Source organism: Segetibacter sp., assembly GCF_025963695.1.
Taxonomy (GTDB): domain Bacteria; phylum Bacteroidota; class Bacteroidia; order Chitinophagales; family Chitinophagaceae; genus Segetibacter.
In genome coordinates this window covers 1-57,671 of sequence record NZ_JAOQAH010000042.1, presented here as the reverse complement: position 1 = coordinate 57,671, position 57,671 = coordinate 1, and the positions used below count along the sequence as shown (strand labels likewise).

The following is a 57,671-nucleotide window of genomic DNA, read 5'->3' as shown; positions in this document are numbered from 1 at the left end:
AGGCAATAATATAATTGAAACAAAACCGGTCATTTTAGAGGCATCTTTTGGCGACCGTGTAGACAGCACTTTCTGCATATCGTAGTTAGGTGCAGGACCAGCTAAACTTGCAAGCACACCTTTAAAACACATCATCATAAAGAAGATACCGAACAGGCCAAATTGATCCTCTTCAATTTTTTTGGTTGCAGCAGGAAGTATGTTGCGCCAGTCGAGGCCGAGGTTTAAACCAAAGAAAGGGCTATCCCATCCTTTTGGTAAATTCAGCTTTTGGCCCTGTAAATGTGTCATTGCTATATACCCGATAGCAACACATCCAATAGTCATGATAATATATTTCACGAGGTCGCCAATAACTATACTGTGCATTCCACCCAAGATGGAGTAAAACATGGCAAACAGCGTAAACACAATTCCGTAAAAATGGGCGACATATGCAGGTGCTATATGAAAAGGCACATAAGGCTGTACAATATTCCAGGGAATGAATATTTCCAGGAATTTACCGAGGCCTACAAAGCCATAAGCCAAAAATCCGAGGCACCCCATCAGGGCAAATACAACAACAATATTGTGTGATGCTTTCACCCCCTCACCCCTTACACCAAACCGGGTTGCAAGCCATTCGGCGCCTGTATCAGCGTTAGAACGTCGCAGCCATTTAGACAAAAACATCATATTAAAGATCTGGTTAAACACAGGCCACAGCCAGGGTATCCAAATACTTTTAAAACCATAAACAAAACACAAAGCCACCATCCACATAGTACCACTGATATCAAACATATCAGAGGCATCGCTCGTTCCTAAAAGAAACCAATGCAGCTTTTTGCCCCCCATCAGGTAACTCTCTTTATCCTGGCTTGCTTTCTTGCGCATAAATACGCCTATAAGCAGCATAGAAACCAGGTAGGCAACCATAATCAGAATGTCTATTAATTGTAGCTTCACCAATTTTTAATAGTTTTTTTTGAACCCGGCATTTTTTCTTTTATTTAGCTTCGCTTGCGTCGCACTCTTGTACATCCGCAATTTAAAGCGCCAGGATAACGATGCGTTCCAAGTTAAACTTTAACCCCCCTTATCAATACAAATTTTCTTTACTCAATTTTATGAAATAACGTTTTTTAAGTTAATAGAAGGCTTTTAAGTTTTGGAGAAAACAAGGAGTAGATAAGGTGAGGGCGTAGCGCCGACCAATTGTTCACCTTTATCATCGCCAACAAAAGAGAGACAACAGATCTTCTGTTTCTAAATCGAAAATAGCACTAATAAAAAAACCTCCTGTAGCAAGTCAAGAAAATGAATAGTATCTTGACTGCACAGGAGGCTTTTTTTATTTAAGTTGACTACTCCTATTAAAATAAACCATAATCATCAACATATATGGTGATGGTTGGAGTTCCAGCGTTTTGAAAATTCAACTCAGAAATATCTGTTGGATTACCTAATTGGCTTAATGGAATTTCGTATGTAGTGTATTCGCCTGCTTTTAAAACCAATTCTTTATTCGGGCTTTGTACTCCAGCAGCACTTTTTATAAACATGGTTACTTTAGAACCTGTAACGGTACCTGCACCACCATAAATTGAAACCCTGATAGCAGTATAACTACTTAAAGGAAAGCTCGACTTCGGATGCAGCTGAAATCCGCCATAAGCGTCGGTCCATGTTATTTTAATTGCTTTGGTTCCTGAAAGTGCCTGTTCGGTATTTGCCATATCCTGCACGGAAGTACCCCAACCGCCCCACTTTTCCCAATTGCTATCCAGAGCTTCTTCAAAAACTACTACTTTAAAAGGAGTAAGGTCAGACGCGCCAACAAATTTAATGTCATCGGCAGTTGACACTGTAAGAGTAGAATTTAGTATACTCAGTGTCAACTTACCTTTTATAGCGCCTGCAGGGGCTTTAACCACAACTGAAGTTGGAGATTGACTTACAAAACTTGTAACAGCGGTTGCAACACCTGTAAACTTTACTCCGGTAACAAGGTCAAGGTCAGTACCAGTGATAGTAACATTACCTTCAGGATTAACCGGGTTTGGAGACATTGAAGTTATAGACGGCAACACGACATCTAAATCAGTGGTAGAAACGGTAGCTACACCGGAAGCAGCAAGTAATGATACTTTACCTTTTTGTGTACTAGCTGGCACCTTAACCACAACCTGGGTAGCCGACTGACTAACAAATGTTGTTACAGGTGTGGTAACGCCAGTAAACACAACCTGTTTCACAAGGTCGAGGTTAGTACCCGTAATGGTAAGATTAGTCTGATGCTTAACAGGCGTAGGTGAAAAAGCGGTACTTACAGGTAAGGTTACTTTTACAGTATCCGCACTTTCAATATCCTTTGGTTCTGTTCCACCATAAGATAAAACAACCGGTCCGGTTTGCGCATCAGCAGGAACCCTAACCACTAACTCAGTTAATGATTTACTTACAAAAGCCGTAGTGTCTGCTACTTTATTCTTTGCAAACGTAACCCTGGTTACCCAGTTCATATATCGGCCGGTAATGGTAACATTGCCACCCGGACGCGCTTCTTTAGTTATAGATGCGATTGTAACAGGCACCATTAGGTTTAACCTGGTCTTTGAAACGATATCACCTTGGGGCGTTCTAAGCGTTACATATCCCTGCTGTGTTTGTTGAGGTACTATAAGGGAGATTAACTCAGGAGTCATTTGAATAAACGCAGATGATGGTACACTGGCGCCTGTTAAATCTATAGCTGTAACCTGGTTAAGGTTATTGCCGATAAAGCGTAACGTGTCGCCGGGTTTCGCACCTGTAGGGCCAAAACTCATTAATTCTACTTTTCCCGAATTTACATTGCTATCCTTTTTACAGGCAGTAAGTAATCCAATTAACATTACCACCCATATCAATGACAGAAGCGACTTATTAAATATCCTATTCATTATTTTTATTTGTTATACTTTAAGTAATGTTTATTTGATAACCTTTGGTACTACACGGAAATTGTCCAGGGAAATGTCAGCATCCAGATCTCCAGGACCCTGAATAAGCAATCTGGTCCAGTAGCCTTTAGGATTTACAGTAGGCTTCACTTTATAACTTGCTACGATTTCTTCAAATGGAATAGTAACTGTTTGCCACTGTCCCTTTGTATCATAAGGAGGCTTCCATTGATAAGCATCATTGTCTTCGGCATTCAATGCAAGGTTAAGCCTCATAATTCCTGCGTTGTAAGGTTTAATCGTATTGATCTCGAACTTAACATTGTAATCTTCGGGCTTAAGTATAGCTGCATCAGGAATATTTTTGCTGTGATTTGGCATTGCATCAGCTGCGCCACCTGCTATCTCATTCCAACTCCAGGCACCCAAGGTCTTCTTTACGCGGATATAATTGCCGTTAATAGCAACAGGATCTCCTGCTTTTATATCTGTTGGTTTAACCACGTATGAAGCATTCCACCAACCTTCATAAGGATCGCTACTAATAAAAATGTTTCTGTTATCTCTAAACCAAAAGTTCGACTTTGTCTCTCCAAAATTTGTTTTCACCGTTATTGGCCCGGGCTGCGCACCGTTTGGTACCCTTACCTGGATTATTTTATCGGTAACAGATACTAAATCACCGTTTACTCCACCGGTAAATGTAACTGTAAGAGGTGCGTAGAAGAAATTGCCGTTTATAGTAGCTACATCACCTGTATTTACATACTCAGAAGTCATACTGGTAACAGTAGGCTTGCTAATCTGAACCTGGAAATCATAAAGCAATGAGTCTCCACTTGCAAAATAAATTTTTAGTTTATTATTAATTGTAGTTGGAATTGGAGTGGGCACATTTACAATAATGGAGTTATCGGTAATGTAAGTTGGGTTTAAAGTGGCAGGTTGATTGTTAAACCACATACGCTGCGCTCCACCAAGGTTTTCACCAATGATGGCAATCAGGTTACCCTGCGCTGCTCCTACTAATAAAGAGTCCGCGGATGCAGGATTGGTTACTCGTACATACTTAATTCTAGGTTGACCACCATTTGGAAGATCCTCCTTTTTACAAGAAGTGAAGCTGGTTGCCACGGCGAGAGCCATGACAAATAATAATAATATCGATTTATTTAATGTTTTCATTTGACTTGCAAATTTTATACAATGATTTTAATTGCTTATGGATAATCAACAGCAGGCTTAGTTAAGTTAGGTGCCTGTGTAATCTCAGCAGATGGTATAGGCAGACGGAAATTGCCGGCGTTTGCATTTACTCTTCTATCCGTTGTAGCCCACCTTGTTTTCTTAATTGTCCACGAATTTGGATTAGGAAAAACATCAGGAGTAATGTTATAGTACCCTCTGTCCTGGCTGTTTAAAATTGCATAAGCCTTCTGAGGATTGTAATAATGCAGTCTGACCAAATCATACCATGCAACGCCTTCCATTGCAAACTCCAGCACTCTTTCTTTAAAAATAACATCAAAAGTAAGTGGGGTAGCTGCACCTGTAACAGGATCTGTAAGTCTAAATGGTGCCAAACCAGCACGTGTGTGTACTTTGTTGAAATACTCTAATGCAGTTGCATCATTTGTAGAAGCATTGTTACCAAGAACCGCTTCAGCATAAATCAAATACATTTCTGCAAGTCTCTGCATGTAGGTATCGTTAGGGTAATTTTGTTGTGCAGCTTGTCCGCCTACGTCTTCAGCCTTACCTATCACATACTTTTTGATACTCGCAAAATTCACATCACCACCCACGTAAGGAAAAATTAATTTCTGCTTACCTGTTGGCATTGCTTGGGTTATTTCCGGGTAACTTGCGCCCGGCAGCATATAAGTTGCTTTGAGCCTCTGGTCTAGTGTACGACCTGTTATCATAGTATCCGCCACCTGTGTAAATCCTTCGTATTGGCTCAGCATCCACCATGTTGCTCCTTTATCTCCACCCCATCCGTCGCCGTTAGCAATATCCGGGCTAAAGTTCAGGTAAGCGGGTGTACTATTCTGTGCGCCAAATTGGCCCGGCTGATAAACCCACTGCAATTCGAACAAAGACTCTTTATTATTATCGTAAGGGTATTTAAAGAGATCCTCGTATTTACCTAATAATTGTAAACCACTATTAGCAATAACGTCCTGTGCATAATATTTAGCACTATCAAGGAAAGTCTGGTTTCTTCCTGTTGGACCAGTTGATTCTACGCCTGCCCTTGCAAGGTAGAAGCGGGCTAACATACCTTCCGCAGACCATTTGGTAAGTCTGCCAGGTTGAACTGCAGTTGCTGGCAAGTCTTCTGCAACAGCACGCATTTCACGTGTAATGAATCTCCATATACTCGGTATTGTATTTCTAACAAGTGAAGTATCCGTTAGTACTTCAAGGTTATTTGTAATAACCGGCACTTCACCCCAGTTCATCACCAGATAACGGTAAGCTAAAGCTCTCATAAACCTTGCTTCAGCTATTGCCATCTTCTTTGTTGCAGGAGAAACTCCATCACCTGCATTGTTGTTAATATTAATGATGGTAAGGTTAGACTGGGCAACTACCTGGTAGAAAGAACGGTATGATGCGTTATTTTCTCCATTTTCCGCAGTTGTATTAAACAATACATTACCGCGGTCGTTGTAAGCCGAGAAGGTAGTTCCCGATCTGAAATCACCAATGTTATAAGAAGCCTTGTCGTTGTAATCGAACCAAACCTTGTTATATAATCCTGCAGTACCAGCCAACACCTGCTCGTCGGTTTTATAAAAACTGGCATCAGTTATTCTATCTGTGGGTGGCTTTTCAAGGAAGTCTTTTTTACATCCTGAAAGAAATACGATTGGAGCCACTAAGCCAACCAGATACATTTTATAATTAATCTTCTTCATTTTTCTAATTCTTTAAAAATTTACATTTAAGCTAAATGTGTAGATAGGAGTTAAAGGATAACGACCGTAGTCAAGTCCGATAGGACCGTTATTACCAGCATTAACACCTGTATAAGCACCAACCTCAGGATCAAAACCGGAGTAGCCTGTTATAGTTGCTAAATTCTGTGCTCCTAAAGTTGCTCTTACACCCCGAACCAGCTTCTGACGGGAGATTAAAGATGTAGGTAGGTTATAAGATAATGAGACGTTTTTAAGCCTTATAAATGAACCACTTTCTACCCACTTACTTGTTTGGCGGGCATAGTTACCGTTAACGTCTACACCTGAGATAATTCTTGCTACATCTGTTCCAGGATTTGCAAGCACTGGATTGCCATCTTTATCTGTTGTCAACTTTGCATAATCATACGCATGCGACATCATGTTACGGCCCAGGTTAATGTTATTTGGATTGGAGTTTTCCCAAGCCATAAAGTTATAAATATCATTTCCGTAAGTACCGGTAATCAGTACACTCAGGTCAAATCCTTTATAGCTGAAAGAGTTTGTGAAACCACCGAATAACTTAGGCCATGGATTACCAATATAAGTTTTGTCATCACTGGTAATCTTGCCGTCGCCATTAATATCCTTTAGTTTAATATCACCTATCCAGATACCGTTTGTTGCTGCTGTTGGACGCCTGTTGCCACTATTGTCTACCGGAACTGCGCTCTTGTTTATTTCTTCTACAGATGTGAAGAGCCCTTCTTCAATATACCCTCTCATTAACCAGGGCTCAAGACCAACTGCAGAACGCTGTGACCAGGGGTCTGCCTGGTTTAACCACCATGATGAGCGCTCTAAGAATCCATTCTTATTATTTAAACTTGTAATCGTAGTCTTAAAGTGCGATAAGTTTAAATTAGTCTCCCACTTAAAGTCTTTTGTGCTTACGTTAGTTGTATTCAAAGTAAAACTCCATCCCTTGGTTTGAAGCGATCCGGCGTTGACTGTTGGAGGCTGCACCGCTGCAGTTCCGTTCGAACCCATATACCAGGGAATAGAAGCTGATAAAAGCATGTTATCTGTATTCTTCACATAATAATCGAAGTCAACAGAAACCCTGTTTTTAAACATTCCCAGATTTGCACCTATATTTTTAGTATCTGTTTCTTCCCACTGAAGTCCTTTGTTAGGATATACAGAAGGCAAAAAGCTTGACCCCCATGGGCTTGCTCCTGCAGCAAGTGGCGAGTAGATAGGGTCGCTGGAGAAACCCTGGTTTCCCGTCAGACCTGTTTCTAATCTCAATTTTAGCTCACTGATGAAGGGAACGTTAAAGAATTTCTCTTGTGACACTCTCCACGCTGCAGACACAGAAGGGAAAGATCCCCACCTTTTTTCTGGTCCAAAATATACAGAACCATCTCTGCGATAAGTTGCAGTTAGTAGATACCTGTTATCATAGCCGTAGTTCAGTCTCGCTAAGTAAGATTCCATTCCCCACTGCCCCGATCCACCGGTATTGCTAGCCGTAGTTGCATTTCCTGCACTTAGATCTAAGATATTGTTAGTAAGAAACCCTGTTCTTCTGCCACCAACATTTTTATAAGTTGAAGCTTGTGCTTCATGACTTACCATTGCTCCAATGTTGTGTTTCCCGGCCTGTTTAGTGTACTCAAGTAACTGGTTCCAGTTCCAATAAGTATTTTGGCTTGTACCGTTTTCTAAAGCGGCAGTGGTATTGATTGCCCAACCAATTGCATAGGTAGGTTGAAAATAGGTTGAACCGCCATATCCGAGGTTGGTGTTAAATGAAGATCTGAACGTAAGTCCCTTTGTTAAATTAAGACCCAAATTAAGGCCACCTAGAAATTGTTTCCTGCTATTTTTATTTGTAGTTAATGTAGATATCGCAATTGGATTAACAGGTGCGAATTGGTGAGCCGGGTTTGAAAGATCGCCACCGCCCCATGCACCACTAATAGTTTTTACAGGCACTTCAGGACTTAATTGTATAGAACTGGAAATAAGACCATTTTGGCTGGTAGTTGTTCTTTCATTGGTCTGATTAAAACTAAGATTGGTACCTATAGTGATCCAGTCTCTTGGCTTAGTGTCAAGGTTTATTCTAAAACTATACCTGTCAAAGCCAGAACCAACCGCAACACCCGCCTGATTTAAATATTCGCCTGACATATAATAAGTGGTGTTGTTACTACCACCGCTTAAGCTTAACTGGTGCTTTTGCATGGCTGCATTATTAAACAATTCGCCCTGCCAATCAGTACCAGTACCAAGTAACGTAGGGTCTAGCAGCTCACCTCTCACAACTCCACCAGCAATTGCTTTATATGCAATCTGCATTTGGGCATACTGTTGCAAACTCATTACGCTAAAGCGTTTTGGAGGTGTTTGCACATTATATTGAAAACCATAGGTCATTCTTGCTTCACCAGATTTTCCACGTTTAGTGGTAATCAATACAACACCGTTAGTTCCACGAGAACCATAGATTGCTGTAGCAGAAGGTCCTTGTAATATCTGCATGTCTTCAATGTCTGAAGGATTTAAACCTGCAAGATTACCAGAGGAGTTTCCACTGGTAGTTCCCTGTATTTGAACACCATCAATAACATAAAGAGGTTCAGTCGCATTATTAATTGAGCTTACACCTCGTATGGATACAGATATGCCACCACCTGGCTGACCTGAATTCTGTGTAACATAAACGCCGGCTGCACGACCCTGAATAGCCTGCTCAACCGTAGTATTTACTGTTCTTTCAATTTCTTTCGCACCTACAGAAGTTTGTGCAGTGGTAAGGTTAGCCCTTCTAGACCTTCCATATCCAACCACCACTACATCATTTAAAGTACTTGCGCCGCCTGTGAGCGAGATACTAATAGGAGCAGTTCCTGTTCCAATACCAACTTCCTTTGTTTGCATGCCTACAAAAGAAACAACCAATGTTCGGGCTGTTCCGGGAACCTGCAATCTAAATGCTCCTTCCTGGTTTGTGCTTGTGCTTACGGTGGTACCTTTAACTGTGACTGTTGCGCCGGAAAGCGGAGTATTTTTATCATCCAATATTGTTCCGGTAACCGTTCTTCCCTGGGACCAGGAAGTAATAAAAAAGAGGACACTTGCTAACAATAGCAGCCCCTTTTGGAGTACATTTTTAAACATATAGCAAACTTTGAATTTGTTTTGCCAAAACTATGTTGAATAGTACCAGTACAATGATACTTTTTTATCAATAACAGGTATTTTTTATAGTATTTGATCATACTTAACCTTTTAAAAATCTTCTTTTTTAAACTTATTTTAATACAAAAAGTACTTTCTCAGTATAATTTATACTAGTAGAAGATATATTAGTTACTGTTGTGCGTGTGTGAGATCTCAAGACAAATACATACTTTTATAACCGAACAACAGTTGCATTAAACAAAAACTGCTATGCCATCTAAACTTTTAAGAGAAATCACTCCCCTCACTTCCAGTGATTGCTTTACTCTTTTTTCACGTACTAAGGACAAATTCGATTTTCCTCTGCATTACCATGAAGAGTTTGAATTGAATTTTGTTAAGAACGCAAAAGGAGCTAAACGCGTTATTGGAGACCACATAGAAGAAATAGGTGATTTTGAGCTAGTACTAGTAGGATCAAACCTGCCACATGGATGGTTTACTCATAAGTGCAAAAGCCAGGAGATACAGGAAATCACCATCCAATTTCACCGAAATCTTTTTGACGAGAAATTTTTGCAAAGGAATCAGATGAGCTTCATTAGAAGTTTGTTAGAAAGATCATTGCGAGGTGTATGTTTTACAAAGGAAACTACCATGGCAATCATGCCAAGACTAATTGAACTTCCCCAAAAACACGCCTTCGATTCAGTCTTAGAGCTAATGTCAATTTTGCATGATCTATCTATTTCAAGAAATATTCAAACGTTGTCGGGAGGCTCTTTTAATACCGTTGAAACAATTTCATACAACAGCAGGAGGATTGAAAAAATAATGACTTATTTAAATAACAACTTCGATAAGGACTTATCCTTAACCGATGCTGCAAAAATTGCTGGGATGACAGAAGTAGCTTTAAGTCGTTTCTTCAAAGCCCGAACAGGAAAAACGTTTGTAGACACTATTAACGAAGTACGTCTGGGCAATGCGTCCCGAATGTTGATAGATACAACACATAGCATAACAGAAGTTGCCTACAAGTGCGGCTTTAACAACATGTCTAATTTCAACCGGATCTTTAAAAAGAAAAAAGATTGTACCCCAAAGGAGTTCAGGCAGAGCTATACAACATCAGGGATAAGAACTTTTATTTAAGTTATAAATTGTATTAGCATTACCAGCTTAAATGCCATCTAATAACGGGTACGTAACCCATGTTTAAGGCAGTTTTTAAATTTGAGAAAAAAGCCTGGAACAAGGATTAGATTACCTTTCTCATCTCATCAACCACATAAAAGCGAACTTATTTTTACGGCTTATTAATAACTGACGATGCATCTCCCTAAAACTCCCTTCCTTCTTGCCCTTGTTATAATGATGCTTGTAGCTGTTGCCTGCAAAAATGGGACAGGCGAAAATGAACAACCTGCCGGGCCACCATTATTTACTTTACTGCCTCCCGAAAAAACCAATATCAGTTTCAATAATACCTTAACAGAAACCCCTTATGCCAACATCATGTCCTACCCGTATTTTTATAATGGTGGTGGGGTAGCAATAGGCGATTTCAACCGGGATGGATGGCAGGATGTATATTTTTCGGGTAACCAGGTTCCAAACAAGCTTTACCTGAACAAAGGCCGGATGAAGTTTGAAGATGTGTCGGTTGCCGCAGGTGTACAAGGTGCGCCAAACAGTTGGAAAACAGGAGCGACTGTGGCAGACGTGAACGGTGATAGCCTTCTCGATATCTACCAATGTTATTCAGGACCATTACCAGGAAAGGCAAGGTTCAATCAATTACTAATTAACCAGGGAAATGGCGCGAACGGGGTACCAACGTTTGTTGACCAGGCAAAAGAATACGGGCTTTCTGATTCTGCTTTTAGTACGCAGGCTGCTTTTTTCGACTATGACCGTGATGGCGATCTCGACATGTTCCTGCTTAATCACAACCCCTCACCCTTTAGTCACCTCGATGAGGCAACAATACAGCAGATCCTAAAAAAGCCGGAGCCAAACATGCACGCTAAATTATACCAGAACAAGGGGGGCAAATTTAACGATGTATCAGCGCAGGCAGGCTTGGACAAATCAGGGTTTTCCTACGGTCTTGGTGTTAGTGTAGCCGATATAAACCAGGACGGATGGCCCGATATGTATGTCTCTAACGACTATTCAGCACCAGATCATCTTTGGATCAATAATAGGAATGGCACCTTTAGCGACAAATTGAAAAGCAGTATCGGGCATACTTCCCTTTATTCGATGGGGAACGATATTGCAGATATAAATAATGATGGTTTACCTGATATCATAAGTCTGGACATGCTGCCGGAAGACAACAAGCGCCAGCGGTTATTATTTGGTCCCGACAACTATGAATATTTTGATATGATGGTTCATGCCGGCTTTAACCATCAGTACATGCGGAACATGTTGCAACTGAATAATGGGGATGGGACTTTTAGTGAAATAGGCCAATTAAGTGGAATGTCAAACACGGACTGGAGCTGGGCGCCCTTAATGGGAGACTATGATAACGATGGACTAAAAGACCTTTTTGTAACGAACGGATTTTTAAAGGACTTTACAAACATGGATTTCATTAAATTCAAGAGCTCGTATTTTCAGTATTTAAAAGGCAGAGTTACTCCTCAAAGCGTTATGGACCTGATTTCTAAAATTCCTTCTTCAAACGTAAATAACTATATATTTCACAATATCGGCAACCTCCGTTTTAAAAACCAGGGAACAAATTGGGGCTTCGATTCCTCGTCGAATAGCAACGGTGCCGCGTATGCGGATCTTGATAATGACGGAGACCTCGATTTAATAGCAAACAATATAAACCAGCCAGCTTTCGTGTACCAGAACGAGGCGCAAGGGCAACTAAAGAATCAATATTTACAGTTGAAATTTATAGGTTCGGGTAGAAATACGCAAGGCATTGGCGCTAAAGTGACATTATATAGCAGGGGTCAGCAACAATACCAGGAGCAAATCACTTGTCGGGGATTCCAATCAAGTGTTTCACCTGTTTTGCATTTTGGGTTAGGCAGCAATACCGCCACTATTGATTCTTTAAGAGTGGTTTGGCTTAGTGGAAAACAACAGGTGCTGCAAAACATACAAGCAGGCCAGGTGCTTACTTTAGAAGAAAAAAATGCAGGTTCAATATATCAACGGCCCACATTCGGCAATGCAATTTTTGCTGAAGCTACTTCGCCCCTGCCTTTTATGCAGGCAAACCATTCGGTTAATGATTTCAAGAGGCAACCCTTAATGGTTAACCCGCTTTCCTTTTCTGGCCCGTGCATGGTTAAGGGAGATGTTAACGCAGATGGTTTGGAAGATGTTTTTATTGGTGGTGCTGCCGGGCAAACTGCTGCATTATACCTGCAACAAAAAGGGGGAACATTTGCCCTAAAACCAATCCCAGGCTTTCAAACAGATAAAAACAGCGAAAACACGGATGCACTTTTTTTTGACGCAAACAACGATAAGGTCTTAGACTTATATGTAGCTAATGGGGGATACCACAATTTTACTCCTGACGATCCTGCATTGCAAGACAGGTTATATCTAAATGATGGCAAGGGGAACTTTACAAAAAGTGATAATGCTTTACCCGTCATGCTTACCAGTTCGGGTTGTGTAAGAGCGGCGGATATTAACGGAGATGGTGCCCAAGATCTATTTGTAGGCGGACGTGTTATACCAGGACGGTATCCTGAAATTCCCAGAAGTTATATTCTTATAAATAACGGCAAGGGTCAATTTAGAGATCAAACAAGCTCGATTGCACCTGCACTTGAGCATATTGGTTTGGTTACCGATGCTGCATGGTACGACCTAAATGGCGACAACATGCAAGAACTGGTAATAGTGGGCGAATGGATGCCTGTAACCGTCTTCGCTAACTACAACGGTAAGCTAACGGACAAGACTGACACTTATTTTGCGAAAAAATACAGCGGCTGGTGGAACAAGTTACTGGTTGGTGATTTCAACCACGACAATCATCCCGATCTAATTGTGGGAAACCAGGGATTAAATTCCCAGTGTGTAGCGTCAGACAAAGAACCGGCGGAAATGTATTTTAAAGACTTTGACGACAATGGAGGGGTTGACCCCATACTTTGTTTTTATATCCAGCACAAAAGTTACCCTTATGTCACCCGCGATGAGTTGTTCGACCAAATCAGCATGACTCGTGTTCGCTTTGCAGACTATAACAGTTATTCCGATGCGTCGCTAAAGGAAGTGTTTACAGAGCAGGAACTGGAAGGTGCAGGACATTTAACATCGAACTACCTGCAGACAGCTTATTTCCAGGGAGCCCGTGATGGTAAATTTAAAGAAGTATCCTTACCGGTTGAAGCACAGTTTTCGCCAGTATTTGCCATAAATGCTTTTGACTATAACGGCGATGGTGCAACAGATTTAATTCTAGGCGGTAATATCAGTAAAAGCCGTTTACGGTTTGGAAAATATGATGCGAACTATGGAATGTTATTGAAGGGTGATGGCAAAGGCAACTTCACATACATCAAACAGCAACAATCCGGCTTTAACCTTATGGGGGATGTCAGAAGTATTTTACAAATAAACAATACCCTTTTGTTCGGAGTGAACCAAATGCCGGTTAAAGCTTACAAAGTACGATGATGAAAAATGTAGGAGCTCTTATCTTTTTAATAACCGTTTTATCAGGTTGTAGTCAATCGGTAACGCACCAAAAGCAAACCCTTACGTTTAGTTCCGCGCACATAAGCGAGGTTATTAACAGGATGACGGATATTATGGTGCATGACGTAACAAATCCGCCCCTTGCTGCCCGCTTTTTTTCTTATGCTACACTTGCAGGCTACGAAGTTATTTCGCAAAATGACAGTGCGTACAAGAGTATGTCCGGCGTTTTAAATAATTATCCAACACTATACAGGCCAGATAGCATAATTGGGTACTCCATCGAGTTGAGCGCCCTGCTCGCAATGATGGAAACGGCAAAAAAGATGCAACCTTCCGGAGCTTACGTCGATTCTTTTCAAGTCATTTTTTTAGACTCCTGCAGAAGGCAAGGTTTGGCAGAAGACGTAATTGCTAATTCTACAAAATATGCGAAGGCCATAAGTAAGGCGATACTTGCATACGCAAAGGCGGATAAATATAACAGGATCAGTAATTATGCAAGGTATACCCCTCAGTCAGTACCAGGAAGCTGGTACCCGACTCCGCCTGGTTTTTTTGCGCCGGTTGAACCTTATTTCAATACTGTTCGCCCCTTCACACTCGATACCTGTATACAGTTTAAGCCTGCTCCACCAGTCGCTTTTTCAACCAACAAAAATTCGCCTTTCTTTAGGATGCTCAACTTTAATTATACGGAGAGCATCCATTTATCGAAGGAACAAAAAGAGATCGCAGCTTTCTGGGACTGCAATCCTTTTGCATTGCAGGACAACGGACATTTAATGTCGGGGCAGAAGAAAATGTCACCAGGGGCACACTGGCTTATGATTACCGGAATTGCATGTAAAGAGTCTAAAGCAGATTTTGCTAAATCAATGAAAGTACACACAATGGTTTCAGTTGCGCTTATGGATGGGTTCATTTGCTGCTGGGACGAAAAATTCCGGAGCAATCGCATTCGCCCTGAAACAGCTATTCGACAGTATATTGATCCAACTTACAAACCTTTGCTTCAAACACCCCCGTTCCCTGAGTATCTTAGCGGTCACTCCACTATTTCTGCAGCCTCTGCCGTTATATTATCGCATTATTTTGGAAACGATTTTCATTACGAAGACACTTCAGAAAAAGCTTACGGATTACCCGGTCGCAAGTTCAAATCATTTCAGGAAGCAGCTATAGAGGCGGGCATCTCTCGTTTTTACGGAGGTATTCATTTTATGGACGCGGTAGATAATGGCCGGAAACAGGGGCTAGCTGTTGGTGAATGGGTACTAAACAGAGTTGAAAATAAGTTGGCTGCAACCGTAGCTTTAAACAAAAAATAATAAGACTGCATAAGTTAGTTAAGAAGCCTAGTGTTTGAGTTCTTAATGGGACGGTACGAGGATTTTCAGTAACAGTATTTCTGTATGACGAGCCAATGAGTTCTCGAACCCAACATCGTTGCGTCGCACTCTTCAACTACAAACCATTATGGTTCGGTAGAAGATGTTTGCAGAATATGCTAAGCGGCAGGAAGTGACAGCCCTGTGTCTTTTTGTTTTTGTGCTTTTAGGGGCGAAGAAAAAGCTGCATGAAGAAATTGAAGTACAAGAGTGCGACGCAACAAAAGTTTAAAAGGCTCCAAATGCTGGCCTACAAAAAAATGAAAAATTATAGCTACCAACAAAAGCTGCCTGATTAACCAGGGTAATTATTATTCAAGATTTTTTTCTTACAACAAAACAGTCCGATTGCCGGGCTGTTTTGTTTTTTACTATTTTATTTCGCCCCTTTTACACTAACGAACCTATTTCTTTTTCTTTCTGATGTAATTGTTCTGATTGCTGTAACTCTCGAACACATTGTAACACCTTTGCTATATTGTCGGTAAGTATAGTAATGAACGAACCGGGTACTGCACCATGAATGGCCATCTCAACAGCTGCACATTCACTTGTATTGACAGTTATCTTTTTACCTGCATCATACCGTTTTATACCCGCGGTTACAAGGTGTAATATTTCATCAGGTGTTCGACCTCTTAAATCTTCATCGAGTTTCACAATGATTTCATCAAAAACTTTTGCAGCTTCTTCACCCACACTCATTAGGTCACTGTCACGCCTGTCTCCAACGCCTGCAATTATTCCGATTTTCACAGTAGCGTCAACAGACTTTACAAATTTACCAATTGCATTTATTCCATGAGGATTATGGGCATAATCGACCATAACAGTGAATTGGTTGAAGTAAAACATGTTCATTCTGCCGGGAATAGTTTCGGGCGACGGAATAAATGATTGAAGACCTGCCCGTATATCATCTAAGTTGAAGTTGCTTACAAAAGCAGCCAACGTTGCGCCTAAAACATTGGCAATGTTAAATTGCGCTTTACCCGCAAATGTTACTGGTATGTTTCCAACCTTTTCAATTCGTATTCTTTTGCTTCCCTGAAGAATAACAATATAGTTGTGGGAATATATAGCAGCGAGGCCGCCCTGCTGGCAATGTCTCTTTACGCGCAAGCTATTTTCGTACATAGAGAAGAGTGCTACTTTACTCCTTACGTTGTCTTTCATCGCAAATACAAGATCGTCATCAGCATTTAAGATAGCATAACCAGTAGGCAATACTGTTTCTGCGACCACAGCTTTTACACGTGCCAGCTTTTCAATAGTGTCGATGCCGTTTAAACCCAGGTGATCTTCTGCAACGTTTGTAATAACTGCTGCATGGCAAAACGGAAAACCTAATCCTGCTCTTAAAATTCCGCCACGTGCGCACTCCAGCACGGCAAATTCAACTGCGGGATCTTTTAAAACCAATTGCGCAGAGGCAGGGCCAGAGCAATCGCCTTTTACTACCAGCTCGTCTTTTATATAAATGCCGTCTGTAGTTGTATATCCTACTTTATATCCTACCTTTTTAGCCATGTGGGAAATAAGCCGGGTTGTGGTGGTCTTGCCATTTGTACCAGTAATTGCTATGATAGGAATGGTGCCCTGGTTATCGTGCGGGAAAAGCATATCTAATACGGGTGCCGCCACATTTTTCGGTTTTCCATGTGTCGGATCTATATGCATTCTAAATCCGGGGGCCGCATTCACTTCCAGTACTGCACCGCCGGTTTCTTTGATCGGTGACGATAAATTGGTAGCTATAATATCTATTCCACAAATGTCTAATCCAATAACCCTGGCAATTCGCTCAAACAGCGCAATGTTTGAAGGGTGAACAATGTCTGTGACATCTGTAGCAGTGCCACCTGTACTTAAATTTGCCGTAGGTTTTAACCAGCATTCTTCTCCGACAGGTAAAACTGTTTCCAGCGTATAGCCTTTTTTCTCTAATACATGCATTGTTGCTTCATCTGCCCGGATTGCCGTTAATACATTTGAATGTCCGCTACCTCTTTTGGGATTGGTATTTTCGATCTCAATTAATTGCTTAATAGTATGTGTCCCGTTGCCTGTTACGGCCGCAGGTGTCCTCATTGCAGCTGCTATAAATTTATAATTGATGACCAGGGCCCGAAAATCGTAACCACTAATGGAGCTTTCACAGATTACCCGGTTCGAATATTTTTTTGCTGCATTCATTGCCTCAAGGGCATCTTGCATTGTGTTTATCTCGGTAGTTGCACCCTTACCCTGGTTTCCATCAACCGGTTTTATTGCAACCGGATACCCAACATATTCTAGAGCCTCCTTTAATTCTTCCTCATTAGAGATTATTACTCCCTTTGGAACAGGAATATCGGCACTCTCTAATATTTTTTTTGTTGCCGCTTTGTCACCAGCTAGCTCTACCGCAATGCACCCTGTAGTGCTTGCAATAGTTGCCTGAATTCGTTTTTGGCTTGCTCCAAACCCTAGTTGAACGATGCCATGATCGTTTAGTTTCACAAAAGGAATATTTCGCCTCTGTGCTTCTTTTATTATTGAGTAAGTGCTAGGCCCCGGAAATTCTTCGTCAGCAATCTTCTTCAATTTCTGTATATCTTCTTCAATATCGTAAGTTTCTCCTTTTACCAAAGCCTCCGCGATTCGTACCGAAGCCTGGGCTGCATATTTTCCTGCGCGTGGCTCTTCATATGAAAAAGCTACATGATAGACTCCTTTTTTGCCCGTTTCCGCTGTCCGTCCAAATGTAGTATCCATACCTGCTAATGACTGTAATTCAAGTGCGATGTGTTCGACGACATGTCCCATCCAGGTACCTTGCTTTACACGATTGAGGAAGCCGCCGGCGGTGCCTTCACAACACAGGTGCGTTTCTAAAGAGGGTATCAGGTTAATTAACCTTTGATTAAAGCCGGGAATTGTATTGGTTGGGGAATTTTCGAGCACCTCCAAATCCAGCAGCATAACAACTATTTTATGCCTTTGTATTGACCAATAGTTGGGTCCGTTCAATAAACGGATATCGACAATTTTCATATGGGGACTTTTGTTAATCTATAGAAAACTTTGCACCAATTGTGTACTAATACTCCGCCTTTGGAAAAATTAAATGAGAGAGGCTATACAAATAAGAAATGGTACCAGATGTTTGATGCCACTGATTTTGCAAGTTTTTTCCGCTTGAATCTAATTGATAATATTATAGTTTCTATTAATGCATTTATCTCTGTTTTCTAATTTCTCGTAGGCGATCTAACAGCGGGAGAAGTACTTTGGTGCCGTAACTACCATTTTAAGACACTTAGAAAAAGATGATAAAACGATAATTCTTTTTTCTTTTTTTGCAAAAAAGTGCTTCTGTTTCTTTTAAGGAAAATCTTTTGGTTATTCTACTTCGATCGGTTGGGAATTTTAAAAAGTAGTGAGTTTGTTGAGGAAGGTGAACCATTATCGGGAAAAATGTTTCTCAAACGGTAGCTACAGCAATGAAATTCAAGGAAGCAATGCTGTCCTTTTTTTCTCGAACGCTGGTTTTGCCAAGCCGAAGCCAACTAGTAAGGATCATGCGGCAGCCGGTCTCTCAACTTTAGCGGGGACTCAGCGTTAAATACATATACTTCTGCATGGGCTATTTGAAATTTCCGGAGACGTTTACGTACAGCAAAAGATGGCATACAATTTTTAATAATTTTCTATTATCCATAGAAAAAGTAAGATTATGTCAGAAAATAATTCAGGCTTAAGCAATCAAAACGAGGACAATTTGAATTCATCGGTAAGTGGTGCTAATACAAGTCAACTAAGCGGAGACACAGTCACTGTTCAGGGAACGACGTTTACCAAAGAGGAAATTGAACAAGCCAACAAGCCCCAACCTAATGTTATTTTAGATAAAGTTGGTGGACCAAACACAGAAACGACCCGCGATAACGAAAGAGTAAATGCCAGGGCGAACGAGGCGTCCGACTCGACCGACACCAACACAGGTGGAATAGTTGCGGGTGCTGCAAAAGGGGCTAATCAGTCGTAAGCTATCCTGGTTTAAAAGGCGTATAAGCAGAATCGCTCGTGCAATTTTTTTAAACCCGCTGGCGGGCTGCTTGCACTTTAAGGAGAATGGAATAGGTCCTACGCGAGACCGGGTCTGGTGGCGGGTATCAAGATTCTTCGTTTTAATAGCGCTTTCATCTGCGTTGTCAAACGAGGCGAGTGTTTTACACAACTGCTTTTTATAAAGAGTATTATTTAGCAGTATATTTAAAATAAAAAACCTGTTGCTTCATCGTTCCACAATACAACTACTTCGTTTTCCTTTTTCTTATTTCTTAATGCCCGTTTACTGGTTTGCTGTAAGTTTTGTTGATACCATAAACCTTCCCCGTGCTATCTTAATTTTTATAATCCTCCACTTGCTGGTATATCCTTCGAGCAACGGTTATAATAGTTATATGGATAGAGATGCAAGTAGTATAGGAGGAATTGAAAATCCGCCGCAGCCGACCAAACAATTGTTTGTTGTAACTATTGTGATGGATTTGACAGCAGTTGTTTTATCCTTGTTTATCTCTTCTTTATTTGTAACGTGTATTATCATTTATATCATTTGTTCGAGATTATATAGCTATAGAGGAATTCGTCTAAAGCAATATCCATTAACTGGTTACCTTACAGTTATCTTTAACCAGGGAGCGCTTACTTTTTTTATGGTTTATCATGGCGTGGACTCTAATCTTACAAATCACATGTCTTTTGTAGGTTTATTAGCCGCCGCATTTCTAATTGGCGGATTTTATCCCATCACCCAAATCTACCAATACGAAGCCGATGCGAAGGATAACATTACCACTATTAGCATGAAGTTGGGTAAAAAAGGAACCTTTATTTTTTGCTCTGTCATGTATTTCATTGCTGTAGCGCTTTTATGGTCATATTATAAAAGCCACGAACTTTATAGGCCTTTTATTGTTTTAATAATCTTTTTTACTCCTGTAATCGTATATTTTCTTCAATGGTTTATAAAGGTGCTAAAAAATGAAACTGTTGCTGATTTTAAACATACAATGCAAATGAACTGCCTTGCAAGCACGTGTACCAGCCTTGCTTTTATAACAATAATTCTGCTTCAAAAATTTGGCTAATATTATATCTATAGGAACTGCTCTGCCTCAACATTGCCATCCGCAACAAGAGATCCTGAAGTTTATGCAAAAGGCGTATAGGCTTAATGACGACGATGCAAGAAAGCTGGCCTTTTTGTACAAGCATAGTGAAATAGAGAACAGGTACTCGGTGTTGCCCGACTTTGGAAAGCCCGAACACGAGTGGGCGTTTGTTGAGCCAGAAGCAGATGAAAGATGCCTTAACAGCAGGATGAATTTCTTTGATGTAAATGCGCTTGCTTTGTCGGTTGCAGCTATAAAAGACTGTCTTAAGGATCATATTGAACCAAGAGAAATCACGCATCTCATTACCGTAAGTTGTACGGGCATGAGCGCGCCCGGACTTGACCTACAGGTAGCAGAGGAACTCGGTTTATCAAATAAAGTTTTTAGAACATCGGTCAACTTTATGGGTTGTTATGCGGCTATCCATGCCATGAAGATTGCCAAAATGATTTGTGATACTACTAAAGCTGCGAAGGTTGTAATTGTTTGCACTGAGCTTTGTACCATTCATTTTCAAAAGCGTTTTACTTTAGACAATGCTGCCAGCAGCTTATTGTTCGGAGATGGCAGCGCTGCAATGCTTGTTTCAAATTCGATAATTTCTGCTAACGCTTTAAAGATAAAAAGCTTTTATGCAGAGATTTCATATAAGGGTAAGGATGATATGTCGTGGCAAATAAGTAATACCGGTTTTTTAATGAAACTTAGTGCTTATATACCTCAGTTGATACAAGAGGACATAGCGGCTTTAGTGGGCAGTGCTTTGGATGAAGGAGAACTAGATCGAAGCAACGTCACACATTGGTGTATACATCCTGGAGGAAGAAAAATTTTGGAAGTAATTAGGTCTAAGTTATCTCTAACTTTAGAAAACCTTTCCTGCTCAAGAGCTGTCTTATCGAAGTATGGAAACATGTCTTCCCCTACTATTTTATTTGTGCTTAAAGAAATAATGGAAGGAATTCATGACAAGCCAGCGAATGTTTTTGGAGTAGCCTTTGGACCAGGTTTAACGATGGAAACATTTATTGCTTCAAAGTCATGAACCTCTCACAGAGGTCATATCAAAAAGAATTTTTAGACGAAGACTTCCTCCCTTTTGCTGACATCAGGCAAAACATGAAAGAGCTGAATTTTATCAACAAATGGTTAGGGGGACATGGTATATCTATCGATGCATTCCGACAACTATTAAAAGATAAGAGAGAAATCTCGATTTGCGAGATTGGTTGCGGTGGGGGAGATAACCTTGTGGCAATTAGTAACTGGTGCAGGAAAAAAAATATTAAGCTAACTGTAACGGGAATTGATTTAAAGAAAGAATGTATAGATTTTGCAAAAAGCAGGGCAGATAAATTTTTGGATGTAACCTGGATTACTAGTGATTACAAAAAGGTTGGTTTTAAAAAAAAACCCGATATTATTTTCTCTAGTTTATTTTGTCACCATTTTACAAACGAAGAATTGGAATGCCAGTTTAAATGGATGAGTGAAAATAGCGGGATAGGTTTTTTCATAAATGACTTGCAAAGAAATATACTGGCGTACTATTCAATAAAGCTGCTTACACGCCTGTTTTCAAACTCTTACCTTGTTAAGAACGACGCGCCCTTAAGTGTTGCAAGGGGATTTAATCGGGATGAATTAATTGCGATTTGCAGGAAAGCTAACATCGGCAATACCACAATTACGTGGAAATGGGCCTTCAGATATTTAATAATTTACCAAAATGACGCACGAGGGTCTTTATGATGTAGCCATTGTAGGAGGAGGATTGGCAGGCCTCTCACTTGCCATCCAATGTGCTGACCAACATCATAAAGTGGTCCTTTTTGAGAAAGAGGAATACCCCTTTCACAAAGTTTGTGGTGAATATATTAGCCTCGAAAGTTGGGACTTTTTGCAACGGGTAGGCATAGATCTAAAGAGGTTGAATCTACCCTTAATCAACACGCTTCACCTGTCAGATGTGAAGGGAGCTATCTACTCGTTTGACTTGCCATTAGGTGGATTTGGAATTAGTCGTCACTTATTAGACGATGCATTATTCAAGCTGGCAAAAGCAAAAGGTGTAACTATATTTACTGGTAGTAAAGTCAGTGAGGTAAGTTTTAGTAACAATATTTTTGCTTTAGCAACATCAGAAAAACAACTGCGCGCAAAGGCTGTTGCAGGCTCTTTTGGTAAAAGAAGTAATCTCGACATTAAGTGGAAAAGAACATTTACAACACAAAAGACCAATAGCCTTAATAATTATATTGGTATTAAGTATCATATTCGATACGTACACGATAGAAATAGCATTTCATTGCACAACTTCCATAATGGTTATTGCGGGCTTTCGAAAATAGAAGACGACAAAAGTTGTCTTTGCTATTTAACTACAGCGGCCAATTTAAGGGCTTGCGGTAATTCGATAGAAGAAATGCAAAGGCAAGTTTTATATAAAAATTCAAGGTTGAAAGAAATTTTTACTTCTGCTAATTTCCTCTACGATGAGCCTTTGGCGATTTCTCAAATTAGTTTCGACAAAAAGTTACAGGTGGAAAACCATGTGCTGATGTTGGGGGACGCCGCCGGAATGATAAGTCCTCTTTGTGGCAATGGCATGAGCATGGCTATGCATTCGTCCAAAATAGGGTTTAATTGTATTGATTCTTTTCTTTCAGGAAAGGTTGATAGAGACACAATGGAGAAGAAGTATGAGTGGGAGTGGAAGAAAAATTTTTCAAGAAGGCTTTTGATAGGTCGATATGTTCAGAGCCTTTTTGGAGGAAATGCTTCAACTTCTATGTTTTTAAAAACAATGCATTTGTTGCCGTTTGCGGCAAAAGGTCTAATTCGCTTAACTCATGGAACTTCCTTTTAAACAAATGCCCACTGACATTCACGGTCCAATCTTTTAAAATAGAAAATTGGCGGTTATAAAACTTTGAGGAATTATTTGTAACTACCAGTTATTCATTTGTTCTTTTACCACTCTCTCATATTCAATCGCCTTCTTTTCCTTCCAATCTGGGTCGTATTTCACAAACCAGCTTAACCACAATGACCGCGATAAACGCATGAACGGAGGTTGAAGGATTAAGAGGGTAACGCCGTTAAATACGAGCCAGTAAATAATACTATTATCGTATAATTTAAAACCTAGTAAAACCCACCAGGCAACAAAAGTGGCTACGGTGTAAGCAACCGTAAGTGCGTAACTTACATAGCTGGTTCCATAATAAAACCCAACTTCAATTTCTGTAGGTTGACCACAAACAGGGCACTTTTCATGCATCTTCAAATTGTTCTTGAAATCATAAGCATTTTCAGTAACAAATATTTTTCCCTCCCGGCATCGCGGACATCGATTAGTAAGGACTGTCCACAAATACATCGGCCTCCTGTTTTTCTTAGTCATAAAATTCAACTTGTAGGTGCAAAGGTAACTATTAGTCCACTAACCGTTCGGATGTCTATCAAATCGTTGCTTTCTGTTTCACTATCGATTGTAACTGTTTTGCAGAAAGCACTCCTGATTGGCGCCACAAAGTTTGCCCATGTTTAAACAAAATAAGTGTAGGAACTCCCGAGATATTAAGTGAACTGGCAAGCTTCGGATTTTTATCTACATCAATTTTTAGGATTCTTATTTGGTCGCCCATCATTTGCCGTAATTCTTCCAAAACCGGCTTCATTGTTTTACATGGTCCGCACCACTCGGCGTGAAAGTCTACCAATACAGGTTTGTTACCTTTAATTATTTCTCCAAATGACTCTTTGGCTGCTGTATCCATAGTAAGGGTATTTGATTTTTTGTCTGGTACTCCCAGGTATTACAACAATTTCTATACCTGTAAGCTCCAAAAACAGTTTTGCTGTGAGGAATTATAGTGCTTCCGCAACTTTCTCCATTTGAATACTTCTGCTGCCCTTGATTAATATGTAGCTGTCTTTGATTTGCTGTTGCTTTACCCACTCTGATGCTGCAGTCGTGCTTTCAAAGTAAATAAAGGGATGATTAATTTTACTAAAATCTCCCCCCACAAGAATTACTTTGTTCCAGCTTGTGAGGCTTATATTTTCAACTAGATTTTGATGTTCTGCTACACTTTCATCCCCTAGTTCCATCATCGCACCTAGCATCAGTATTTTGTTATTTGCTTTAATACCGGCCATGTTTTCAATAGCCACTTTCATACTTGACGGGTTGGCGTTATATGCATCTAGAATGATATGATTTGAACCCTTCACATACATCTGGCTTCTACTATTTCCCGGGGTATATTCTTCTATTGCTTTTATAATGTTTTGAAGCGGTACATGGAAGTGTTTTCCTACGGCAACTGCACATAATACATTTGGAAGGTTATAATCTCCCACCAGTTTAGTTTCAATAGTAGCCCCCTGATCTTTTCCTGTTAACGCTACCTTCAAAAAATCCTCAGAAGTAAGAGCGTGTCCGGTAACTGCTGCTTTTTTAGTGCCGTAAGTAATAATAGGCTCAATACCCCGGGCCATCTCTTGCAGGTAGTCGTAGTCATTATAAACGAATGCTGCTCCTTCGTGCCTGCGGAGATAAGCAAATAGTTCTCCTTTGCCTTTTTTGACTCCTTCTATTCCTCCAAATCCTTCGAGGTGCGCTTTGCCACAGTTGGTTATAACGCCATGAGTCGGCTCAACATATTGGCAGTAACTCTCAATCTCTTTCTGGTGATTCGCCCCCATTTCTATTACCGCCATTTCTGCATCCTTGCCCACCCGTAGTAACGTAATAGGGATTCCAATATGATTGTTCAGATTACCTTGAGTTGTATATGTTTTGTAGTGAGCAGCCAGTACAGCACTTATCAATTCTTTCGTAGTCGTTTTTCCATTACTTCCGGTAATAGCAATAAATGGAATGTTAAATCTTTCTCTATGATGTTTTGCAAGTAATTGTAAACTTTCCAGAACATTGTCTACTTTAAGAATTCGCCCTTCCGCGTCTACAATTTCCTGGTCAACAATGGCGTAAGCAGCACCCGCTTCAACTGCTTTTAACGCGAACTGATTACCATTAAAATTTGGTCCTGAAAGAGCAAAAAATAGATCTCCTTGTTTTAATTTTCGCGTATCGGTTTGGATAGACGGATATTGAAGAAAAAGCTCGTATAACTGTTCTGTAGTCAAAGTGGGTGGTTTATAAAAACAAAAATAGAGAAGCAGCGTTAAAAGACTAACACGAATAACCTGAAATAAAGAAGTTTCAGTAAAGAGAGCGTCGGGTATTCTTTTATTGGATGCAGCATTAGGAGATTGTACAAGTGAGCGACGCAAGAATGAATCACAAGTGTACTACAGCTTGATAACCTACAAACTTTGCTATCATTATTACTCCTTCGAATTTTATGAAAATGAAAGAGCCACCCGTGACTGGATGGCTCTTTCATTTGTATTTTACTTTGCCTTATTTTTTCTGTCTGCGTTTAGGGAAGAAGTTACCAGTCTTACGACCATTACCTTCAGGTGAACCGGGAGCAATCATCGCACAGCGGAAACCTACCGTACTGCTGCTCTGATCCTCTTCAAGAAAACGACGCGTACCTGGGCTTAGCCAATAGGCTCTGTCATTCCAGCTGCCACCCTTAATAACCCTTGACTGGTCACTAACTAACGTTGTTAATCCATAACCGTAAGAAACATTGCTGGTGCTATCCCCATCCAGGTAATTGATGGCGTAAGATCTTTGATAGTTGCGGCGCATCCTTAAAGTAGAGTCGCTTTCATCTACCATTTTAATTCTACCTATACTGTCTCTTAAATTTCCCTCACCACCAGTAAGATCAATTTTTTGAAAACGATTACCCCGATATGGATTGAAGTCGTCAGCTTCCTGGTTAGTTAATGGACGATATACATCGGCCACCCACTCACTTACATTGCCACTCATATTGTAAACGCCAAATCCGTTCGGGAAGAAAGCTGTAACCTCTGCTGGTATAGCTGAACGGTCATTCAACCCACCGGCAACCCCCATGTTATCACCGCTTCCGCGTTTGAAGTTTGCCAGGAAGCTACCTTGCCATGCACCACGGCGGGTAGCACGAAGGTTATCATAACCATCATTTTGCCACGAATAAATTTGCCGGTTTGTGTTATTTTCTTCACCACGTTTTTTCTCGCTCGTACGAACCTGCGGATTTTGATTGATATATCCTAAAGCCGCATATTCCCACTCAGCTTCAGTTGGTAGACGATAACCTGGCAACAGAATTCCGTCATCGAAATTAACGTGTGTACGAGGCCGGCCTTGTGCATCTTTTAAAGCATTTTTCTTCGGTTTACCAGGTACGCCCTGGTATTCACCCATTAGGTAAGCTTTTGTATTAAAGTTTTCCTGTCCACCTCCGGCCATTTGAGTCTTGATAGTATTGCTATTCTGGTAACCAGCACTAATCAACTCACCTTCGTTAACCCTGTCGGTACGCCAAATACTAAAGTCGTGTGCCTGTTTCCAATTTACACCTACTACAGGATAAAAATTGTATGAAGGATGTCGGAAATAATATTCAACATAAGGTTCGTTAAAAGCCAGTTCGCTTCTCCACACCAACGTGTCAGGCTTGGCGCCTTGTAACACTGCATCGTATTGGGGATCAGAAAAAACGCTTTCGATCCAGTGAATATATTCGCGGTAGTGAACGTTTGCTACTTCGGTTTTGTCAATGAAAAAGGAGTTCACTGTAACACGACGTGGAATATTGTTCCAGTCTCCCATGATATCTTCTGTAGTGGCGCCCATCGTAAAAGTACCCCCCTGAACAAATACTAGTCCCGGTCCTGTTTTAACATTTTTGGCCTTTGCAACATTGTAGCCTCCCATGTTTTTATCGTTGTACTTCCAACCTGTCATTTCTGACTTAGGTCCCTTGTTTTTGTTGCACGACGCCATTAAGGCAACTGCTCCTAACAGGATGGTGAAATTTTTTAGACGCAAAACTTTGTGCATTTGAAACATTTTAACTCGTAATAAACGTGAAGAAAAGATAATTATTGTAAATGTTTATTTCATAAGCACTGCGAATATAGAAGGTTTACGTAGATATTTTTGTTAGGAATGAATTAGAAGAATGTTAGTGAAATACTAATGTTATAAAAGTAAGATAACCGGCTCTAAAAATGCGAAATAAAAGCTAATTAAAGTATAAAATTTTAAGTTATGATAACTTCTTCCTCAAATAAAAACATCCCCGCTTGTGGAGATGCTGCATGTATATTAAGCTATAAAAGTTTTATGGGAAGATTCCTAATTCGGCGTAGCTGGTAGCGACTTTATTGATAGCGCAAACATAAGCGGCTGTTCGCATATCAGGGATGTCGGGGTGTGCTTTCCACACCTCCATAATTTCGCGCGTTGCAGTTACCATTGTTTCTTCAAGCCCGCTATGTACAAGGTCAATCTCATCGGCTCCGTGTTCAATGAACTTTTTTTCTTTTGGATCAACAGTCTTTCCGGTAAGATCCTCCATTTGACCAATAATGTGCTTGTTCATGTTTTCAGTAAAGCGCTTCTCAAGTCTTCCATAACGAACGTGGCTAAGGTTTTTTAACCACTCAAAGTAGCTAACGGTAACACCTCCTGCGTTCAGGTACATATCGGGAACGACCAGTGTACCTTTTAGCGATAATATTTCATCAGCTTCCGGGGTTAGGGGACCGTTAGCTGCTTCTCCAATAATTTTTGCCTTTATTCTTGGCGCATTTTGACCGTTTATCACGTTTTCCAAAGCTGCTGGTATCAAAATGTCACATTCCAACTCAAGGGCGTCCGAAGTGAGCGGTAAGTTGGTTCCTCCCGGAAAGTTTAAAATAGTTCCATTCTCTTTTCTGTGTTGAAAAACGTCGTCTTCATTCAAGCCATCAGCATTGTAAATAGCGCCTTCCCATTCAGCGATGGCGATTACTTTAGCTCCTCCTTCTCTAAAGTATTTGGCAGAGTGGTAACCCACGTTTCCTAAGCCCTGAACAACTACTGTCTTGCCTTCGATACCTGTAGGCAGTCCTAGTTTTTCCATTACGTCAACCATGTTGCACACTTCCCTTATGCCAAAAAAAACACCCATCCCGGTAGCCTCTGTTCGACCACGAACTCCTCCTTGCGAGACTGGTTTGCCGGTTACACAGCCTGCTGCATCCACCTCACCTGGATGCATTGCCACATAGGTGTCTAAAATCCACGCCATTTCTCTTGCCCCGGTACCATAGTCCGGCGCCGGAACATCTGTACCAGGTCCTATAAAGTTCTTTTTAATCAGTTCCGAAGTATAACGGCGGGTAATTTTTTCCAGTTCAAACGCGGTATATTTTTTAGGATCTATTTTTATACCTCCCTTGGCACCACCGAAGGGCACGTTTACAATGGCACATTTATAAGTCATCAGTGCAGCAAGGGCCATCACCTCATCCTGGTTTACCTCCATGCTAAAACGAATACCGCCTTTGCATGGTGATTTATGGTGGCTATGTTGTACCCGGTAGGCTTCAATAACTTCTATATTATCCCCAATTCTCACCGGAAACTTCATGCTGTAAATACTATTGCATGCCTTTATTTGCTCTAAAATTCCCAGATCCCAACTAGTGAATCGCGCAGCCTTATCAAAACTTTTTGTTACGCTGTCAAAGAAGCTATAGTCAGCACTTACTATCATAATTATCTCCTTTTTAAAATTTCGTATTAGCCCAGCCCATCGTTATTTATTTTACGAGGCCGGCATTTGTCCTTCAACCCACATCGTTGTGTCACTCTCTTGTACTGCCAATCGTTATGCTTCCCGATGCATTTTATCAAACGGTACAATAACCTTGAATATTTTACTTCTTCTTTATTGTGCGTTTAAAAAGGATCCTTTTATTTATACATCTCCTTTTTCTAACCTTGTTATTTTTTTGTCTAATCTTATAACATAGGCCAACAGTCCAGCCAGTAAGGTAATTACAACTGCCATCACTACATATATCTTACCCTCGCTCCGCATAAGTCCATCATCTTTTGTTACTGTTGCTTCGCCTGTGGTCTGAGCTATTGCAACAAGTTGCACAAATAATGCAAGTGCTATGAAAACCAATTTTTTGTACTTAGCCATTTACCGGTTGTTTTTCTTTTAATTGTTCAAATCTGATTCTTAAAGTGGTGGTCCACACGCCCAGCAGGGTCCACCCCAAAATAGCCGGAACAAATACTGTTGCCATAACAGAATCAAGGCTGTCGCCTCCCATTCCCGGATTTCCCTCAACGCCCTTTCCTCCTGGATGAAGGCTTTCTACCATTCTTGGAATAATCCAAAGAGTAGGAAAGAGCATAGCAAAGGCAAATACATTATAAACAGCACCAAGTTTTGCTCTTTTGTCAAGGTCAGGAACGGAGTTTCTTAGTATAAAATAAGCAGCATATATAAGTAATGCGATAGCAGCGAGCAATTGTTTAGGGTCGTTGCTCCATGCTTCTCCCCATGTATAATTTGCCCAGATAGCTCCTGTTATCAGCCCAAGTACTCCAAACAAAACACCTGCTTTTGCATATTCCCTTGAATAAATATCAGCATCAGTCGTAGGGTTTCTTAGGTATTTAATGGCATACACAACAGACACTAATAATAGTACCATCATGCCAAACCACATGGGTACATGAAAAAAGAAGTTGCGTATAGAGCCGTACAAATTGCCTACGTGTGGAACTTTAATTAGAAAGCCTGCAATAAACGTATAGAGTAACAGAACTGTCGTTAGAATTTTCCACCAGGATTTCCTGATCATGGTTAATATTATTTTTTACTGCAAAAAAGAAAATATTTTCGCTTTGGCAGTTTAAGTTGCAAAATTAGGGGAAAGGGTCACATTGTAACGGTTATGAAAATAAGATTTGAGGTAAGTGCTTTTTTGATGCAACTAATCCTTCCAAAGAAATGGAAAGAGGATAATTGCCAAAACGACTACCATAGCATCTAATCCTATTAGCAGCAGAACCATCTGCCCAAGGCCTGCTTGTATAACAGATGAAAAAGCAATAGTGGCAATTTTCATTAATAGTAACAATTGAGGAATAATTATAGGAAACCCAAGAATGGCCATTAAGGCTGCCTGCTGTTGAGCTTTTGATGCAATTGCTGCTAAAAACGTAAAAACCAAGCTTAGGCTTACACCGCCTAAAGTTGCTAATCCAACAAATTGAAATGGTTGTCTTAACGGATTGCCCATAAGCACAAGAAACAATAAAAGACTCATGAGGCTCATTACAAGCATCAACAATGCATTGAAGAGTAATTTGGACAGAATGAAATCTACCGGACCTGCTATTGAATAGAAATACAACATTCTTCCCTTGCTTTCCTGTAAGAAGCTTTTTGCTACTGCATTTACACAGACAAATAATTGGATCATCCAAAATAGTCCGTTCCATACATCATCTTCTGGTTGGCCCATAGCAAGGTAGAGCACAAAAATTGTTGAAATAACGTACAACAGCACACCGTAAAAACTATACTGTTGCCTTATTTCAAGCAATAAATCTTTCTTAAAAAGGGCTGTTATTGTTTTAAGGCTATTCACTAAAAGCTAACGGTTTGTAGTAAAGGGATGTAAGAGAAACCTTTATCATTTGTAATAAGAATAGCGTTATTTAGAATTGCCGTAGCGGCAATAATTGTGTCAGGAAGTTTAATCTTAGATTCTCTTTTTAATGAAGAAATTCTATCTATTAACTCGCGATCTTCTTTTTTTAAATAAAAAACTTCGATTTCTTTTATTCCGACAGGTGTAGAAGTTAGAAACCTAAGTGCAGCATTACCGTTAAAGAATGAGATTAGGGTGCTAGTGTCTAAAATGTACTTAATCCCATTCATCTCTTAACTTTTTTTGTTCTGCTACAACATATCCTTCCCGTGTAAGTTTGCCAAAGAAATGTGTGAGGTTATATGTTGGCGTTTTTGTTTCTTTAACCGGTTCTTTTAATGGAAGAACAAGTGCTTCAATTTTTTTATATTCTATTATTTTTCTGAATGCTGTCATATTATAAGATACCTAAATTGCCCGGTAGCTGCGTGTGAAATGGGCTCGCAATGAAACATACGAGGCATTACATGATAAAAGTTTCATCAAAATTACAAGGGATGAATGTAGTGCGACGCAACGATGCAATATCAGGGCTTTTAAGTTTGTTCCCAAAAAATTTGGCTACCTGTTAGATGGCAATAATTCTTGCTGTCCTTCATTATAACATTTCCTGCACCTTGGTTCGTACACATTCTGCTCGCCCAACAACACCTGGCCTTCTTCGGCAGACTTACGATAAGAGATGTTTGCAAGATGACCACACCTCACACAAATTGCATGCAACTTGGTTATAAAGTCAGCTATGGCCAAAAGCTTCGGCATCTGACCAAAGGGTCGTCCTTTAAAATCCATATCAAGACCGGCTACTATTACGCGAATACCTTTTAAGGCAAGTTTTTCGCAAACATTGATAATCTCATCATCAAAAAATTGGGCTTCGTCGATACCAACAATATCGACGCCGTTTGCAAGCAATAAAATAGTTTGTGAGTTGTCTATCGGGGTAGAATGTATAGAATTTGAATCGTGACTTACTACCGCGGTTTCATCGAATCTAACATCAATAGCAGGTTTAAAAATTTCAACTTTCAGGTTAGCAATTTTGGCCCTTTTTAGTCTTCTGATTAGTTCTTCTGTCTTTCCGCTAAACATGCTGCCGCATATTACTTCTATCCAACCACGCCGTTCACCTGAAATATTCGGTTCAATAAACATTCTTAATATAACTTGTTGTTGTACGCAAAGAGTTAGTAATTTTAAATTTTATAACTCTAACGAAACTTCAAAAGTATATTTTCCGATGGAAAGAGTGGGCGTTTTGATAAATAAATTGCAGGAGCAGCTATCGCAGAAAGCCGATATGCAAAATATGCTTGTTACGGCCCAGTTACTACATAATGAACTGCTTATTGCGGTGGACCAGTCTACTGAAATTCAAAATAAAAAAGTTTTTGTAAGTGTTCCGGGTGCTGTAGTTATAAGTCGGCCTGTTTTGCAACAGGCAGAAGTACAAGAATTATATAAGCCGGTGGCTAAGCCGGAGCCAGAGCCTGAACCGGTTGATGAACCAATGCCAGAGCCGCAATCTCCTTTACCCAAGCCTGCTCCATCGCCAACACCAAAACCCGACCCTGAGCCAATACCTCACTTTATAGAACAAAAGCCTTGGCATTCGGTATTTCCATCGCCGGAGGAGAAAACAAGTCCATGGGCTTTAGACCCGGTTTTAGAGGTGCCGACGCTGGCTCATCAACAAAAAGTTGTATTTGAGTTAAATGATTCAATGGTTGCTGAAGGAACGGTTGAATCATTGAATGACAAGCTGAAGCAACATAAAGCAGAAATGAGCTCAGTTTTGCAAGAAGCACCTATTAGGGATTTGAAAAAAGCGGTTAGTATTAATGACAGGCATCGCTTTATAAGCGAATTATTTAGGGGGGATGAAACGATGTATGAGCGATCTATAAAAACCATTAACACCTTTCACATTTTTGCAGAAGCTGAATTTTGGATTCAGCGCGAACTGAAGGTAAAGTTGGGCTGGGATACTTCGCTTGAACTTGTAAAGACTTTTGATCAGTTAGTTAAAAGACGATTTTCGTAAATGAACTGAAGTATTTTTTCGGTAGATCCCTTTTTACTATAAACATATTGAAACGCACTTTTCGCCTTTAAACTATAAGCCGAAGTCTCAGTTAATAAATTGTCGAAAATCTTTTCTAACTCCAAACCGTTTTTCGCACTAACTCCGCCGCCACTGGTAATTAATTCGATTGCTTCATTAAATTTTTTGTATTCAGGTCCGTATACTACCGGTTTGCCATAAACTGCAGCTTCAAGTACGTTGTGTACTCCATCTTTTCCAAAACCTCCACCTACGTAACAGATAGTGGCATATTTATACAAGCGGCTCAGCATGCCCACATTGTCTATTATTATAGTATTGAAACCAGCTTTAGGTGAAGCATTGTTTAGAGAGGAAAACAATATTGAACCCTTGTAGCGCTTATTGCATTCTTCCAGCCGGTCTTTTGCAATATCATGAGGTGCGATAATGAATTTTACGTGTGTTCGTGTATTTACATAACGAGCTAATTGCTTATCATCTTGCAACCACGTACTTCCTGCCACAACGACAATTGAACCTTCACAAAAACTTTCTATCAGTGAAATCGGTTGAAAGCTTTCTGCAATTTCAATTACGCGGTCGAAGCGAGTGTCGCCTGACAGGGTAACATTTCCGGTAAATCCAATTGTCGCTAGTAGCGTTACAGAGTCTTCATTTTGTACAAACAAGTGGCTAAAGCAAGCCAACATACTTCTGTGAAAACTTCCAAATCTGGAGAAAAAAGGCTGGTTTCTTCGAAAGATAGCCGAGATAAGCAATAAAGGAATTTTCCTCTTTTTTGCTTCATTCAGATAATGATACCAAAATTCGTATTTAACGAAAACAATTAGTTGCGGCCTTGCAGCATCAAAAAATTTACTGGCGTTTTGCTCGGTATCAACAGGTAAATAAAAAATATAATCGGCGCCTTCATAATTCTTTCTTACCTCGTAGCCGGAGGGCGAAAAAAATGTCAATAATATTTTATAAGAAGGGTAGTGCGATTTAAGTTTTTCCAGCAGCGGTCTTCCTTGTTCAAATTCTCCCAGTGAGGAGCAGTGCATCCAAATTATCTTGTCGTTTGCATCCATCGTGTTCTTCATTCTTACAAGCACTTGTTTACGGCCATTTACCCAAAGTCTTGCTTTCTCATTAATGGGAGAAACAAGTTTTATAGCAAAAGGATATAGCCGGGCAAAAATGTAATAAAGAAGTTTTCCCACTGTTGATCTCATGATTTCAACAAAAATAAACCTTCCCCTATTGAAAATTGGGGCAAGTGGGCTAAAAGGCTTTTTAATGTAGCTTTGCCCGCATCCAAAAATTAGATATGAGGCCAATACAAATGGTGGATACAAAGACCCAATACCTGAAAATCAAGGAACAGATTGATACCGGTATTCACCGGGTGCTTGATAGTGCTGCTTACATAAATGGCGAACCAGTACAAGCATTTGCTAAAAATCTATCCTCATATCTTAACGTAAAGCATACCATTACCTGCGGCAATGGAACAGACGCATTACAAATCGCAATGATGGCTTTGGGGCTTCAACCGGGCGATGAAGTAATTACTCCTTCATTTACTTATGTTGCAACTACTGAAGTAGTTGCCCTGCTAAGACTAAAACCTGTTTTTGTTGAAGTTGATAGAGAGACATTTAATATTGATCCCAAAGCAGTAGAAGCCGCTATAACGTTAAAAACAAAAGCGATTGTACCAGTTCATTTATATGGCCAGGCAGCTAACATGGAAGAGATTATGGCCATCGCAAATCGTCATAACTTATTTGTAGTTGAAGACAATGCACAGGCAATTGGAAGCAATTACACTTTCGCCGACGGTACAGTAAAAAAAACCGGAACTATTGGAACTGTTGGTACAACTTCCTTTTACCCCTCCAAAAACTTAGGAGCTTACGGGGATGGCGGTGCTATTTTTACCAATGATGATGTACTGGCGAAAAAATTACAGATGATCGCTAATCATGGCCAGGAAGTTCGGTATTATCATGAAATGGTAGGATGTAATTCAAGGTTAGATTCTATTCAAGCAGCGGTGCTGGATGTTAAGTTGAAATACCTTGACGAATACATTGCTGCAAGGCAAAAAGCAGCATCATTTTATGATAAAGCTTTTGAGTCTGTTGACAACATTACTGTGCCCAAAACTGCTCATTTTACAAATCACGTTTACCACCAGTACACAATATTAGTAGAAGGTATCAATAGGGATGAGCTAAGTAAATATCTTTCTTCTGTACAAATCCCTTCCATGATTTATTATCCTGTACCAGCTCACAGACAAAAAATGTTTGCAGCATTTGGTGGAGCGGATTACAAACTTCCTGTTACAGACTGGTTAACTGAAAGAGTAATTTCTTTACCAATACACACCGAATTGGATGAAGAGCAGTTACAATATATTGTTGATCACGTTCTTCGGTTTATAAACAAATAATAATAACCCACTTTAAAAATCGTTTCATTGGAGTTATGATATTTAAAACTGCTTCTTAATCTCCCTTTAAAATGTATTCATCCCTGGTAAATAAGGATGCAAAACTAGCTGTCATTGGTTTAGGATATGTTGGTCTTCCAATCGCATTAGAGTTTGCAAAAAAATTATCTGTTATAGGTTTTGATATAAACGAAGCTCGTGTACAACAGATGCAACAAGGTATTGACCCAAGTGGAGAAATGCAGGCCAAAGATTTTGAGGGCACCGATATTGTTTTTACCAACTCAGTTGACATACTTAAACAAGCCAGCTTTTTTATTGTAGCCGTACCAACTCCGGTCGATCCTCATAATGTTCCTGACCTCGGGCCCATAAAAAGGGCTTCGGAGACAATTGGTAGCGTGATTAAAAAAGGCGATTATGTTGTGTTCGAATCTACAGTTTACCCTGGTTGTACTGAAGAAGATTGTTTGCCTATAATTGAAGCGCTAAGCGGATTAAAGATTTGTGAGGATTTTAAAATTGGGTATTCTCCCGAAAGGATAAATCCGGGGGATAAGAAAAATACGCTATCAACAATTATAAAGGTGGTGTCAGGTTGCGATGAAGAGGCCAGGGAAGAAATCGCCCAATTGTACGAACTGGTAGTAAAAGTTGGTGTTCATCGGGCATCTTCAATAAAAGTGGCTGAAGCTGCAAAGATTATTGAAAATACACAACGTGATGTAAACATTGCTTTAATGAATGAACTGTCTATCATCTTTGATAGAATGGGTATTAATACCTACGAGGTGCTTGAGGCAGCAGGAACCAAATGGAATTTTCTCAAGTTCTTTCCCGGACTTGTTGGCGGACATTGTATTGGCGTTGATCCTTATTACCTCACTTATAAGGCAGCTGAATTAGGCTTTAACTCAAGGGTAATTTTGTCGGGAAGATATATTAATGACAATATGGGTAATTATGTTTCGAAGAAAGTTATTCAACATGTAATTGCTCATTCTAACAATGTAAAAGAAGCTAAGGTGCTGGTGATGGGTGCAACCTTTAAAGAAAATGTTAGCGACATTCGAAATTCGAAAGTGCTCGACGTGATTAAGACCTTAAAATCGTATTATCTAAACGTTTTTATACATGATCCTTTTGCAAACGCCACAGAACTTGAAGAGGAGTACGGTATTCACTTGACGAAGGAGTTGGACAATGACTATGATGTGGTAATGGTAAGTGTTCCTCACGAAGCATACGCCGGTTATGATGATGCTTATTTTTCTTCCATAACAAAAAGCCACGCGTTAATTGCTGATTTAAAAGGTACTTACCGCAATAAGATAACGAGCAGAAAATACTGGAGTTTATAAAAATTATACTATGGCAAAACCAATTGTGCTTGTAACAGGGCAAAACGGACAGTTAGGAAATGAGCTGAAAATTTTAGCTGGCCGATATCCTCAATTTGATTATGTTTTTACTGATGTAGCAGAGTTGGATATTGCGGACTCTGAAAAGGTGAACGCGTTTTTTATGGAGCATAAACCTGCTATTTGCATAAATGCTGCGGCATATACTGCCGTTGATAAAGCTGAAACGGAAAAGGAGTTGGCGTTAAAGATAAATGCCGATGCCGTTGGTAACCTTGCAGAAAATTGCGCTAAAACCAAAGCAAAGTTTATTCACGTTTCAACCGATTATGTTTTTGATGGAACGGCAAGTAGTCCCTATAAGGAAGATCACCCCGTTAGCCCGGTTAACTTTTATGGCGAAAGCAAGCTGAGAGGAGAGGAGATTGCAATGGAAAAACTGGCGTCGACGGTTATTATCAGAACATCGTGGGTGTATAGTTTTTTTGGGAACAACTTCGTAAAAACAATGCTTCGGCTAATGAAAGAGCGTGATAGTATAAATGTAATTAACGACCAGTTTGGCTCACCGACGTATGCAGCTGATCTGGCTGGTTGTATTATGCAACTTGCTACAATGCCAAATGTTGAAGGTGGCATTTATCATTTTGCAAATGAAGGTATTATCAGTTGGTTTGATTTCGCCGTCGCTATTCGTGACCTGTCTGGTTTAGATTGCAATGTGCAACCAACTGATACTTCGGGTTATCCGACCCCTGCTAAAAGGCCCGGGTACTCCGCTATGAACAAGGAAAAAATTAAAGCTGTAGGTATTCAATTAAAAGATTGGAAAGAGAGCTTAAGGGATTGTATAAACCTTTTGCAGCAGTAACTAATTCTAAAAGTTTGAGTTATAAACAAATGCCGGTACTTTTTGTGTACCGGCATTTGTTTGTTATAGCATCGTTGTTGCGTCGCAATCCGTTCATCATTGGTACTGCTATTTTGCTTGAGCAACATTTATTAGCCCTTTGTTGCTGCGGATAAAAAAGCACAGGTGCGACGCAACAAAAGTTTTATAGTAGCACGGCGTTGGGGTCACAAAAAAAGAATTATAAAAAACCTACACTATCCCTGCAAGCTCCAGACTTCTTTTCTTCAGCTTTAATACTTCAAAATCTTCAATAATAGGTTCAGTAGTTAAAACAAGCGAAGTTCTATTTTCTTTCCACCAAGTGTTGTCTCTTAATTCACTTACATGAAGTACACCTACTAAATATTTTCTTTCAGCTTGTGCGTGCCATTCCTCTATCCACTCAAATTTCTCACGGGGAATGTAGGCCCAGTCGTCAAAACTCACATACACTTTTACATAAAAGTCATTTGTAAGTTCGTTCGGTACATGGTGATATAGTTTCTTGTATTCGTATTTATAATCGTAGCGTAAAGCTGACAGATCACTTAACACAGCAGAGGCCGTAGGAAAACTTCCGGCACCTTTACCATAAAAAAACTGTTTATCTGCAAAACCACTTTCTATAACCACCCCATTGTATTGGTACTTTACAAATGAAAGCGCGTCATCATGCTTTACAAATTGCGGTAACACAAACGCAGCAACTTTTCCATTTTTCAATTTCTTTGCCTGGGCTACCAATTTTATATCAACCTGTTTTTCTTTGGCAACCATAGCGTCGCTTAACTGGATATTCTGAATGCCACTAAACAGGAGATTGTTCGGATTTTCGACGATACCATAGGCGTGGTTTAATAAAATGCTCCACTTATTTACGGCATCATAACCTTCTACATCGAGGGCAGGATTGCTTTCGGCAAAACCCAGTTGCTGTGCAAGCATGAGAGCTTCCTTAAAGTCGAGCCTGTCTTCAAACATTTTGGAAAGAATAAAATTGGTCGAACCATTTATAATGCCTTTTATAGAATGTAAAAGATCATTATCATAATATTCCTCCAGGTTGCGAATTACCGGAATACTAGCGCAAGCAGCCGCTTCATAAAGAAATGGTAGCCCTGTTTGCTGTTGTAATTGCAGTATCTCTGGCAAATGGTCTGCAATCATTTTTTTGCTGGCGCTTACTACCGCCTTACCATTTTTTAGCGCCATTGATACAATTTCAAAAGCAGCTTCAGGGTCATCAATAACTTCGACAATTACGTTTATATCTTCATCAAAAAGCAGTTCTTCTTTGCTTGTTGTAAAAAGCTCGGCCGGCGCATTTCTTTTTTTACCCGGATGTTTTATACAAACTTTTTTTATCTGCGCTTTTAACGACGGGGTTTGGTGAAGAACTTTATATAGTCCCTCTCCAACAACACCAAATCCAAAAATTCCAATTGTAAGACTTTTATGGGCTTCCATGCTTGCTTAAATTTTTACTTGTTACATTCTTAAAACGTAAGAACCTGGGCAAAGAAGGTTAGATAATAATAAAAAAAGCCCCCTGTAGAAAGATGAGCTTTATAGTTTCAAATCATGCAGATTATAAAACACTTTTACTCATGCTTATCTTTCCCGTTTTGCCAGGATGGAGTTGGCACCTTCTTACAAGTAGAGTGAGATGTAAGGGTTGCCAAGGCTTCAAAGGGCCATCACCCTCTGCCTTTCTTGATAAGTGTTTTAAGAACTGGTGCAAAAGTATGAGACGGAATAGCAAAAAACAAAAAAATACGAAAAGTTGAAGAAGAGCGGGCGGCATTAAGTAAAAAACTGGCACAAAAAAAACTACTTATCCACAAATCTTTATAACTCATTTTATTTCAACCATCTACATTGATGTTAACTTTTTATTAACAGCTCGAGGAAATTTTTCTACTATTTCATTTGATAAGTAGGTCTTAGACGGTGTTTAACGGCCTTTTAGTTGCATTCGCATTGAAAATCAAAATGGTATTAAAATTGAAATTCACAATTATACTAATATTAGGATTAAACAATAAATATGGTAATTGAGATAGAGCGGGGAAAAAAAGTTGAAAGTGAAAGCTGTAAAACATACACGAAATTTTTTTTAAACTATTTTAACGCTCTTCTTAAAAAAATTAATTTTTCTAAAACTGCAGGTGGCCATACATCAAAGAAAGCTGACGGGGTAGATCTTGAGTTTAAAAAAGAAATAGTCCGTAATAATTTTTTTAATCTGCCAGTTGCTTTAGATGCCTTATCAAATCTAGTTTCCTCTGCAACAGTAACGATAGCCAAGGAGTTAAAGGAAATGGTAATCACCGACAAAGAAAATAGTGTGTTTTGGTATGGTAGGCGGATCAACAATTTTTGTCACGTTTTTCTAACTTTCTCATTATCATCCTTTATAAAAACATATCCCCAAACATGGAAAACTATTTTTGTTCACTTATTTGAAAAAAGTAATTTGTTAGTAAGATCGGATAATAATACAGTATTTCCTTCACCGAAAATGCTGCAAACAACTACTATATGAAAAGAAAGATTGCATTTATCAGCGAGCACGCCTCGCCGCTAGCATCTCTTGGCGGAGTTGATAGTGGAGGTCAAAATGTTTATGTAGCAGAACTTGCCAAGCACCTTGCATCAGGGGGACACCACGTCGACATTTTTACGCGTTGGGAGGATCCTAAACTTCCCAAAGTGATCGATTGGGAAAATAACATACGCGTGATACACGTAAAAGCAGGTCCGATTGGTTTACTTCCCAAAGAGGAACTTCTGCCTTTTATGCCTGAATTTAAAGATGATATGATAGAGTTTATAACTTCTGAAAAAGGTAACTACAACCTAATTCACGCAAACTTTTTTATGTCAGGCCTGGTCGCCATGTGGATCAAAGAAGCATTAGAAATTCCTTTTGTAATAACATTCCACGCTTTAGGATTCGTTCGACAAATTTACCAGGGCAAAAGCGACAAGTTTCCTCCCGAAAGAATCGAGATCGAAAAGCAAATTGTACAGTATGCAGATGCGGTAATAGCAGAATGTCCGCAGGATAAGAGTGATTTGATTGAATATTATGATACTCCGGTGGATAAGATAACCATCATTCCTTGTGGCTTTAGTGCTAAAGAGTTTTATCCAATAAATAAGGAAATTGCCTGCACTTTAGTTGGGTTGAAAACTGATGAAAAAATTCTTTTGCAATTGGGCAGAATGGTTCCGAGAAAGGGTGTAGATAATGTTGTTCGTTCTCTTGGAAAATTGAAAAACTCGGGCATAGCATACAGGTTGGTTGTAGTTGGAGGCGAAAGCGACGATCCAAACCCAATGGCTTGTCCCGAAATTGCAAGGCTGTTACAAATAGCAAGAGCAGAAGGCGTTGAAGATATGGTGACCTTTGTAGGAAGAAAGAACCGTGAAATGCTGAAATACTATTATTGCGCGGCCGATATCTTTATCTCTACTCCCTGGTACGAACCATTTGGAATCACCCCATTAGAATCTATGGCCTGTGGTACCCCGGTTATCGGATCGAATGTTGGCGGTATCAAATACAGTGTATTAGATGGAAAGACAGGTTTTCTAGTTCCTTCGAATGATCCCGATGCGTTGGCTTCAAAAGTTCATTTGCTTATTTCCAATCCTGGGCTGCACCAGCAAATGAAAAAAGCTGCTATCCAAAGAGTGAAAGAAAATTTTACCTGGCAAAAAGTTGCCAGTCTGGTGGCTGACTTGTACAAACAAATACAGGTGCCTGCCTTGGTGTCTAAATCACGTTCACAGGAAACAATTAATAAAAAGAGCCAGGCGGCTTAGTTATTTTCTGTTACCAGCATTAGTTTTCATTGCCTCATTGTTGCGTCGCAATACGTTCATCGGCAACTCAATGTTGATGTACAGCCTTCATCGTCGAGCGGTCGGGTATCTGCAATCTCTTAATCTTATATTTGTAAGATGTATGAAAGAAAAGTTGTGTTCCTTGATAAAGATGGAACGCTTATACCAGACGTTCCTTACAATGTAAATCCTGATTTGGTGTCCCTTGAACCTGGAGTGGTTGAGGGACTGAAACTACTGAAAAAGGAGGGCTATATTTTCGTTGTTATCAGTAACCAGGCAGGCGTGGCACGAGGATACTTTCAAATAAATGAATTAGAAAAGGTCAAACAAAAAATTGACCTTTTGTTGAATACAAAAGGAATTGAAATTGAAAAATACTATTTCTGTCCCCACCATACTGATGGAAAAGTACAGGAATATACACTAGCGTGCGAATGCCGAAAACCAAAACCGGGCATGATCTTACAAGCCACAAAAGATCTCGAAATATCTGTTGTACAATCGTGGATGATAGGAGATATTCTACATGATGCCGAAGCGGGAAACCGCGCAGGGTGCAGATCAATAGTGATTAATAATGGAAATGAAACGGAATGGGTAGAAGGCCCTTTTCGTACTCCCACATATATAGCGGAAAACTTTCTGGATGCTGCTAAATTTATCTGTGCTAACTCGCATGAAACTAAAGAATTAAATGACACAAAGCTGGCAGCACTGTAAGAATATTCTTATTATTCGGGCAGACAACATGGGAGACCTCATTATGTCTACCCCAGCAATCAGGGCTATAAAAGAAACCTTTTCTTCTAAGATCACTGTTCTTACCTCTTCAATGGCGGCAGGTATAGTTCCCTCTATTCCGGAGATAGATGATGTTATTGTTTTCGATCTTCCGTGGATAAAATCAAACGAGGCAATCGCAAGCGAAGAAATTTTTGCACTGGTACAGCAACTAAAAGAAAAAAGCTTTGATGCCGCTGTAATTTTTACTGTGTTTAGTCAAAATCCTCTTCCTGCCGCCATGATTGCTTATATGGCAAATATTCCTTTACGACTTGCGTACTGCCGGGAGAACCCTTATGCTTTACTCACAAATTGGATTCCTGATAAAGAGCCTTATACTTTTATTCAACACCAGGTGGAGCGCGATTTGCAGCTCGTGAAAAGTATCGATGCAACAACCAACGATATTAATTTGGGTCTGGCCGTTCCAGAGGCAATTAACGAAGTAGTAGAAAACAAACTAAAGTACGGGGGTATAAATCCTTCTAAGCCTTGGTTAATTTTTCATGCCGGAGTGAGTGAAAAAAAGCGCGAGTATCCAATTGAGAAATGGGTAGAAGTGGCAAAAAATATGACTGCTGACAATGGATTTCAAATCTTATTTACAGGTTCGGCGTCAGAAAAGCAGACATGCAATGAATTAGCTAGACTAACAGGCGAAAATGCCTTTTGCCTTGCGGGAATATTTTCCTTACAGGAGTTCATCGCGCTTGTTAAACAAGCACGACTAGTAGTTTCCGTAAACACGGGAACAGTTCATATCGCAGCCGCAGTTGGTACTCCTGTGGTTGTTTTGTATGCTCAAACCAATCCTCAACATAAACCATGGAATGTTCCTTTAAGAGTTTTGGAATTTGGGGTAGATGCCGATAGTCGTAGCAGAAATGAGGTTATTCAATACCTGTATAAAGATGTGTATAAAGACTCCCTGCCGATACCCTGTGCAGATGAAATTGTTGCTGCCATAACTCAACTGTTAGAAGAGACTTCTTTAGAGGCGCATTCTTCTTTAAACTTTAAGGCCATTTAATAAGAGTCCTCCTAACGCTTCTTTTACCAGGTCCAGGTTTGTCGTTACAGTCCAATCAATTGTTTTATGCAATTGTTTGTTTAAAGGCCCCCATCGAAACGGTTCTCCATCAAGGCTAATGACAATACTTTTCGTTTTAAGTGCGGCAGCAATGTGAGAAACCCCTGTGCAATTGGAAACTAAAGCTGCAGCATTTTTAATTAAAACTGCCACTGCACCAAGCGATGTTTTGCCTGCTGCATTAATAGGTTTATGCTTCATTAGCTGAATTACGCTTTGTACAATATCCAGTTCGTCTTGTGTGCCTGTAATTACAACCTTTAAACCATTTTCAAAGCAAAAATCTCCGATAGCAGCAAAATTTGCAGGTGCCCATTGCCGGTTTGCACCCCTGGCTCCCGGATGAAGAATTACATATTCTTTTTCATTAACCGGCAAAGCTGCTTTTGCAAAGTCTTCTTTATCCTTTTCTGTTATAGGGAATTCAAGGTCGGGTGAAACGTCGCCAAGGCCCAGCTTTTTTATTAATTGTAAATGGCGACGCACTTCATGAATGTTGGAAGGATATTCAATGAATAGATCTTTATCAGGACAGTAATTATCAGGTGTATAAAAGCCCGCAATGTTGTTAGCGCCAAATAAGTCGACTAAGGGATTCGAGATGATGCCACTTCCCTGCATTTGCAAAGCCAAATCAAATTGCTGTTGCTGAATCAGTTTTAGAAAATCGGGAAATGCTGCGCGATTGACAGGCTGTTCTGGGAAGCCGGGGTAGCCAGGAAAAGTAATCAGCGAATCAAAATATGCAGGAAACCTTTCTATCAGCATTTTTGCCCATGGTAACCCTACCAACGTAATTTGTGCATCGGGGTATGCTTGTTTCAAAGCTCGTATTGCAGGAATCGAACAAAGCATATCTCCAATTTGCAACGCACGAAAAACAACTATTTTTTTAATTCCTGTAAGCTTCATTAATCCAAATTTTCCTGTTGGTAATCTTAAAATTATTTCAAATGCTTTTTACTTAACCCCGTTAATCGGAGTGCTAAGAAGATAGTCTTTTATTTAAAAAAATAATACCCTGTACTTCAGGCCGCCGTATAATGTCCAGTAAACAGACAAAAAAGGGATGACAACAGATGTAACAATCATTTCAAAAATGTGGCTTCCTGTTTTTCGGGTTGATGATAATCTTTTAATAGTAAATTCTGCCGTTAATAAAATCCAGCCCAATAATGCAATAAGCATCATCCACTTTAGTCCAGGGATTGCTGCAATGACAAACAAGGCGAAAAATTGAATGATAAGATAGTAACGCCATGAAGGACCGCTCTTTATTCTTTGCCTGTACAGTGTGGGGTACTTTTTATAAAGCAAGGCATTAAAGATGGTCTTCTTTTGTTCTTTTATACTTATTCCCCATGGGGCTTTTCTTACCGGATGAACAACTATTGCTTCTTCTAATTTTATAATCGGGATGCCGTGACCAATTAATTTAAAATGAAGGTCACTATCTTCTCTCCATGCTGCTTCAAACGCTTCATCAAAACCTTCTATTTTTTGTAATGCGGCTTTAGTTACCACACAGTTCGCTGTAACAAATTCACCCTTTTCAAGCCCTTTTGTATTTAATTCAAAATCTGTAGGTGGAGCGCTAACAGGCACAACCACTTTTCCCGTAAAAGCAATTTCTTTTTCTCCGTTATACTTTGCAACAATATTCTGAAGCCACCGTATGTCCGGCAAACAATCGTCGTCAGTAAAAGCAATTATAGTTCCCAGGGCATTTTTCCAACCGAGATTTCGCGCAGCGGCAGGGCCTTTTTTAATTGGTAGAGAAAGAAAGCGAATATGTTGAAGCCCTTCTATCGACGATTCTGAAACTACCTTTTCGCTTTCCCGGTCCGGTCCATCGCTTACAACAATAATTTCAAACAGCTGTTCTTGCAGCGTTTGGTTGGCCAGGCTTTTAAGACAATTTTTTAATAGGGCTGGTCTTTTATAAGTTGGAATTACTACAGAAATTTTTATGTCTTTCATTACTTTTCCAATAGAAATGAACCTATAACAAGCGCATCAAAAGGTGAACTATAAAAACATTCTACCGCATCGCGCGGAGTACAAACGATGGGTTTGCCTAAAGTATTGAATGATGTATTAACTAAGACCGGAACGCCCGTTTTCTTTTTAAAAGCTTTCAGCAGGTCATAATACAAAAGATGCTGTTGCCGGTTTATAGTTTGTATTCGTGCTGTTCCATCCACGTGTGTTACGGCCGGTATTTTGTCGGCTTTTTCTGGCCTCACTTTGTAGACGAATAACATAAAAGGGGAGTAGTCTCCATCTTCAAACCAGTCTGCTGCATCTTCCTCCAGAACTACCGGTGCAACTGGTCTGAAGTCTTCCCGGTCTTTTACTTCATTTAGCCTGCTTTGCATTTCAGCATGTATTGGTGACGCTAGTATCGACCTGCTACCCAACGATCTTGGTCCAAACTCCATTCGACCCTGAAACCACCCAACGATCTTATTTTCTGTTAAAATCTCGGCTGTTTCTTCTGCAATATTCTTCAGCTTTCGGTACCTGGCTTTTGTCCATTTCAAAAACTGCTCAATCTCGTCCTCACTATACTGTGGTCCCCAATAAGCATGGCTCATTTCAAAATCTTTAGAAGCGCTTTTTCTTGTTTTTATATCAACCCAAATGGCGGCGCCTAAAGCAGTTCCTGAGTCTCCTGCTGCCGGCTGTACCCATACATTTTTAAAAGGGCTTTTGTCTTTTATTCTTGCGTTCATTACACAATTCAATGCTACGCCCCCCGCCATACAAAGGTTTTTTTCCTTTGTATCATGGTATAACCAATTGCAAAGTTCAAGTGAGGTTTCTTCAAGTACTATCTGAAGCGAATGTGCAATATCGAAATAGTGCGCTGTAAATGCTTCATCGGGCAATCTTGCAGGTCCAAATCTTTCGGTCAGGCTTTCGTTCTTTACGGTGTATTGCCCCTTCGGTTCTAATTGAATTATTTCCCGAAAATCCTTTACAAATTTGGGCTTCCCGTACGATGCCAGTGCCATTACTTTATATTCATCTGAGCTACGTAAAAAGCCGAGATAAGAAGTGACGTTTTCATATAATAGCCCTAACGAAGACGGCATGTTTACTTGTCCAATCCTGGTTAATTCGTTTCCGTTGCCAATGTTATATGTTGTTGTTGCAATCTCGCCTCTTCCGTCTAAAGTAATAACAGCGGCATGCGAGTACGGAGAGGGATAATATGCGCTTGCAGCATGAGCTGCGTGATGCTCAACAAAATGCCATTGACTTTCACTAATATCAGCGCCTTTAAATCTTTTTTGCAAATAATGCGGATACCCGCCCGTTAACTGCAGAGGGGCATTAACTATATAGGATAAAAATAGAGGATCCCAGGGAGATAGCCATTCCTCGCCTTTCGGCGCCTTGCTTGGCTTAAGGGGTAAATTTAAAGAATTGGCGTTTGTATGTTTACCAAGAAGTAAAGACGGGTCAAACGAATAGGCGAAATGATCAACCTCGTTTAAGTGAATATTGGCTACCTCAAGACAATAATTTATAGCGTGATAGGGAAGTTCGTATGTACTAAAAGGAACAGGTCTTTTGCCGTGCTTAATATGAGTAAAGCGTTCTTCTTCGGCGGCAGCTAATAGCTTTCCATCTTTCAATATACAAGCAGCAGAGTCATGAAAAACAGCGTTAACACCTAACGTGTACATTTTTTATATTTAGTTGAAATTCAACTAAAAAAACTATTCCATTCCTTTGTGTTAGTGGCCGATTTTACCGGGCGACTTCAATTTTTAGATACTGCAAAATTTTTGTAATAACAGGCTCGGGGATTTCATAAACACTTAAGGATCGGTTGTATTCCCAGTCGCCATTTATTTTTTCAAGATAAATGGTAGGCGGGCGGTAACCGAGAATGGAGGGCCAGGTTGTTATGGAATAACAGATAATCAATGACTCACTTAACTGATGCATTGAATAAACGGTTCGCGGAAAACTTTTTGCTTGCACAGATATATATCGTAAAAAGCCCATGCTTATACCCCCCCCCCAATCTGGTGCCAAAAGTTGCTTTTGAAAAACTTTTTTTATAGTAGCTGATTTAGTGAAAAGGAAACAGAAAGAGGGGCTTTATGGATTAACGATTAGAAGTAGAGCCGAAACCCGAACCTCTGTTTAGTGTTGCTTTTATTAGATACCATATTGCTACTTTTTGCTTGCCCTGGCTTGAAAATGCTTACGAGTAAGCAATGTTTGAGTTTGCAAAATAGCATTACAAAAGATAAAAGGAGCGTCGCAAGAAAAGTTGCTATCAGTTCAACAGTTTGTATCAAAAGACTTCCAAAAAAAGAAGATTATGGCGGTGTGAAAAAATTACTTTTTTAAGTGTCTATATAGGTTTTTTTATCAACTTCAAAACTGCTGTCACCATTGTTGTGTCACACTCTTTTACTTTAATGTGTTTATTGGGCTTTTTAAAAATGCCGTAAATAAAACACCCCGGTCGCAAAGACCAGGGTGTTTCATCTATTTCATTTAAAATTATTTAGCTATTGTGCTAGTGAAACTCTAATCTGAACTCCTGCACGGGTGTTAGTTATTGGAGCAGAGGTAGAAATGTAAGGCACTACTTTTCGCTGGTCAAAATAAAACTTTATGTTTACCCGGTTGTTTAACACGTAATCAATAGAAGGTTGCAAGGTAACTACTTTTTGGCCGCCGGTACTAAAGGCGTTATCCTGGTCAAGGCGACTGTTGCTGGTTGCGTCATCACGAATACTTAAATCAAGTCTGAAATTTACGTCGTTCTGCAGCTTCTTTCCTTTTGTACCCGGTAATTTAAAAGGCAGGTTAAAGCCTCTTTTTCTGAAACTGCCACCAAATGTAATTTCGGTACTGTTTACTTCACTTAACTGGTAGTCTACCAGGCTCAAACTTAGCTGGCGGGTCTTTCTATATTGTAGGCTCGCTGTTAGCTGGCTAACAGTAGTAACGTCAATCCCAAGCAACGGGCTGAATGACTCCTGAATAGTAATATTGGGAACAAGGAAAAAAGGAACGAAGTTTCCGGAAATGGTATCTAAAAATCCGGGAGCGCTGTAGGCAAACGGGTCGGTGAAATTTAGAGCACTATTAAAACTGTTCATACCCAAACTTCCGGTATACGCATGCGTGACGCTGATGGTACTGAAAGTTTTGGCCAATGCCGGAATTCGGGTAAGGCCGGTATAAGTAACCCGCCAGTTTGGTTTTGCCTTAATGCTGGCAAACGGATTTGATTTGATATTAGGATTTGATTGCTGAATCAGCCCGACAGTTTTAGGATCCTGTCCTGAATAGGCAGCAATGAAAGCAGGTATCAAAACATCCTGGGCGTAACGGTTATAACCTTTATAAAAGCCGTCAGGATTATTGCCCAAACCTTTTTGATAAGGGTTAGCCAGCGCTAAACGTTCAGATAGAATAAGACGGTAAGCCTCAAATTGCCTGAAAGTCTGTGAAATTTCTGTTGGTTTGTTTTTAGTAAACAGCGTTTTAAAAGCGATATAAGAAACATTGAAACCGCCCGTTGCCAAAGGACTTAAATGCTCGAATTTTCCGTTTTGAGATACTGTTTTGAATAGTTCAGAATAATCCTTTGTATAGGTTTTCTCCATGTTTAAATCAACCATAAACTCCCTGATTGGTTCTACCTGCGCAGTAATGCTAACCTTTTGGTCTATGCTTTGCCGAAACATGAAGTTCAAAGTTGTATCACGTGTTATTAAACCCCTCGCTGCTTTTTGGTTCAGCCAGTTGGTGTCTGGTTGCCTTCCAAGTACAAAGTCAAGTCCGGGTGCCATCGTGTTCCAGTTTTGGCCAAGTATTCTTGTACTGTCGGTATAGCCGGGAATGCGGCTGCGATAACTTTCACCAAAGTTTACGGTTGCACGTTTTACCATCGTGAGTAACTGTCCCCCCGCTCTTGCAATTCCAGGCATTTCAACCGGTTGAGCCGCTTTTAACAGGCGTGCTGCTTTTCGCTCTTCCCGTCTTTGTTTTCTCCATTTGCGTAAGGCTACTCTTTTCTCTTTTCCAGATAAACCTTTTATTACATCCTCCCTTAACGGTAAAGTAGACACAGCAGCGGGCGCATCAGCAGGCTTCGGTTTTTGAACTGCTCTTCTATTTTGTCGCTTTGCACTTGAATCCTGCGGGTTTGATTGCTGTGGAGCAGGAGCCTGGTCTAGCGCCCTCAACCACCTGCTTTTCGCATACAGCCGTGTAAAGTCGAACTCACCATTAATGTTATTTTCCTGGCTGTTTTCAATGGTATTACCCAAGCTTATTGCAAGGCGACTGGCGCCAATCCAATTGTAGGTAGTTGTATAACTGTACCGCGCATTGATCCAGTCGGTTAGCGGTAGTTTCGTTAGCGGGAAGGTATAGCTTGCAATGGCTCTTTGCTGATACAAAGTATTACGTCCGCCTTTCATAAAGTTTGTGCGGACAGTATCTTTTTTTAACCTGGTGTCAAGTGAACCCATAGGTTCGTCAATGCGGGCATTATTAACCGCAGAAAAATCAATATTTAATGATTTGGTTAAATCCCAACGCAAATTATAATACCTGTCAAAAGTGAAAAACTTATCAAAAGTAGTATCAACCCTATCTACCTTATTATCGAAACTATTTACAATTCTGGGTACAAACGTTCCAAACTGCCGGTTTACGTCTGCTCTAAAACTTAATAGGGAAGGCTGGGGGTTTAAGTTAAAATCACGCACCAAAGCATACCACGGCGACTTTGATTTTATGATCTTTTTAAACGGCTCGAAATACTGCGGTTGTTTATTGTAAGTATAACCTAGCCCACCTCTGTGCTTAGCAACATCATTCTTAAGAATAAGAGGGTTAGTTTGTTCGTATTTGATGTACGAATAGCTAAAGTCGAAATTACTGATGCTCCAAATTTTGGTTTTGCCGGTTGGCATTACCCGCATATTAGTGAAGTTGACTGTTTTAATAGTTGTTTTATCAATCGCTGCATTTTTAGAATTAGTTCTGTCTTTTCCTGAAAGTCCATTCAATTTGTCTTTAAGTCGAATGTCCAGATCGTACGGGTCATACTCAGGTGTAGTTACAGTTTGATTGATACTGGCATAAAGAGGAATGGAGATACCGAGTTTTTTTGGTAGCAGCTTACCCATTTCGAGGTTAGCGGCAACATCGTATTGCATAAAGTTTTCGCGGGCTCTTTCATTCACTCTCTGTTCAAGTGTACCAAAACCGGTTGTATGCGTACTTCCCGAAATAGCGACGGTTCCAAGGTCAGCCAGAGCAATGTCAACACGACCAGTGGCGGCATAGCCTCCTTTTTCATTTAGTTTTGATAAGCGAAGTTCATTTACCCAAACCTCTGCCGAGGCAGGGATACCGTCTGACGATTGCGAATTCTCTACGCCTATTAAAAATGCCTGTACTTCACCCAAATTTGGATTGCCCTTAATTGCATACTTTTTATTACCAACCGTTTCCTGGTAATAATTAGCAATATTCATCGATCTGCTATTTCGCCTCATTTTTAGTTGAACAAGATCCTGGATATTGAAATCTAAATTATTACTGTCGGGCCACACCCTTCGCTGCCCTGCCTCTGTATTCGGATAATTGCCGGGAGGGGTAACCCGAAGCGGAATTTTTATTTCATAATAGTTATTCAAGAAATCGCTTCCTATACGGATGACCGCATTAAGCTGGTTGTTGTTTATAGGTTGAGCAATGGTAGAAGGTGCACTTTCAGCATGAACAAACATGTGTAAATTTCCATATTGACGCATGTCGAGGTTCATTGTTTTAAAAACGGCTCTTACATCGTTTGTTGCAAGATTGCGAATTTGAAAACTCATGGCTTGCTCATTCTGCAAAAGATTAATTCCGTTATTACTTAGTTGCTGAACTCTTTCTATGCCGGGAGGAATTAAATAGTTAACAGGTTGTCTTTTACTGTTTTCTTCCACGTTTACTGCAAGCACATTAAAAGTAGTATTGCCCCCTCTTGGTTGCGCAACGTAGTTGCCTGTAGTGTCTAATTTAAAAGCAAAGTTTCTCCACTGGTTACGAACGAGGTCAAGGCGAGCAAAACGAAGCACCACAGAGTCCTCGAAGTCGGTCAGAAACATCCTGACAAAACGAATAGATTTAAAGTCTGGAATATTTCCTACTTTTTTCTCGTAGTCGGCAATGGGTACTCTAAACAAATACCAGTTTTCATTTTTCGAAGAACCGTCTGCGTACCGTACTGGTATCACCTGTCGATCGGTAATGTATTTTGTATTACCTACGTCCATTCCTGGTCTAAGGTCTATCGCATACTGATAGTATTCTTCTGTTTCGTTAAGTGTATTGTCGCGGTTCAAATCTTCATTGTCGGGATACAAGGTAGCAGCGGGGCTAAATTGAGAATTACCGGTGGCTATTGGCGAGTTGCCCTGGGGATTATTGAAGTTCTTATATCTTCCCAGAATACCAGTGTTGGTGGCATCATAAGAGTTGTCGCGATACCATTTATAGTTGTCGTTCGAAGGATCTTGCTGGGCTCTTGCATACAGGGCAGAACCAGGGCCAAAATTGGCGCTGATATTATTTAAATAAGCAGCTCTTTTTGCCGCTTCACCAGCATCATCTAATCCATCAAACCCAACATCCTGAAAAGGACGATCAGCAGGATCGTTGCTAAATGCCTGGGTAACCTGGATTGGGTTTACAGGTGTTCTACCCCAGGTTGTACTATTATCTACAGCCGAAGGCTGATTTGGCGAGTTGAGGCCATTCTCGTAGAACCGACGACTGTCTTTCAATACATCTTCACTTATCGAGCCCAGGTTCAGGTACAATTTACCACCTGTGCTATTTGGCTTTTTAATAAAAGGATCCTGTACCCAAAACTCAACGAATTCTACGTTACTTGTTTCAAAGTCAGTCTGGTCGATCGACCTCATAATACCACCCCAACGCTGACGGGGATTTTTTAATTTACCACTTGCCTCTACTTGCGTTTGATCGCTTACGAAATTATAAGGACCTATATCAGTGGGATAATAGGCAAGGTCAAAAGTCACCAACTGGTTTTCGCCAAGATTGTTTGTACGCTGCGGATATAGTTCCTGGTTAAAAACAGCCCTTACCCGGGGATCGCTTAATTCAGCTACATTTCTCCTAAGCGGATTGTTTACACTGTTTCTATCCTGTAGAATTGGCTCAATATTATACCATGCTAATTTTGCCCTGTTGAAGTTGTAAGGCAGGGAGTCTGTTAAACCGGCTTCTGGAAATAAGTTGTTGCCTTGCGGCGTGCTTGCCAGGGCCCATGATATAAAAGGGAAACGAAGGTCAATATTGTTTCGGGTTCCTTCAAAATCATCCACATAAATCAATCCACTGCTACCCGATCCAATTTGGCGCGGATGGCCTGGTTTCAGAAAAGCTGCCTCGCCATAAGCATTGATGGTAGACATGGTATTACTCTGGTAAAAAGGAAGTTTATTCAAAAGCCGTGTAAGGCTGGGCGACTCTGTGCGATAATTGAAATCGACTCCATACATCGTGTTTCGGATAGGGTCTTCTCCGTAATTCATCTTTGTAAAAAACGGGCGTTCTGAGAGGCGTGCCATCGTTGCCCCTAAAGCCAGTTTCTTATTAGCCACGTAGTCTGCTCGTAAGCCTAAAAAGCTTCTCTGTTGTATGCCGAATCCGGCATTATTTTCAAACTGCACATTTACCGGAATGCCGCTGTTTAAAATTGCTCCGTTTAATATTTTTACCGTTCCGAGATTATAATCTATGCTGTAGTCAAAACCTTCTCTTAGTATTTGCCCCCCTGCTGTTACCGTAACCGAGCCGGGAGGAACGTTGAAAGCACCAAGGTAAATTTCAGAAGATGAACTGCCTTTTCCTGCTCCCTGCATAACGTATCGGTTGAGGTTGGCGTACGTTTGGGCAATTGCTTTTATTGAGTCGTATAACTGTCGATAAACATACTTATTTTTTAATGTATCTGAGGCGCCGGTGAAAGCAAGCCTTTCGAGATCGCGTCCAAAAGGCTCTAATACAGGGAATATTATTTTTCCTTGTTGCGAGAGCACAGTAAAACCTTCCACATAATCAAAAACACCATCAGGCAGCGGATCGTTTTGATTGTTTAACCGGTCAAGGTTTAGGATACGAAGCAGCGTTCTTCCTTCCACTGAAGCTGCCGATTCTGGTAAATATCTTTTTAAACCTCCGCTTGGTTCCTGGTATAAGATATTCAGTTTAAAATCCTGCCTTTGAATGCCGGGAAGATCTAACGAATACACATTCTTCATCATCCATCTCCAAATGGGCAACAGGGGGCGTTGAGAAGTGGCTTTCAATAATTTCAGCAATAATACTTTTTGCACGCCCTGGGTAGAGTCTAAAGCCACATCCTGTGAAAACTCACCCACCTGGAAGACTCTTCCGTTAAACGTGTACTGGTAAGCCACCCCCAAAACCTCGTCTGACTGCAATTGCTGGTTTAGGGAAACAAAGCCTATTTGAGGATTGAAGTAATATTCGTTAGGACTTAATTTTCGCGCAAACGTTTTTTCATAATCTTCCACTGGCCGTAACCCAATTCCCATTAGGTTAGCACTAATGGTAACTGGGTTTCTGATACCCTGTTGATTTATTAACGTCGTATACAAACTATTTGCGCCATTTGCAGGAAGACCGCCATTACCCTGGAAGCGGGTATTGAAGGGTGTACCTTCTCCCAGGTCCATTAAGCCAACCACATCTCTTGTATCGGTTGTTGCGCCGGTTCGGTTTGTTACCCATACCTCCATTCTTAAAATTTGCACCTGGGTGGTTACTACCGGCAAATTTTGCATGGCTGTATTGTAGTTGGCCCTGAAATAGTCTCCCAGAAGAAAGTGCCGGTTTTCTTCGTAGTCGTCTAATTTTTTATTGAACGTGGAAGTTGCGGCTCCACCTTGTAAAGCAAGTGATTGTCGTTGTGCCTTTTGAGTTGCAATAACACCTGATAAAAACAACTTACCAAATTGTAATTGTGTTTTTAACCCAAATAAACTCTGGGCACTTGGAATAAGGGTTCCTTTTGAGGTAAATGAAACGTTTCCTGCTTCAATAGATTTAATGATCTCATCATCCATTCCTTTGTAGTCCAGCTTTAACTGGTTTTCAAAGTCGAAATTGGCAAGGGTATTATAGTTAATCGGAAGCTTTAACTTATCCCCGATGTTGGCAATCACATTAATATTCGAATTCATATTAAAGTCGAAGCCACCATTTCTTCGGGCGCTTTCAGGAAGCGTTGGGTTTTTTATGTTCTGTCCTTCATATCCTGCGGTAATGTCTACATTTCCTTGTGGGCGAATATCTACTTTAAGACCATTAGGCCCTACTCCAAAAATGCGATCAAATAATTTGTCGTAGGTTCTAAGCTTAGGCCGTTCAACTTTCCTGTTTAATACACTTAAAGTATTCGCCCTTTTTCTAAAATATTCACTTTCTGACTGCCGTGCTTTGAAACGCATCATCTCCTCGAAAGTGAGGTAAGTAGGCGTTCTATAGTAAGAACTCCCTATTTTTTCTACTATGTAATACTGCTTTGTTTTAGGGTCGTATTGAATGTCCCTTTTTATGTAAGCTGTATCAGAAAGATTGAAAGGATTATTTGAATTGTAGGTAAATGGATCTCCAACTCTGTCACTTATAGGAAAGCGGGTTGTATCTCTAGAAGTGGAACGGCTTGTATCTTGTGCATAGGAACAGGTTACCCCAAAAGCAGATAGAATAATGGAAACTGTTAAAGAAAATTTGTAATAATAACGTATCGACACCGAGGGCTGTTTAAAGTACAATTCTCTCTATAGGCTATATATTTTTCAGGGCTTTTTTTATGAGGTCTTCTAATTGAATGCTGGTGCCATTTGCTTCAATAACGTTTTTTAATGCCTTTTCTGCGTTTAGCTTGGGAATTCCTAAAGAAACTAGTGCATTCAATGCATCCATTTCCACTTTGTTAGATCCGGAAGAAGTAAGAATAATTTCATTCAGGTTCTTACTCAATTTGTCTTTTAATTCTAAACACAGCCTTTCTGCTGTTTTTCTGCCTATTCCTTTGATGCTTTCCAGTAGTCTTGCATTGCTTTGCACAATTGCTTTTATAATTTCATCAGGCTTCATTCCAGACAACATCATTCTTGCCGTTGCTGCACCAACTCCAGAAACACTTATCAGTTGTGTGAAAAGTTCTTTTTCAGACAACTCTGCAAACCCATACAGGGTCTGGTTGTTTTCAGTAATATGAACATAGGTAAACAATTGACCGCTATCCTGGTTGCTGATAGCAGAGTAAGTATTTAAACTAACCTGGCATTCGTAGCCAACACCATTCACATCAACAATAACCTGGGCAGGATTCTTAACCACAAACTTTCCTCTAACAAACGCAATCACATGTAATTATTTAACCGGGTTTCAAAAATATAAGATGAAAGGCGAAGTACAAATATTATTTTAGTTATGTTTCTACCTCCAAAAGCCTCAAACTTTGCCGCTTTTACTATTCAAGAATAAACAATTACTTTTATCCCCCGAATTAAATAATACTAAAGCAATAAATGGCACAAAAAATTAGCGCAGCAATTACCGGTGTGGGCGGATATGTTCCTGAATACAGATTGACTAATAAAGAGCTTGAAACACTTGTAGACACAAATGATGAATGGATAAAATCAAGAACAGGTGTCGAAGAAAGAAGAATATTGAAAGGCGAAGGAAAAGCAACGTCAGACCTCGGAGCGCCTGCTGTTCTGAATTTATGTGAAAAGAGAGGTATTGATCCGCTTGAAATTGACGTAATTATTTGCTGCACTGTTACTGCCGACATGTTATTTCCTGCTACGGCAAACATCATAAGTGAAAAAATAGGTGCTAAAAATGCCTTCAGCTTTGATTTGGGAGCAGCATGTTCAGGATTTTTATTCGGATTGACAATGGGTGCTTCGCTGATTGAAAGCGGACGATATAAAAAAGTAGTTGTGGTTGGGGCAGATAAAATGAGTGCAATTGTGGATTACAGCGACAGAACGACCTGTATATTATTTGGAGATGGTGCCGGCGCAGTACTGCTTGAGCCCAGTGAAGAAGGTTTCGGGGTTTTAGACAGCAACTTAAAAACAGATGGAAGCGGAGAAAAATATCTTAACATGAAAGCCGGTGGATCGAGAAAACCAGCTTCAGCAGAAACACTGGCAGCAAAAGAGCATTACATCTACCAGGAGGGCCAGTCGGTTTTTAAGTTTGCTGTAGTGGGAATGGCCGATGTTGCTTACGAACTTCTTCAAAGAAACAATCTTACCGGTGACGACATAGCATGGCTGGTTCCCCACCAGGCAAATAAAAGAATTATAGATGCAACTGCTAACCGTATGGGCATACCGTCTGAAAAAGTGATGCTTAACATTATGCGTTATGGTAACACCACTTCAGCAACTATTCCGTTGTGCTTGTGGGAGTGGGAAAACAAGTTAAAAAAAGGTGACAACCTTGTACTTGCCGCTTTTGGTGGTGGTTTTACGTGGGGTGCTACTCTTGTAAAGTGGGCCTACGATGCTAAGAGTTAACCAGGTTTTCCTTTTTTTAAAAGCTATAAAATATTGAGCCGCAAGACCATTTCTTTGCGGCCTTTTTATTTTAAGAAACTTTCGTTAGTTCTTTTTTAGCCAACTTTTGTCCTCACTTTAAACATTGTTGTGTCACACCCGTGTGCTGCAAATCTTTGCGCAGCAAACAAATGCTTTATGCTTACCATGTACGATTTCTTACTTCTGAACGTGCTAACATTGCCTCTTTAGCATACATTACTGCAACGAGGCATTTTCACTGTGGCAATAACGTATTTTTGAAGCTTCAGGTAATAATTGCAAAAAAAATGAAACACGGAATGGATAATGTTTTAATCAGGAAAGCAGTAAAAGAAGATTGTTCAAGAATTTTAGAGTTGATACACGAATTAGCCGTGTTTGAAAAAGCCCCGGATGAAGTAACTGTTTCACTACAACATTTTGAGGAAAGTGGTTTTGGTAAAGCACCTGTTTGGTGGGGTTTTGTTGCAGAAGCCAATGGTTTTGTTCAGGCTTTTGCCCTCTATTACATCAGGTATAGTACGTGGAAAGGGCAAAGAATGTATTTAGAAGATCTTTTGGTTACAGAAGAACTGAGAGGTAAAGGAATAGGCACTTTACTTTTTGATGA

43 protein-coding genes and 1 riboswitch (1 of these 44 running past the window's edge) are annotated in these 57,671 nt (G+C 40.1%); of the genes, 18 read left to right on the top strand and 25 right to left on the bottom strand.

Going from position 1 to position 57,671, the window contains the following annotated elements; all coding sequences use genetic code 11:
- The 5 genes from JWR87_RS07670 to JWR87_RS07650 form a co-directional block, all read right to left on the bottom strand.
- On the bottom strand, positions 1-951 hold the 5' portion of the coding sequence (locus JWR87_RS07670; RefSeq protein WP_297817838.1) for a sodium:solute symporter family protein. Its footprint begins 876 nt before the window's first position; 951 of the gene's 1,827 nt are visible here — the first part of the coding sequence; its start codon is at positions 949-951; its stop codon lies off the left edge, out of view.
- Between the two features lie 407 nt (positions 952-1,358).
- Positions 1,359-2,927 carry an IPT/TIG domain-containing protein gene (locus tag JWR87_RS07665; protein ID WP_297817834.1) on the bottom strand — a complete coding sequence of 523 codons (1,569 nt, stop codon included), beginning with the start codon at positions 2,925-2,927 and terminating at the stop codon, positions 1,359-1,361.
- A gap of 30 nt (positions 2,928-2,957) precedes the next feature.
- Positions 2,958-4,112, bottom strand: a complete 1,155-nt coding sequence (locus JWR87_RS07660) for a glycan-binding surface protein (RefSeq protein ID WP_297817831.1) — start codon at positions 4,110-4,112, stop codon at positions 2,958-2,960.
- A 35-nt stretch (positions 4,113-4,147) separates the two neighbouring features.
- Entirely contained in the window at positions 4,148-5,851 is a 1,704-nt protein-coding gene (locus JWR87_RS07655) for a RagB/SusD family nutrient uptake outer membrane protein (RefSeq protein WP_297817828.1), read from the bottom strand.
- Between the two features lie 12 nt (positions 5,852-5,863).
- Entirely contained in the window at positions 5,864-9,025 is a 3,162-nt protein-coding gene (locus JWR87_RS07650) for a TonB-dependent receptor (protein ID WP_297817825.1), read from the bottom strand.
- A gap of 273 nt (positions 9,026-9,298) precedes the next feature.
- Between JWR87_RS07650 and JWR87_RS07645 the strand changes: the two genes are divergently transcribed.
- The 3 genes from JWR87_RS07645 to JWR87_RS07635 all read left to right on the top strand — a co-directional run bounded on the left by JWR87_RS07645 (position 9,299) and on the right by JWR87_RS07635 (position 15,051).
- Positions 9,299-10,183 carry an AraC family transcriptional regulator gene (locus JWR87_RS07645; RefSeq protein ID WP_297817822.1) on the top strand — a complete coding sequence of 295 codons (885 nt, stop codon included), beginning with the start codon at positions 9,299-9,301 and terminating at the stop codon, positions 10,181-10,183.
- Positions 10,184-10,360: 177 nt separating this feature from the next.
- Positions 10,361-13,699, top strand: a complete 3,339-nt coding sequence (locus JWR87_RS07640; protein WP_297817819.1) for a VCBS repeat-containing protein — start codon at positions 10,361-10,363, stop codon at positions 13,697-13,699.
- Positions 13,696-15,051, top strand: coding sequence for a vanadium-dependent haloperoxidase (locus JWR87_RS07635; RefSeq protein WP_297817816.1), 1,356 nt, complete (start codon positions 13,696-13,698; stop codon positions 15,049-15,051). Before JWR87_RS07640 ends, JWR87_RS07635 begins: the two co-directional genes overlap by 4 nt.
- A 450-nt stretch (positions 15,052-15,501) precedes the next feature.
- Here the strand turns inward: JWR87_RS07635 and cphA are convergent, their stop codons facing one another.
- Positions 15,502-18,147, bottom strand: coding sequence for a cyanophycin synthetase (gene cphA, locus JWR87_RS07630; RefSeq protein ID WP_297817813.1), 2,646 nt, complete (start codon positions 18,145-18,147; stop codon positions 15,502-15,504).
- Positions 18,148-18,829: 682 nt separating this feature from the next.
- On the opposite strand from cphA, the gene JWR87_RS07625 reads away from it, so the two are divergent.
- The 5 genes from JWR87_RS07625 to JWR87_RS07605 all read left to right on the top strand — a co-directional run bounded on the left by JWR87_RS07625 (position 18,830) and on the right by JWR87_RS07605 (position 23,145).
- Positions 18,830-19,141, top strand: a complete 312-nt coding sequence (locus JWR87_RS07625; RefSeq protein WP_297817808.1) for a hypothetical protein — start codon at positions 18,830-18,832, stop codon at positions 19,139-19,141.
- A gap of 244 nt (positions 19,142-19,385) precedes the next feature.
- Positions 19,386-20,249, top strand: coding sequence for a UbiA family prenyltransferase (locus tag JWR87_RS07620; RefSeq protein WP_297817803.1), 864 nt, complete (start codon positions 19,386-19,388; stop codon positions 20,247-20,249).
- Positions 20,242-21,321: a type III polyketide synthase gene (locus tag JWR87_RS07615; RefSeq protein ID WP_297817800.1), complete on the top strand. Its 1,080-nt coding sequence runs from the start codon at positions 20,242-20,244 to the stop codon at positions 21,319-21,321. Before JWR87_RS07620 ends, JWR87_RS07615 begins: the two co-directional genes overlap by 8 nt.
- On the top strand, positions 21,318-22,028 hold the full coding sequence (locus JWR87_RS07610) for a methyltransferase domain-containing protein (protein ID WP_297817797.1): 711 nt from the start codon (positions 21,318-21,320) through the stop codon (positions 22,026-22,028). The genes JWR87_RS07615 and JWR87_RS07610 overlap by 4 nt, the downstream gene beginning before the upstream one ends.
- Positions 22,006-23,145, top strand: coding sequence for an FAD-dependent oxidoreductase (locus JWR87_RS07605; protein ID WP_297817795.1), 1,140 nt, complete (start codon positions 22,006-22,008; stop codon positions 23,143-23,145). The genes JWR87_RS07610 and JWR87_RS07605 overlap by 23 nt, the downstream gene beginning before the upstream one ends.
- An 81-nt stretch (positions 23,146-23,226) precedes the next feature.
- On the opposite strand, the gene JWR87_RS07600 is transcribed toward JWR87_RS07605, so the two are convergent.
- The 11 genes from JWR87_RS07600 to JWR87_RS07550 form a co-directional block, all read right to left on the bottom strand.
- Entirely contained in the window at positions 23,227-23,682 is a 456-nt protein-coding gene (locus JWR87_RS07600; protein ID WP_297817793.1) for a DUF983 domain-containing protein, read from the bottom strand.
- 58 nt (positions 23,683-23,740) lie between these two features.
- Positions 23,741-24,058, bottom strand: coding sequence for a thioredoxin (trxA, locus tag JWR87_RS07595; RefSeq protein WP_297817791.1), 318 nt, complete (start codon positions 24,056-24,058; stop codon positions 23,741-23,743).
- A 91-nt stretch (positions 24,059-24,149) separates the two neighbouring features.
- On the bottom strand, positions 24,150-25,433 hold the full coding sequence (murF, locus tag JWR87_RS07590; RefSeq protein WP_297817787.1) for a UDP-N-acetylmuramoyl-tripeptide--D-alanyl-D-alanine ligase: 1,284 nt from the start codon (positions 25,431-25,433) through the stop codon (positions 24,150-24,152).
- Between the two features lie 277 nt (positions 25,434-25,710).
- A complete protein-coding gene (locus JWR87_RS07585; protein WP_297817783.1) occupies positions 25,711-27,252 on the bottom strand; it encodes an SUMF1/EgtB/PvdO family nonheme iron enzyme in 1,542 nt (513 codons plus the stop codon).
- A 283-nt stretch (positions 27,253-27,535) separates the two neighbouring features.
- Positions 27,536-28,954, bottom strand: a complete 1,419-nt coding sequence (locus tag JWR87_RS07580; protein ID WP_297817780.1) for a Glu/Leu/Phe/Val dehydrogenase — start codon at positions 28,952-28,954, stop codon at positions 27,536-27,538.
- A 204-nt stretch (positions 28,955-29,158) separates the two neighbouring features.
- The gene (locus JWR87_RS07575; protein WP_297817777.1) at positions 29,159-29,389 is read right to left on the bottom strand and encodes a CcmD family protein; all 231 of its coding nucleotides are present in this window, start codon (positions 29,387-29,389) and stop codon (positions 29,159-29,161) included.
- Positions 29,382-30,059, bottom strand: coding sequence for a cytochrome c biogenesis protein CcsA (ccsA, locus tag JWR87_RS07570; protein WP_297817774.1), 678 nt, complete (start codon positions 30,057-30,059; stop codon positions 29,382-29,384). The genes JWR87_RS07575 and ccsA overlap by 8 nt, the downstream gene beginning before the upstream one ends.
- Before the next feature lie 132 nt (positions 30,060-30,191).
- Complete coding sequence (locus JWR87_RS07565) at positions 30,192-30,851, bottom strand: heme exporter protein CcmB (protein ID WP_297817771.1); 660 nt, start codon at positions 30,849-30,851, stop codon at positions 30,192-30,194.
- Positions 30,851-31,144, bottom strand: a complete 294-nt coding sequence (locus tag JWR87_RS07560) for a PIN domain-containing protein (RefSeq protein ID WP_297817768.1) — start codon at positions 31,142-31,144, stop codon at positions 30,851-30,853. The genes JWR87_RS07565 and JWR87_RS07560 overlap by 1 nt, the downstream gene beginning before the upstream one ends.
- Positions 31,131-31,310, bottom strand: a complete 180-nt coding sequence (locus JWR87_RS07555; RefSeq protein WP_297817765.1) for a hypothetical protein — start codon at positions 31,308-31,310, stop codon at positions 31,131-31,133. The genes JWR87_RS07560 and JWR87_RS07555 overlap by 14 nt, the downstream gene beginning before the upstream one ends.
- Positions 31,311-31,475: 165 nt before the next feature.
- Entirely contained in the window at positions 31,476-32,069 is a 594-nt protein-coding gene (locus JWR87_RS07550; RefSeq protein WP_297817762.1) for a thymidine kinase, read from the bottom strand.
- Positions 32,070-32,154: 85 nt separating this feature from the next.
- Between JWR87_RS07550 and JWR87_RS07545 the strand changes: the two genes are divergently transcribed.
- Positions 32,155-32,958 (top strand): hypothetical protein, encoded by an 804-nt coding sequence (locus JWR87_RS07545; RefSeq protein ID WP_297817759.1) that lies wholly within the window; start codon positions 32,155-32,157, stop codon positions 32,956-32,958.
- Here the strand turns inward: JWR87_RS07545 and JWR87_RS07540 are convergent.
- On the bottom strand, positions 32,931-34,196 hold the full coding sequence (locus tag JWR87_RS07540; protein WP_297817756.1) for a glycosyltransferase N-terminal domain-containing protein: 1,266 nt from the start codon (positions 34,194-34,196) through the stop codon (positions 32,931-32,933). The two genes, JWR87_RS07545 and JWR87_RS07540, sit on opposite strands and share 28 nt — an antisense overlap.
- 95 nt (positions 34,197-34,291) lie before the next feature.
- Between JWR87_RS07540 and JWR87_RS07535 the strand changes: the two genes are divergently transcribed.
- The 3 genes from JWR87_RS07535 to rfbD all read left to right on the top strand — a co-directional run bounded on the left by JWR87_RS07535 (position 34,292) and on the right by rfbD (position 37,654).
- Entirely contained in the window at positions 34,292-35,422 is a 1,131-nt protein-coding gene (locus JWR87_RS07535; protein ID WP_297817751.1) for a DegT/DnrJ/EryC1/StrS family aminotransferase, read from the top strand.
- A 71-nt stretch (positions 35,423-35,493) separates the two neighbouring features.
- Positions 35,494-36,783, top strand: coding sequence for a nucleotide sugar dehydrogenase (locus tag JWR87_RS07530; RefSeq protein WP_297817748.1), 1,290 nt, complete (start codon positions 35,494-35,496; stop codon positions 36,781-36,783).
- 10 nt (positions 36,784-36,793) lie between these two features.
- The gene (rfbD, locus tag JWR87_RS07525) at positions 36,794-37,654 is read left to right on the top strand and encodes a dTDP-4-dehydrorhamnose reductase (protein ID WP_297817746.1); all 861 of its coding nucleotides are present in this window, start codon (positions 36,794-36,796) and stop codon (positions 37,652-37,654) included.
- Positions 37,655-37,885: 231 nt separating this feature from the next.
- On the opposite strand, the gene JWR87_RS07520 is transcribed toward rfbD, so the two are convergent.
- The gene (locus JWR87_RS07520; protein WP_297817743.1) at positions 37,886-39,142 is read right to left on the bottom strand and encodes a homoserine dehydrogenase; all 1,257 of its coding nucleotides are present in this window, start codon (positions 39,140-39,142) and stop codon (positions 37,886-37,888) included.
- A gap of 141 nt (positions 39,143-39,283) precedes the next feature.
- Positions 39,284-39,398: riboswitch (SAM riboswitch) on the bottom strand.
- A 324-nt stretch (positions 39,399-39,722) separates the two neighbouring features.
- Between JWR87_RS07520 and JWR87_RS07515 the strand changes: the two genes are divergently transcribed.
- The 4 genes from JWR87_RS07515 to JWR87_RS07500 all read left to right on the top strand — a co-directional run bounded on the left by JWR87_RS07515 (position 39,723) and on the right by JWR87_RS07500 (position 43,343).
- Positions 39,723-40,220, top strand: coding sequence for a hypothetical protein (locus tag JWR87_RS07515; RefSeq protein ID WP_297817740.1), 498 nt, complete (start codon positions 39,723-39,725; stop codon positions 40,218-40,220).
- Complete coding sequence (locus JWR87_RS07510; protein ID WP_297817737.1) at positions 40,217-41,506, top strand: glycosyltransferase family 1 protein; 1,290 nt, start codon at positions 40,217-40,219, stop codon at positions 41,504-41,506. The genes JWR87_RS07515 and JWR87_RS07510 overlap by 4 nt, the downstream gene beginning before the upstream one ends.
- 138 nt (positions 41,507-41,644) lie before the next feature.
- Complete coding sequence (locus JWR87_RS07505) at positions 41,645-42,250, top strand: HAD family hydrolase (RefSeq protein ID WP_297817734.1); 606 nt, start codon at positions 41,645-41,647, stop codon at positions 42,248-42,250.
- Entirely contained in the window at positions 42,225-43,343 is a 1,119-nt protein-coding gene (locus JWR87_RS07500; protein WP_297817732.1) for a glycosyltransferase family 9 protein, read from the top strand. Before JWR87_RS07505 ends, JWR87_RS07500 begins: the two co-directional genes overlap by 26 nt.
- On the opposite strand, the gene JWR87_RS07495 is transcribed toward JWR87_RS07500, so the two are convergent.
- From JWR87_RS07495 to ruvA, 6 genes are all read right to left on the bottom strand, one after another.
- Positions 43,323-44,315, bottom strand: coding sequence for a glycosyltransferase family 9 protein (locus tag JWR87_RS07495; protein ID WP_297817729.1), 993 nt, complete (start codon positions 44,313-44,315; stop codon positions 43,323-43,325). The genes JWR87_RS07500 and JWR87_RS07495 overlap by 21 nt on opposite strands.
- 93 nt (positions 44,316-44,408) lie before the next feature.
- A complete protein-coding gene (locus JWR87_RS07490; protein WP_297817726.1) occupies positions 44,409-45,383 on the bottom strand; it encodes a glycosyltransferase in 975 nt (324 codons plus the stop codon).
- A complete protein-coding gene (locus JWR87_RS07485) occupies positions 45,383-47,098 on the bottom strand; it encodes a carbamoyltransferase C-terminal domain-containing protein (RefSeq protein WP_297817723.1) in 1,716 nt (571 codons plus the stop codon). Before JWR87_RS07485 ends, JWR87_RS07490 begins: the two co-directional genes overlap by 1 nt.
- 64 nt (positions 47,099-47,162) lie before the next feature.
- Positions 47,163-47,363 carry a hypothetical protein gene (locus JWR87_RS07480; RefSeq protein ID WP_297817720.1) on the bottom strand — a complete coding sequence of 67 codons (201 nt, stop codon included), beginning with the start codon at positions 47,361-47,363 and terminating at the stop codon, positions 47,163-47,165.
- 575 nt (positions 47,364-47,938) lie between these two features.
- Positions 47,939-55,252, bottom strand: a complete 7,314-nt coding sequence (gene sprA / locus JWR87_RS07475) for a cell surface protein SprA (protein WP_297817717.1) — start codon at positions 55,250-55,252, stop codon at positions 47,939-47,941.
- A gap of 34 nt (positions 55,253-55,286) precedes the next feature.
- On the bottom strand, positions 55,287-55,871 hold the full coding sequence (ruvA, locus tag JWR87_RS07470) for a Holliday junction branch migration protein RuvA (protein ID WP_297817715.1): 585 nt from the start codon (positions 55,869-55,871) through the stop codon (positions 55,287-55,289).
- Positions 55,872-56,035: 164 nt separating this feature from the next.
- Between ruvA and JWR87_RS07465 the strand changes: the two genes are divergently transcribed.
- Both JWR87_RS07465 and JWR87_RS07460 read left to right on the top strand, forming a co-directional pair.
- Entirely contained in the window at positions 56,036-57,040 is a 1,005-nt protein-coding gene (locus JWR87_RS07465) for a beta-ketoacyl-ACP synthase III (protein ID WP_297817713.1), read from the top strand.
- Between the two features lie 170 nt (positions 57,041-57,210).
- The coding region (locus JWR87_RS07460; protein ID WP_297817710.1) for a GNAT family N-acetyltransferase at positions 57,211-57,671 on the top strand (461 nt) is incomplete at its 3' end.

Bases quoted from the DNA above. Each gene is read 5' to 3' on its own strand.
- JWR87_RS07550 (WP_297817762.1), bottom strand. From the start codon at position 32,069: ATGTTTATTGAACCGAATATTTCAGGTGAACGGCGTGGTTGGATAGAA.
- JWR87_RS07645 (WP_297817822.1), top strand. From the start codon at position 9,299: ATGCCATCTAAACTTTTAAGAGAAATCACTCCCCTCACTTCCAGTGAT.
- JWR87_RS07560 (WP_297817768.1), bottom strand. From the start codon at position 31,144: ATGAATGGGATTAAGTACATTTTAGACACTAGCACCCTAATCTCATTC.
- JWR87_RS07535 (WP_297817751.1), top strand. From the start codon at position 34,292: ATGAGGCCAATACAAATGGTGGATACAAAGACCCAATACCTGAAAATC.
- JWR87_RS07655 (WP_297817828.1), bottom strand. From the start codon at position 5,851: ATGAAGAAGATTAATTATAAAATGTATCTGGTTGGCTTAGTGGCTCCA.
- JWR87_RS07515 (WP_297817740.1), top strand. From the start codon at position 39,723: ATGGTAATTGAGATAGAGCGGGGAAAAAAAGTTGAAAGTGAAAGCTGT.
- JWR87_RS07585 (WP_297817783.1), bottom strand. From the start codon at position 27,252: ATGCACAAAGTTTTGCGTCTAAAAAATTTCACCATCCTGTTAGGAGCA.
- JWR87_RS07650 (WP_297817825.1), bottom strand. From the start codon at position 9,025: ATGTTTAAAAATGTACTCCAAAAGGGGCTGCTATTGTTAGCAAGTGTC.
- JWR87_RS07530 (WP_297817748.1), top strand. From the start codon at position 35,494: ATGTATTCATCCCTGGTAAATAAGGATGCAAAACTAGCTGTCATTGGT.
- JWR87_RS07625 (WP_297817808.1), top strand. From the start codon at position 18,830: ATGTCAGAAAATAATTCAGGCTTAAGCAATCAAAACGAGGACAATTTG.
- JWR87_RS07580 (WP_297817780.1), bottom strand. From the start codon at position 28,954: ATGATAGTAAGTGCTGACTATAGCTTCTTTGACAGCGTAACAAAAAGT.
- rfbD (WP_297817746.1), top strand. From the start codon at position 36,794: ATGGCAAAACCAATTGTGCTTGTAACAGGGCAAAACGGACAGTTAGGA.
- JWR87_RS07480 (WP_297817720.1), bottom strand. From the start codon at position 47,363: ATGCATCAGTTAAGTGAGTCATTGATTATCTGTTATTCCATAACAACC.
- JWR87_RS07505 (WP_297817734.1), top strand. From the start codon at position 41,645: ATGTATGAAAGAAAAGTTGTGTTCCTTGATAAAGATGGAACGCTTATA.
- JWR87_RS07665 (WP_297817834.1), bottom strand. From the start codon at position 2,927: ATGAATAGGATATTTAATAAGTCGCTTCTGTCATTGATATGGGTGGTA.
- JWR87_RS07500 (WP_297817732.1), top strand. From the start codon at position 42,225: ATGACACAAAGCTGGCAGCACTGTAAGAATATTCTTATTATTCGGGCA.
- JWR87_RS07605 (WP_297817795.1), top strand. From the start codon at position 22,006: ATGACGCACGAGGGTCTTTATGATGTAGCCATTGTAGGAGGAGGATTG.
- JWR87_RS07660 (WP_297817831.1), bottom strand. From the start codon at position 4,112: ATGAAAACATTAAATAAATCGATATTATTATTATTTGTCATGGCTCTC.
- JWR87_RS07485 (WP_297817723.1), bottom strand. From the start codon at position 47,098: ATGTACACGTTAGGTGTTAACGCTGTTTTTCATGACTCTGCTGCTTGT.
- JWR87_RS07540 (WP_297817756.1), bottom strand. From the start codon at position 34,196: ATGAGATCAACAGTGGGAAAACTTCTTTATTACATTTTTGCCCGGCTA.
- JWR87_RS07635 (WP_297817816.1), top strand. From the start codon at position 13,696: ATGATGAAAAATGTAGGAGCTCTTATCTTTTTAATAACCGTTTTATCA.
- JWR87_RS07600 (WP_297817793.1), bottom strand. From the start codon at position 23,682: ATGACTAAGAAAAACAGGAGGCCGATGTATTTGTGGACAGTCCTTACT.
- JWR87_RS07545 (WP_297817759.1), top strand. From the start codon at position 32,155: ATGGAAAGAGTGGGCGTTTTGATAAATAAATTGCAGGAGCAGCTATCG.
- JWR87_RS07510 (WP_297817737.1), top strand. From the start codon at position 40,217: ATGAAAAGAAAGATTGCATTTATCAGCGAGCACGCCTCGCCGCTAGCA.
- JWR87_RS07465 (WP_297817713.1), top strand. From the start codon at position 56,036: ATGGCACAAAAAATTAGCGCAGCAATTACCGGTGTGGGCGGATATGTT.
- JWR87_RS07490 (WP_297817726.1), bottom strand. From the start codon at position 45,383: ATGAAAGACATAAAAATTTCTGTAGTAATTCCAACTTATAAAAGACCA.
- JWR87_RS07610 (WP_297817797.1), top strand. From the start codon at position 21,318: ATGAACCTCTCACAGAGGTCATATCAAAAAGAATTTTTAGACGAAGAC.
- JWR87_RS07520 (WP_297817743.1), bottom strand. From the start codon at position 39,142: ATGGAAGCCCATAAAAGTCTTACAATTGGAATTTTTGGATTTGGTGTT.
- trxA (WP_297817791.1), bottom strand. From the start codon at position 24,058: ATGGATACAGCAGCCAAAGAGTCATTTGGAGAAATAATTAAAGGTAAC.
- JWR87_RS07575 (WP_297817777.1), bottom strand. From the start codon at position 29,389: ATGGCTAAGTACAAAAAATTGGTTTTCATAGCACTTGCATTATTTGTG.
- JWR87_RS07640 (WP_297817819.1), top strand. From the start codon at position 10,361: ATGCATCTCCCTAAAACTCCCTTCCTTCTTGCCCTTGTTATAATGATG.
- ccsA (WP_297817774.1), bottom strand. From the start codon at position 30,059: ATGATCAGGAAATCCTGGTGGAAAATTCTAACGACAGTTCTGTTACTC.
- cphA (WP_297817813.1), bottom strand. From the start codon at position 18,147: ATGAAAATTGTCGATATCCGTTTATTGAACGGACCCAACTATTGGTCA.
- JWR87_RS07555 (WP_297817765.1), bottom strand. From the start codon at position 31,310: ATGACAGCATTCAGAAAAATAATAGAATATAAAAAAATTGAAGCACTT.
- JWR87_RS07495 (WP_297817729.1), bottom strand. From the start codon at position 44,315: ATGAAGCTTACAGGAATTAAAAAAATAGTTGTTTTTCGTGCGTTGCAA.